General features: G+C 56.7%; 53 protein-coding genes and 1 pseudogene (1 of these 54 only partly in view). 27 read left to right on the plus strand and 27 right to left on the minus strand.

From position 1 onward, the window contains the following. Positions 1-464: 464 nt before the first annotated feature. Positions 465-2,465 carry a hypothetical protein gene (locus RX972_RS00005; protein ID WP_316872054.1) on the plus strand — a complete coding sequence of 667 codons (2,001 nt, stop codon included), beginning with the start codon at positions 465-467 and terminating at the stop codon, positions 2,463-2,465. Between the two features lie 361 nt (positions 2,466-2,826). Here RX972_RS00005 and RX972_RS00010 read toward each other — a convergent pair whose 3' ends face one another. The 4 genes from RX972_RS00010 to RX972_RS00025 form a co-directional block, all read right to left on the minus strand. Then, positions 2,827-3,699 (minus strand): HlyD family secretion protein, encoded by an 873-nt coding sequence (locus RX972_RS00010; protein WP_316872055.1) that lies wholly within the window; start codon positions 3,697-3,699, stop codon positions 2,827-2,829. A gap of 16 nt (positions 3,700-3,715) precedes the next feature. Continuing rightward, the gene (locus RX972_RS00015; RefSeq protein ID WP_099270435.1) at positions 3,716-3,916 is read right to left on the minus strand and encodes a DUF1656 domain-containing protein; all 201 of its coding nucleotides are present in this window, start codon (positions 3,914-3,916) and stop codon (positions 3,716-3,718) included. After that, positions 3,906-6,083 carry an FUSC family protein gene (locus RX972_RS00020; RefSeq protein ID WP_316872236.1) on the minus strand — a complete coding sequence of 726 codons (2,178 nt, stop codon included), beginning with the start codon at positions 6,081-6,083 and terminating at the stop codon, positions 3,906-3,908. The genes RX972_RS00015 and RX972_RS00020 overlap by 11 nt, the downstream gene beginning before the upstream one ends. A 304-nt stretch (positions 6,084-6,387) precedes the next feature. Then, positions 6,388-7,899 carry an efflux transporter outer membrane subunit gene (locus RX972_RS00025; RefSeq protein WP_316872056.1) on the minus strand — a complete coding sequence of 504 codons (1,512 nt, stop codon included), beginning with the start codon at positions 7,897-7,899 and terminating at the stop codon, positions 6,388-6,390. A 182-nt stretch (positions 7,900-8,081) separates the two neighbouring features. Between RX972_RS00025 and RX972_RS00030 the strand changes: the two genes are divergently transcribed. Together RX972_RS00030 and RX972_RS00035 are read left to right on the plus strand one after the other, a co-directional pair. After that, positions 8,082-9,029, plus strand: a complete 948-nt coding sequence (locus RX972_RS00030) for a LysR family transcriptional regulator (RefSeq protein WP_027900201.1) — start codon at positions 8,082-8,084, stop codon at positions 9,027-9,029. 193 nt (positions 9,030-9,222) lie between these two features. Next, on the plus strand, positions 9,223-10,197 hold the full coding sequence (locus RX972_RS00035; RefSeq protein WP_316872058.1) for a D-glycerate dehydrogenase: 975 nt from the start codon (positions 9,223-9,225) through the stop codon (positions 10,195-10,197). Positions 10,198-10,296: 99 nt separating this feature from the next. On the opposite strand, the gene RX972_RS00040 is transcribed toward RX972_RS00035, so the two are convergent. Next, a complete protein-coding gene (locus tag RX972_RS00040) occupies positions 10,297-11,196 on the minus strand; it encodes a DMT family transporter (protein WP_316872059.1) in 900 nt (299 codons plus the stop codon). 121 nt (positions 11,197-11,317) lie between these two features. Between RX972_RS00040 and RX972_RS00045 the strand changes: the two genes are divergently transcribed. Next, complete coding sequence (locus RX972_RS00045) at positions 11,318-12,211, plus strand: AraC family transcriptional regulator (RefSeq protein WP_316872060.1); 894 nt, start codon at positions 11,318-11,320, stop codon at positions 12,209-12,211. 103 nt (positions 12,212-12,314) lie between these two features. On the opposite strand, the gene RX972_RS00050 is transcribed toward RX972_RS00045, so the two are convergent. From RX972_RS00050 to RX972_RS00060, 3 genes are read right to left on the minus strand one after another with little or no spacing between them, the layout of a single operon-like run. After that, on the minus strand, positions 12,315-12,647 hold the full coding sequence (locus tag RX972_RS00050) for a DUF3325 domain-containing protein (RefSeq protein WP_316872061.1): 333 nt from the start codon (positions 12,645-12,647) through the stop codon (positions 12,315-12,317). Continuing rightward, a complete protein-coding gene (locus tag RX972_RS00055) occupies positions 12,647-14,218 on the minus strand; it encodes a PepSY-associated TM helix domain-containing protein (protein ID WP_316872063.1) in 1,572 nt (523 codons plus the stop codon). The genes RX972_RS00050 and RX972_RS00055 overlap by 1 nt, the downstream gene beginning before the upstream one ends. Further along, positions 14,215-14,544: a DUF3649 domain-containing protein gene (locus RX972_RS00060; RefSeq protein WP_316872237.1), complete on the minus strand. Its 330-nt coding sequence runs from the start codon at positions 14,542-14,544 to the stop codon at positions 14,215-14,217. The genes RX972_RS00055 and RX972_RS00060 overlap by 4 nt, the downstream gene beginning before the upstream one ends. A 224-nt stretch (positions 14,545-14,768) precedes the next feature. On the opposite strand from RX972_RS00060, the gene RX972_RS00065 reads away from it, so the two are divergent. From RX972_RS00065 to fecA, 3 genes are all read left to right on the plus strand, one after another. Next, the gene (locus tag RX972_RS00065) at positions 14,769-15,272 is read left to right on the plus strand and encodes a sigma-70 family RNA polymerase sigma factor (RefSeq protein ID WP_099270445.1); all 504 of its coding nucleotides are present in this window, start codon (positions 14,769-14,771) and stop codon (positions 15,270-15,272) included. Beyond that, entirely contained in the window at positions 15,269-16,246 is a 978-nt protein-coding gene (locus tag RX972_RS00070; RefSeq protein ID WP_316872064.1) for a FecR family protein, read from the plus strand. Before RX972_RS00065 ends, RX972_RS00070 begins: the two co-directional genes overlap by 4 nt. A gap of 270 nt (positions 16,247-16,516) precedes the next feature. Then, a complete protein-coding gene (gene fecA / locus RX972_RS00075) occupies positions 16,517-18,871 on the plus strand; it encodes a TonB-dependent Fe(3+) dicitrate receptor FecA (protein WP_316872065.1) in 2,355 nt (784 codons plus the stop codon). Between the two features lie 274 nt (positions 18,872-19,145). On the opposite strand, the gene RX972_RS00080 is transcribed toward fecA, so the two are convergent. Continuing rightward, positions 19,146-21,644, minus strand: a complete 2,499-nt coding sequence (locus RX972_RS00080) for a TonB-dependent siderophore receptor (RefSeq protein WP_316872066.1) — start codon at positions 21,642-21,644, stop codon at positions 19,146-19,148. Between the two features lie 250 nt (positions 21,645-21,894). On the opposite strand from RX972_RS00080, the gene RX972_RS00085 reads away from it, so the two are divergent. Further along, complete coding sequence (locus RX972_RS00085) at positions 21,895-22,323, plus strand: HPF/RaiA family ribosome-associated protein (protein ID WP_027899583.1); 429 nt, start codon at positions 21,895-21,897, stop codon at positions 22,321-22,323. Between the two features lie 85 nt (positions 22,324-22,408). Here the strand turns inward: RX972_RS00085 and RX972_RS00090 are convergent, their stop codons facing one another. Together RX972_RS00090 and RX972_RS00095 are read right to left on the minus strand one after the other, a co-directional pair. Beyond that, the gene (locus RX972_RS00090; protein ID WP_316872067.1) at positions 22,409-23,371 is read right to left on the minus strand and encodes a FecR family protein; all 963 of its coding nucleotides are present in this window, start codon (positions 23,369-23,371) and stop codon (positions 22,409-22,411) included. Beyond that, positions 23,368-23,913 (minus strand): sigma-70 family RNA polymerase sigma factor, encoded by a 546-nt coding sequence (locus RX972_RS00095; RefSeq protein WP_316872068.1) that lies wholly within the window; start codon positions 23,911-23,913, stop codon positions 23,368-23,370. Before RX972_RS00095 ends, RX972_RS00090 begins: the two co-directional genes overlap by 4 nt. 165 nt (positions 23,914-24,078) lie before the next feature. On the opposite strand from RX972_RS00095, the gene RX972_RS00100 reads away from it, so the two are divergent. Together RX972_RS00100 and RX972_RS00105 are read left to right on the plus strand one after the other, a co-directional pair. Beyond that, on the plus strand, positions 24,079-24,414 hold the full coding sequence (locus RX972_RS00100) for a DUF3509 domain-containing protein (RefSeq protein ID WP_410478176.1): 336 nt from the start codon (positions 24,079-24,081) through the stop codon (positions 24,412-24,414). 315 nt (positions 24,415-24,729) lie between these two features. Next, a complete protein-coding gene (locus RX972_RS00105; RefSeq protein ID WP_027899579.1) occupies positions 24,730-25,059 on the plus strand; it encodes a YXWGXW repeat-containing protein in 330 nt (109 codons plus the stop codon). Positions 25,060-25,120: 61 nt separating this feature from the next. On the opposite strand, the gene RX972_RS00110 is transcribed toward RX972_RS00105, so the two are convergent. Then, positions 25,121-25,570, minus strand: coding sequence for a phosphate-starvation-inducible protein PsiE (locus RX972_RS00110; RefSeq protein ID WP_027899578.1), 450 nt, complete (start codon positions 25,568-25,570; stop codon positions 25,121-25,123). A 356-nt stretch (positions 25,571-25,926) separates the two neighbouring features. On the opposite strand from RX972_RS00110, the gene RX972_RS00115 reads away from it, so the two are divergent. From RX972_RS00115 to RX972_RS00125, 3 genes are all read left to right on the plus strand, one after another. Next, on the plus strand, positions 25,927-26,181 hold the full coding sequence (locus RX972_RS00115) for a YebG family protein (protein WP_027899577.1): 255 nt from the start codon (positions 25,927-25,929) through the stop codon (positions 26,179-26,181). A 386-nt stretch (positions 26,182-26,567) separates the two neighbouring features. Beyond that, complete coding sequence (locus tag RX972_RS00120) at positions 26,568-27,143, plus strand: sigma-70 family RNA polymerase sigma factor (RefSeq protein ID WP_241154061.1); 576 nt, start codon at positions 26,568-26,570, stop codon at positions 27,141-27,143. Then, entirely contained in the window at positions 27,136-28,068 is a 933-nt protein-coding gene (locus RX972_RS00125; RefSeq protein ID WP_316872070.1) for a FecR family protein, read from the plus strand. The genes RX972_RS00120 and RX972_RS00125 overlap by 8 nt, the downstream gene beginning before the upstream one ends. An 85-nt stretch (positions 28,069-28,153) precedes the next feature. Here RX972_RS00125 and RX972_RS00130 read toward each other — a convergent pair whose 3' ends face one another. Continuing rightward, entirely contained in the window at positions 28,154-29,176 is a 1,023-nt protein-coding gene (locus RX972_RS00130; RefSeq protein ID WP_316872071.1) for a Glu/Leu/Phe/Val dehydrogenase family protein, read from the minus strand. 171 nt (positions 29,177-29,347) lie between these two features. Here RX972_RS00130 and RX972_RS00135 point away from each other — a divergent pair, with 171 nt between their 5' ends. Then, a complete protein-coding gene (locus RX972_RS00135; protein WP_316872073.1) occupies positions 29,348-30,151 on the plus strand; it encodes a SirB1 family protein in 804 nt (267 codons plus the stop codon). Here the strand turns inward: RX972_RS00135 and RX972_RS00140 are convergent. The 4 genes from RX972_RS00140 to RX972_RS00155 form a co-directional block, all read right to left on the minus strand. Then, positions 30,148-33,585 carry a dermonecrotic toxin domain-containing protein gene (locus tag RX972_RS00140; protein ID WP_316872074.1) on the minus strand — a complete coding sequence of 1,146 codons (3,438 nt, stop codon included), beginning with the start codon at positions 33,583-33,585 and terminating at the stop codon, positions 30,148-30,150. The genes RX972_RS00135 and RX972_RS00140 overlap by 4 nt on opposite strands. A 352-nt stretch (positions 33,586-33,937) precedes the next feature. Beyond that, positions 33,938-34,501, minus strand: a complete 564-nt coding sequence (locus tag RX972_RS00145; RefSeq protein ID WP_141562239.1) for a hypothetical protein — start codon at positions 34,499-34,501, stop codon at positions 33,938-33,940. Positions 34,502-35,134: 633 nt separating this feature from the next. Further along, positions 35,135-36,046, minus strand: a complete 912-nt coding sequence (locus RX972_RS00150) for an SDR family oxidoreductase (RefSeq protein WP_316872075.1) — start codon at positions 36,044-36,046, stop codon at positions 35,135-35,137. 128 nt (positions 36,047-36,174) lie between these two features. After that, positions 36,175-36,630, minus strand: coding sequence for a flavodoxin (locus RX972_RS00155; protein ID WP_027899570.1), 456 nt, complete (start codon positions 36,628-36,630; stop codon positions 36,175-36,177). A 98-nt stretch (positions 36,631-36,728) separates the two neighbouring features. Between RX972_RS00155 and RX972_RS00160 the strand changes: the two genes are divergently transcribed. Together RX972_RS00160 and RX972_RS00165 are read left to right on the plus strand one after the other, a co-directional pair. Further along, a complete protein-coding gene (locus RX972_RS00160; RefSeq protein WP_027899569.1) occupies positions 36,729-37,175 on the plus strand; it encodes a PAS sensor domain-containing protein in 447 nt (148 codons plus the stop codon). Between the two features lie 69 nt (positions 37,176-37,244). After that, entirely contained in the window at positions 37,245-37,853 is a 609-nt protein-coding gene (locus tag RX972_RS00165) for a hypothetical protein (protein ID WP_027899568.1), read from the plus strand. Between the two features lie 9 nt (positions 37,854-37,862). Here RX972_RS00165 and RX972_RS00170 read toward each other — a convergent pair whose 3' ends face one another. Beyond that, entirely contained in the window at positions 37,863-38,813 is a 951-nt protein-coding gene (locus RX972_RS00170) for a MerR family transcriptional regulator (protein WP_231677639.1), read from the minus strand. A 237-nt stretch (positions 38,814-39,050) separates the two neighbouring features. Between RX972_RS00170 and RX972_RS00175 the strand changes: the two genes are divergently transcribed. The 4 genes from RX972_RS00175 (at position 39,051) to RX972_RS00190 (ending at position 41,198) form a co-directional block, all read left to right on the plus strand. Beyond that, positions 39,051-39,620, plus strand: a complete 570-nt coding sequence (locus RX972_RS00175) for an antibiotic biosynthesis monooxygenase (RefSeq protein WP_027899566.1) — start codon at positions 39,051-39,053, stop codon at positions 39,618-39,620. 173 nt (positions 39,621-39,793) lie between these two features. Next, the gene (gene folM / locus RX972_RS00180) at positions 39,794-40,492 is read left to right on the plus strand and encodes a dihydromonapterin reductase (RefSeq protein ID WP_231677637.1); all 699 of its coding nucleotides are present in this window, start codon (positions 39,794-39,796) and stop codon (positions 40,490-40,492) included. Positions 40,493-40,567: 75 nt separating this feature from the next. Then, positions 40,568-40,864 (plus strand): DUF1244 domain-containing protein, encoded by a 297-nt coding sequence (locus RX972_RS00185; RefSeq protein WP_099270462.1) that lies wholly within the window; start codon positions 40,568-40,570, stop codon positions 40,862-40,864. Beyond that, positions 40,857-41,198, plus strand: a complete 342-nt coding sequence (locus tag RX972_RS00190) for a HopJ type III effector protein (RefSeq protein WP_316872077.1) — start codon at positions 40,857-40,859, stop codon at positions 41,196-41,198. The genes RX972_RS00185 and RX972_RS00190 overlap by 8 nt, the downstream gene beginning before the upstream one ends. Before the next feature lie 152 nt (positions 41,199-41,350). On the opposite strand, the gene trxB is transcribed toward RX972_RS00190, so the two are convergent. Next, positions 41,351-42,313: a thioredoxin-disulfide reductase gene (gene trxB, locus RX972_RS00195; RefSeq protein ID WP_027899562.1), complete on the minus strand. Its 963-nt coding sequence runs from the start codon at positions 42,311-42,313 to the stop codon at positions 41,351-41,353. Between the two features lie 142 nt (positions 42,314-42,455). Further along, complete coding sequence (locus RX972_RS00200) at positions 42,456-43,055, minus strand: peroxiredoxin (RefSeq protein WP_027899561.1); 600 nt, start codon at positions 43,053-43,055, stop codon at positions 42,456-42,458. A 423-nt stretch (positions 43,056-43,478) separates the two neighbouring features. On the opposite strand from RX972_RS00200, the gene cysZ reads away from it, so the two are divergent. The 4 genes from cysZ to RX972_RS00220 all read left to right on the plus strand — a co-directional run bounded on the left by cysZ (position 43,479) and on the right by RX972_RS00220 (position 46,745). Continuing rightward, positions 43,479-44,234 (plus strand): sulfate transporter CysZ, encoded by a 756-nt coding sequence (gene cysZ, locus RX972_RS00205; RefSeq protein WP_231677636.1) that lies wholly within the window; start codon positions 43,479-43,481, stop codon positions 44,232-44,234. Between the two features lie 351 nt (positions 44,235-44,585). Beyond that, the gene (locus RX972_RS00210; protein WP_316872078.1) at positions 44,586-44,876 is read left to right on the plus strand and encodes a hypothetical protein; all 291 of its coding nucleotides are present in this window, start codon (positions 44,586-44,588) and stop codon (positions 44,874-44,876) included. Positions 44,877-44,897: 21 nt separating this feature from the next. After that, positions 44,898-45,416, plus strand: a complete 519-nt coding sequence (locus RX972_RS00215) for a hypothetical protein (RefSeq protein ID WP_316872079.1) — start codon at positions 44,898-44,900, stop codon at positions 45,414-45,416. Between the two features lie 135 nt (positions 45,417-45,551). Further along, on the plus strand, positions 45,552-46,745 hold the full coding sequence (locus RX972_RS00220; RefSeq protein WP_231677632.1) for a glycosyltransferase family 4 protein: 1,194 nt from the start codon (positions 45,552-45,554) through the stop codon (positions 46,743-46,745). Here RX972_RS00220 and RX972_RS00225 read toward each other — a convergent pair. From RX972_RS00225 to RX972_RS00235, 3 genes are all read right to left on the minus strand, one after another. Beyond that, on the minus strand, positions 46,742-47,845 hold the full coding sequence (locus RX972_RS00225; protein ID WP_316872081.1) for an NADH:flavin oxidoreductase: 1,104 nt from the start codon (positions 47,843-47,845) through the stop codon (positions 46,742-46,744). The two genes, RX972_RS00220 and RX972_RS00225, sit on opposite strands and share 4 nt — an antisense overlap. 421 nt (positions 47,846-48,266) lie before the next feature. Continuing rightward, entirely contained in the window at positions 48,267-48,749 is a 483-nt protein-coding gene (locus RX972_RS00230) for a glutathione peroxidase (protein WP_316872082.1), read from the minus strand. A 120-nt stretch (positions 48,750-48,869) separates the two neighbouring features. Continuing rightward, entirely contained in the window at positions 48,870-49,355 is a 486-nt protein-coding gene (locus tag RX972_RS00235) for a peptidylprolyl isomerase (protein ID WP_027899554.1), read from the minus strand. Between RX972_RS00235 and RX972_RS00240 the strand changes: the two are divergent. The 3 genes and pseudogenes from RX972_RS00240 (at position 49,324) to RX972_RS00250 (ending at position 52,840) form a co-directional block, all read left to right on the plus strand. After that, positions 49,324-49,675, plus strand: a pseudogene (locus RX972_RS00240) (DUF3565 domain-containing protein). The gene RX972_RS00235 and the pseudogene RX972_RS00240 sit on opposite strands and share 32 nt — an antisense overlap. Positions 49,676-49,763: 88 nt before the next feature. After that, complete coding sequence (gene pta / locus RX972_RS00245; protein WP_027899552.1) at positions 49,764-51,854, plus strand: phosphate acetyltransferase; 2,091 nt, start codon at positions 49,764-49,766, stop codon at positions 51,852-51,854. Positions 51,855-51,934: 80 nt separating this feature from the next. Then, positions 51,935-52,840: an acyltransferase gene (locus RX972_RS00250; RefSeq protein ID WP_316872083.1), complete on the plus strand. Its 906-nt coding sequence runs from the start codon at positions 51,935-51,937 to the stop codon at positions 52,838-52,840. Between the two features lie 188 nt (positions 52,841-53,028). Here the strand turns inward: RX972_RS00250 and RX972_RS00255 are convergent, their stop codons facing one another. From RX972_RS00255 to RX972_RS00270, 4 genes are all read right to left on the minus strand, one after another. Continuing rightward, the gene (locus RX972_RS00255) at positions 53,029-55,431 is read right to left on the minus strand and encodes a TonB-dependent siderophore receptor (protein WP_410478179.1); all 2,403 of its coding nucleotides are present in this window, start codon (positions 55,429-55,431) and stop codon (positions 53,029-53,031) included. 126 nt (positions 55,432-55,557) lie between these two features. Then, entirely contained in the window at positions 55,558-56,481 is a 924-nt protein-coding gene (locus RX972_RS00260; RefSeq protein WP_316872085.1) for a FecR family protein, read from the minus strand. Then, positions 56,478-56,990 carry an RNA polymerase sigma factor gene (locus RX972_RS00265; protein ID WP_049826844.1) on the minus strand — a complete coding sequence of 171 codons (513 nt, stop codon included), beginning with the start codon at positions 56,988-56,990 and terminating at the stop codon, positions 56,478-56,480. The genes RX972_RS00260 and RX972_RS00265 overlap by 4 nt, the downstream gene beginning before the upstream one ends. A gap of 157 nt (positions 56,991-57,147) precedes the next feature. Further along, a protein-coding gene (locus RX972_RS00270) for an OmpA family protein (protein WP_255881358.1) crosses the window boundary here: on the minus strand, positions 57,148-57,360 show its end. Its footprint extends 492 nt past the window's final position; 213 of the gene's 705 nt are visible here — the last part of the coding sequence; its start codon lies off the right edge, out of view — the gene reads right to left on this strand; it ends in the stop codon at positions 57,148-57,150.

Genomic DNA, 57,360 nt, shown 5'->3' on the forward strand with positions numbered 1-57,360 from the left:
CCGCGATCGCGTCAGCACAGGCAATATATTCATCGACTGACAGACCGAATCGCGGGCAAGCGCGCTCCTACAGGGTCCGTGTTTGCTGCGCGACAGCGTGGTGCCAGGGACACCGGGGCGACTCCCACAGCTTTACGTCATTGCGCAGGACAGGCTTTAGCCGGGAGGACGCTGGTGCGTTTGTTAAATATCTTTCAGCAAAAATACCGCCCTCCCGGCTGAAGCAGATCCTGCGGGATCTCCACAGCGGCTAGCGCCCGGCGCTGAGAACACGCCTGCATCCCGCGCCTTTAACCCGCGATAACAAGGAAGATTCCTACAACCGCGTCAAGTCCCAACCTCTATATTCCATAGCCTGAGCAGAGCAATGGATGCACTGCGCACGGCCTGTCAAGGAATGACAAATGAGCACTACAGTTACAATCCCCGCCGATATCGACCATCTGGCCAATGAGCTGGCCGAATTGATCGACGCGGTCTCGCAACCTCGATTACTTTCCCCTTTTGCTTTTATCGATGATTTCATTCGCACAGCAATAAAGCGCTCAACGATGCATGAGCCGCACAAGGCGCTATTCACCAGCAACGTGAAGATCAATGTCGAATACACAGAAGATCGCCAAAGCGGACTCATCGGTGTCCGCGCTCCCCGCCCCAGGATCGCCACCTTTGAACTCCATCAGATAGTCACTGACTTTTTTCGCCACGACCTTAAGGGTGCGAACTCCATCCGCATCCGCTGGCCGCCTGCGTTCCCGCCCGAACTGCGCGAGCTGTTCGACACGGTGAACCTGCAGGCGCGCTATATCAGTGAGGTCGAGGCGCACTTTAATCGCCCTCATGTCAAAGAACTTTCCCTGCTTCTCACACGGCACGAACTGGATAGCATTATTCGTCGATATCTGGAGCACAGAGCCCCATCGACAACGCCCAGTGCACTCGCTAATGACTACCTGAACGGCTGGATCGAACCACAACTTGTGCAGTTTGAGGGCTCGTCGCGAGTGAAGCTGGAACGGGCGGTATTCCTGCCAACGCCTGAGTATTATGAAGACCAGACCGTTCAAGGTTTGTTGGTATTTCTGGGCAATGAACCCCAGCAACGGTCGGTCTACGAAATACCGCGTGATTTCGGGCAGTTTCGTGCGCTGATCGAAAGTCACGCCTCGTTGCGCAACAAAGTGTTGGCGAGGATCCCGCTTTATCAGCGACTCAAACCGGGCAACGATGAAGTCAAATATGTCCGCAGGTTCGAGACCAAGTATTACTGGGTGGCGCCCATCACCTTTCATGCGAGCCCCGACATCGCCAATGCGCTGTTTGATCTGAGCTATAAACGCTTGCTGTCTGATATCGATACGCTGGTGTCGACGGATGCAGAGCGGCTTGCTGACTCGGCTCTCGAATTCAGCGGTTATCTTCTGGCGGGCCTGTCGCTGGGTATCACGCTGCCGGTCAGTGTCAGTCTGGTGCCGATCAGGTTGATCGCAGCTTTCCTGCTGGGCGTCGCCTCTGCAGCCACCGATGCAGTCAGGGCCGAACTGGAAGACCTGCCCGAAGTGGCGGCTGATTTGTACCGCGCTGCCATCATCGGCGCACTGGCTGAAGTCATTGCCCCTCTGGTGCTGAAGGTGGTCGGCAAAGGACTTTCAGTGTTGGCCAGAACTCAACTTGCACAGAAGCTCAAAGTCATCCTGACAACCAAGAACCTGCCGTCCGCAGCGACGCCTTATTTGATTGATGCCCTGGAGCGCTCGAAACACTCGGCAAGGATGCGCTCGCTGGAATTGAAACTGAACGCCGACTTTAAAAAAGGCCCGCAGGCCACTCAGCTTTGGGTGGAAAAGCACGGGCATTTTTCACAGCAGCTCATTGAATCGTATGACATCACGGTGTATCGCGGTTTTGTTTTCCGCGGCGACTCCCGCGCCCCCGATGTCATCTTCAAAAAAGGTTTCAAACTGCGAACCCCTGCTGCCGATCTGCAAAAAGATATCCATCAAGCGACCGGCGTGCGCGGCGGATTTGGTGGCGGCCACGATGCGCTGGACCCCGATGGCAGAGGGATCTCCACATCAGTTTTTTATGATCAGGACCACGTTGGGGCTTTTACTTACGGAGGCGCTAAAGGGGGGCACACCTACCTTGTCGACGCGCGCAAGCTGGACGGTTATCACCTTTATGCCAATGACTTTGCTGCGCGCTATCCTCAATCGCCGCGCCTGGATCTGGCTCCGGTGGAGATCAACTACGCAACCGATATACCGCCCTCGGCGATTGTCGGTGCCTACGACAAGGATGGCTTATTCATTCCCAACCTTGAGGGGTTGCGCAGAACAGCGGGTATCAACCAGGCGCGACTTGAGCGAGAGCTGACCAAACGCACGTTCAACCGCGCGATTCAGAAAACAGCGGCTGACGAGGCCAGACTGGGGATTGAGGCGACACTTAGATTGTTCTCATGAAGCCCATCGCAGACAACGTCGAGCACCGTCAGGGTTAGATGATCTGCCAGATAGATCGGGGTTCCCTATCGCGAGCAAGCTCTGCTCCCACAGAACCCAAGCGGTCCAGATCAGTGGGAGCCGCCCCGGTGTCCCTGACACCACGCTGTCGCGCAGCAAACACGGACCCTGTAGGAGTGAGCTTGCCCGCGATTCGGTCTGTCAGTCGATGAATATATTGCCTGTGCTGACGCGATCGCGGGCAAGCGCGCTCCTACAGATGAAAAAGTACTCCAAATCAAATAGTTGTAGTTTGTTTGATAGAAGCTGAGCTTGCTCGCGATGCAGGCGAATCGGTATGCAGCCTTGAACCGAGTGACCGTTATCCGTCCGAACGCCCCACCTCTGGATTCACAATCACCGTACATGTGGTGCCCGCCGACAGCAGCACGTCGGCGGGCACTTCATCCAGATGAATGCGCACTGGCACGCGTTGCGCCAGGCGCACCCAGTTGAAGGTCGGGTTGACGTCGGCGATCAGTTCACGGCTCTCCGGATTGTCACGGTCATAGATGCCGCGGGCGATGCTTTCCACGTGACCTTTGAGCAACTGACCGCTCATGAGCTGCATGTCTGCGGGGTCGCCGACGCGGATATGTGGCAGCTTGGTCTCTTCAAAGAAGCCGTAAACCCAGAACGAATTCATGTCGACGACGGCCATCTTCGCTTCGCCAATGCGCGCGTAGTCACCGCGATGCACGTTGAGGTTGGTGACATAGCCGTCTACCGCTGCCAGCACCCGCGTGCGGCGCAGGTTTAGCTCGGCAGCTTCAAGCCCGGCCAGCGCCAGTTGATAGTCGGCCTGGGCCGACACCGCGATGTTGCTCGCGTCGTCGCGGCTTTCGGTTGAGATCACCAGATTGTCCATGTCGGCACGACGCCTGGCGTTGACCTTGCGCATCTCCCAGGTGGCCTTGCGTGAAGCCACCAATGCCTGCGCCTGCTTGACCGCCACCTCGTAATGCTCGGGATCGATCTGCATCAACAGGTCGCCCTTTTTGACCTGTTGGTTATCACGCACCGGCACATCGACCACTGTGCCGCTGACGTCAGCGGCGACATTGATGATATCAGCGCGCACCCGACCATCCCGGGTCCAGGGCGTGTCCATGTAGTTGACCCACAAGGTGCGGCCGATCCAGATGGCCAGTGCCAGAACCAGTAACGTGGCGATCAGACTGAAGAACTTTTTCATCAGGGCTACTCAAGAATCAACGGTAAACGGTCAGCGCCATCGCGCCGAAAATGCAGGTAAACAGGCTCAGACGCAGCAACGCCGGATGCCAGAAAAACCGGTACAGATCAAAGCCCGCCAGCAGTCGGTCAAGTGCCCAGGCAAGCACCAATGCGATCAAAAACAGGACGGTCACGCTGGGCATGTACAGGCCATGAAAAGCAATTTCACGAGGCATGAGTCAGTCCTTGCTGATGACCTTTGCGGGCATGCGCGGCCAGAGGTGATTGAGGGTCCAGCAGTGACGAGCGGATGAAGTGCAGATAGCTCTTCACCCGACGCAGCACCGAGGTATCAAAGTGAGGCGCGAATGGTTCGTCGCTGCTTTGCACACGATTGATCGCGTGATCAACGGCTGCCAGTGCGCGCTGCCAGTTGCTGTGATCCGGCTGGATGAACAAACGGATCAGCGCCCTGCCCATCACACGGATAGCTACACGCCAGGATTGCCACGGCGCATATGCCGGATGAACCGGGAGGATGTCCTGTTCGCGACGCAGCTCGATGATTGCGTGGCCGATTTCCAGTACCACGAACATCCAGCGCAGCAATTCACGTTGCACCAACGGCTTGCCAGCGGCCAGACCGTAGGCCTGATGCATGAGGTCGCGGGTCTGGCTTTCGAAACTGGACCCCAGACGATTCAACGGCGCGCTGATGGCGAACACCACCTGACGACGCAAATCGCCCTCAAGCCGTTGCCACATCCAGCGCGCGTTGGGCGGCAAGATGATCGCGCCCGCAGCGGCACACAGCAGCATGCCAACGACCATGGCGATGTAGTCGTTGATGAAGGTGTAAGGGTTGTAGATCGTCAGGTTGTCCGGCACTGAACCGATGCTGAAGAAGATCAGCAACCCAAGCCCGTAGCCCGACCACTGCGGCCGCGAACCGAGGAATGCACCCAGCATGAACACTGGCGCAAGGCTCAGGCACAGCAGAGGGAAGCCGTCGATGTTCGGGAAGATGAAAAAGGTTTCGATGAAGCCCAACACGGCCCCGAGCAAGGTGCCGCAGGCCATCTGAAATGACATACGGCGCGGGTTGTTGGTGGTGGATGACAACGCCACGGTGGCTGCGGACACGAGAATCATGGTTGCGCCACTGGGCCAGGCGGTCGCCACCCAATAAGCACTCATGATCGCCAGAATGAACGTTGCCCGAATGCCTGCCGCTGCCGCTGTCATCCAGCTGGTTTTGGGCAGGAACGCTTCTTCCCATTTTTCCCGGATGTGTTTGTGATCGGCCAGGGAGGCGTGGGTCTGAGCATAGTCGTGCATGTCGCTGACCAACCGGTACAGCAATTCGTAAGCGGTGTGGAAATCCAGCAATTCGGCTTCGCTGGGTTGGATGTCTTCCAGAGCGGCACGCTGGGCACGTACCCTCTCTGGCAGCTCTGCCTTGAAGGCTTCCAGTTGCTGAACCAGTTGCGCGGCATCCTCTGGGGTCAGAAAACGATTGGCGAAACCGTCGAGCAACTCGGCCAAGGCTGTGAGGCCCGGCTGTGCGGCGATGAACACCCGGCTAACACCATCGCTTCTTACGCGTTCGAGCAACTGGTGCAGCGCGTTGAAGCGGGTGGTTATAGCCATAAACTCACTGTTCAGGCGGTTGAGTCGCCCGTTACGACGGCGCATGTGGGGATCTTCAAAAACCGTGACGCTGCGTAGTCCTTCCAGGCCGATGGCTTCTGCAACAAAGCGCACGTTGCCGGTTTCAAATGCATCTGGAGGGTTAACACCACGCAGGCCATCGGCGACGAAACGAGCAAATATGCCGAAGCGTGAATACAGCGCGTTACGCATCGCCGCGCCCGAGCTTTGCGGCAGAATCGCTGCGGTGACGGCCGTGGAGCAAACGATGCCGAGGCTGATTTCCAGCACGCGCCACACGGCCGCCATGAACGAGCCTTCCGGGTGTGCCAGTGCAGGCAGGCCGACCATCGCAGCGGTATAGCCCGCGAGCACAAAACCGTAGGCGCGAAAGTTTCGATAACGCGCCGCACCTGCCGAACAGAACCCCACCCACAGCGCGAGGCAGCCGAGGAACAGTTCGGAATTCTGCGCAAACAGCGCCATCAGCACGACCATTACCGTGGAACCAGCCAAGGTGCCGAGCAGGCGATAAAAGCTTTTGGCAAAGACATGGCCGCTTTGCGGTTGCATGACGATGAACACAGTAATCATCGCCGTGCGCGGTTGAGGTAATTCCAGGCGCAGGGCCAGCCAGTAAGTGAGGAATGCGGCGATCAGCACCTTGAAGATGTAGATCCAGGTCACCCCGTCGCTGCGCGCCCAACTATTGAATTCCCGACGCCATGGGAGTTGGGTGATTCGGTTCAAGATGTCACATGCCTGTTGCGGCGAATCACGATCAATTGTGGGAGCGGTGCTTGCCCGCGATATTGGCGACACGGTTTTTCAGCTATACCGAGGTGCCTGAATCGCGGGCAAGCACCGCTCCCACAAGTACAGCGTTCGCTTGAGGTATTCACCGTCTGGCTATAGCGGGCATGCCCTGTTTTACCGGCAGGATCGCACTCCCCGGTAAGAGGCAACTTGTTGGCGAGGCGGTCGAAGCGGCGCGTCGTATGAAAAGCCTCGCGAACAAGTTCGCTCTTACCGGGATCAAGGCGTTCAGTGGAGATATTCATTGGCCAAACACCGCCAGTGTGGCCGGCGTTTTCGGTGCCTGGGTTTTATCTTCGGCCGGTGTATCGCTGCCCGCGTCCAGGCCGCCGCCCAGCGCTACGACGAGTTCGGCATGGGCGCTCAGGCGGGCGGCCTGGACTTGTTGTTGAACCTGCTGCTGACGAAACAACAGAGTCTGGGCATTGAGCACGTTGAGGTAATCCGTCAGGCCGCGCTGGTAAGCGATCATTGCGATGTCGTAAGTCTTCTGCGCCGCAGCCACCGACTCGCTGGCGAACGCTTGTTGTTTGTCCATGGACTCACGGCGGATCAACTGATCGGAAATGCTCTTGAGCGCGGTTATCAGCGTCTGGTTGTACTGCGCCACCGCGAGGTCATAACCGGCAGAGGCTTCCCCCAACTGTGAACGTAAACGCCCACCGTCAAAGATCGGCAAACTCACCGCAGGCCCGGCGCTGTAGTTGAATTTTTTACCCGTCAGAAATTCCAGCATGCCGCCACCTGTGGCCATGTAACCCAGGTTGGCGATCAGATCGACGTTGGGATAAAAACCGGCATGGGCCACGTCAATACCGCGAGCCTGAGCAGCGACGGCCCAGCGGCTGGCCACCACATCCGGGCGCTGACCAAGCAATTGCGCAGGTAAAGCAGAAGGTAACTTCAGGGTCGTTTTGAGGGCCAGCGTCGGGCGATGGAGGTTAGCGCCCTCCCCCGGACCTTTGCCCGCCAGCGCGGCCAACTGATTACGACTGAGGGCAATGGCCTCATCCAGCGCGTCGATCTGCCGGTGGGTTTCCGGCAAAGGCGTTTCAGCCTGACTGACTTCAAAGTGGGTACCAATCCCGCCCTTCAAACGGCGCTGGGCCAGATCAAGAATCTGTTGCTGCTGAGCGAGCGTCGCTTCGACGATGTCGCGCTGGGCGTAATGCAATGAAAGCTGGATGTAGGCGCGAACGATGTTGTCCTGCAATTCGAGCTGCGCCTGACGTGCCTGGGCAGCACTCATGTGAGCCAGGTCAAGCGCCCGTTCGGATGCGTTGCTTTCCCGCCCCCAGAAATCCAGCGAGTAGCTCAACCCAAGGGACGCATTGTTGTCCCAGGTGGTGGTATTAGCGAGCGCGCCGGGACCGTAGAACTGATCAGTCGCCCAGTCATGCCGTTTGAGGGAAGCTTCACTATTGATGTGCAACGACTCGGCAGATTCAGCCATACCCGCCATGGCTTTGGCTTGACGAACTCTCGCCGCCGCGATGGCCAGACTCTGCGCTCCGGCAGCGGCCAGGTCAATCCAGTGATCCAGTTGCGGATCGTTATAGGCGTGCCACCACTGAGCAACAGGCCAGTGCGCATCCCGGTCGGCACTGCGTATGGCAGCGTCGGTCGTCAGGCTATCGACAGGCAAAGCCTTGCCTTGTGGTGCGATCCCGCCGGTTCCGATACAGCCGCTGATGACTAACGTTAAAGCCCAGACACTGAAGGGCGCGGCCCTTCTGATGATGCGACGCGGCACGGATGCAACTTCCCGACGTAAGGTGAAATGACTCAGGTGGCGCGATTCTAGGGGCGCATCAACGCCCCGATAAGCCAGAAGAACTGTGAATCTTTGTTACAGAATCAGAGATAATCATCGGCCAGGCTGACATGGCCCGGTTACTTCGTGTCACAATTTGCCATCTCTCCAGAGAACTGCCCATGGATACCCTGCAAAACATGCGCGCGTTCAGTTGTGTGGCTCAGGCCGGAAGCTTTACGGCAGCTGCCGTTCAGCTCGACACGACTACCGCCAACGTTTCGCGCGCCGTCTCAAATCTCGAAGCACATCTGCAAACCCGTCTGCTTAACCGCACCACACGCCGAATCGCGCTCACAGAAGCCGGCAAGCGTTATCTCCTGCGGTGCGAACAGATTCTGGGGTATGTGGAAGAAGCCGAAGCCGAGGCCAGCGACGCTCATGCGCGGCCAGCCGGTCAGCTCAAGGTGCATTCGATGTCCAGTGTCGGTCAGCACTATGTGATCGATGCAATCGCCCGCTACCGACGCAATCACCCGGACGTGTCCTTCGACCTGACCATGGCCAATCGCGTGCCGGATCTGCTCGAAGAAGGCTATGACGTATCCATTGTGCTAGCCAGTGAGCTGCCGGACTCGGGTTTTGTCTCGCAACGTTTGGGCATCACTTACAGCATCGCGTGTGCATCGCCGGAGTACGTCAAAAGCTTTGGCATCCCGCTCAAGCCTACTGACCTGCTCAACCACGCGTGCCTGCGATTGGTCAGCCCGGTGTTCCCGCTGGAAAAATGGCTGTTCGACGGCCCGGAAGGTCAGGAAATGGTCACGATCCATACCTCGCCATTTCTGGTCAACTCGGCAGACGCCATGAAGACGGCGATCAGCAGCGGCATGGGTGTGGGTATCTTGCCGATCTATTCCGCCATCGAAGGTTTGCGCAATGGCACGCTGGTGCGGGTGCTGCCCGAGTACCGCTCGCAGGAACTGAATCTGTACGCTATCTATCCGTCGCGCCAGTATCTGGATGCCAAGATCAAGACGTGGGTGGAATACCTGCGCGGCTCGCTGCCGGAAATCCTCGCCGCCCATGAAGCGGATCTGCATACGCACGCGATGCGGTCCATCGCCTGATCGTTGCAATACCCTGCTGTAGGAGCTGACGAGCAACGCGAGGCTGCGATGGCGGTTCATCTGACACACCGCCATCGCAGCCTCGCGTTGCTCGTCAGCTCCTACAAGCCGATGTTTACGTCTCGACGACGGGAATGTTAGCGTGCTACTCATCTGTAACCCTTTATAAAAAGCGTGCGAGAGTAGCTACCCCATGAAAAAGACCGTACTTGCCTTCAGCCGTGTATCCCCCGAAATGGCCGAACGGCTGGAACAAGACTTCAACGTGATCGTGCCCGACCCGAAGCTGGGCGACTTGAATGCGCAGTTCAATGACGCACTGCCCAAGTGCCACGGCATGATCGGCGCAGGTCGTCAGTTAGGGCGTGAGCAACTGGCAGCTGCTACCCAGCTCGAAGTGGTGTCGAGCATCTCCGTCGGTTACGACAACTACGACGTCAGCTACTTCAACGAGCGCGGCATCATGCTCACCAACACGCCGGACGTGCTGACAGAAAGCACAGCTGATCTGGGGTTTTCCCTCATCATGAGCAGCGCCCGTCGGGTTGCAGAACTGGACACCTGGACCAAGTCCGGTCAGTGGAAACGCAGTGTCGAAGCCGCACAATTCGGTACTGATGTTTACGGCAAGACGTTAGGTATCGTCGGTATGGGCAACATCGGCGCAGCGGTTGCGCGACGTGGTCGTCTGGGTTTCAACATGCCGATCCTGTACAGCGGCAACAGCCGCAAGACCGAGCTGGAGCAGGAACTGGGCGCGCAATTTCGCAGCCTTGATCAACTGCTTGCCGAGTCGGACTTCGTCTGCCTTGTGGTGCCGTTGAGCGAGAAAACCAAACACCTGATCAGCAGCCGCGAGCTGGGCCTGATGAAGTCCAGCGCAATTCTGATCAACATCGCCCGCGGCCCTATCGTCGACGAAGCAGCGCTGATCGAGGCCTTGCAGAACGGCACCATTCGTGGCGCCGGGCTGGACGTCTACGAGAAGGAACCGCTGAGCGAGTCGCCGTTGTTCAGTTTGAAAAACGCCGTGACCCTGCCGCACATCGGCTCGGCCACGACCGAAACCCGGCAAGCCATGGCGGACCTTGCCTATACCAACCTGCGTGCTGCGTTGCTGGGTGAGAAGCCGAAGAACCTGGTGAATCCGCAGGTGTGGAAAGCTTGATGTAGCCCTGTAGGAGCTGCCGAAGGCTGCGATTGCGGTGTACCTGAAAAACGCTTCGCAGCCTGCGACAGCTCCTACAGATAATGCATTCCACTTACCTCAAGCCAGTTTCGCAGCGAGCGGCACCACCACCTTCGGCTTCCTGAACACCAGCACATTCCCCAGCATCACCAACACCAGCCCCATCAAGGCCGGAGCCGTCCATTGGTAGCCTTCGGCGAACGCCGAAATGTTCAGCGCCACCACCGGGAACAGCACCGTGCAATACGCTGCGCGCTCCGGGCCCATGCGGCCGACCAGCGTCAGGTAGGCGGTGAAGCCGATTACCGAGCCCGGAATCACCAGATACAGCAACGAACTGATGTAACGGGTCGTCCACTCGAAACCGAACGGCGTACCGCTGAGCAAGCAATACAGACTGAGCATCCCGGCGCCGTAGAGCATGCCCCAGGCGTTGGTGGTCAGCGGCCGCAGACCGGCTTTCTGCTGCATGCTGGAAAGCATGTTGCCGGCCGAAAAACACATCGTACCCAGTAACGCCAGGCCAAGGCCCATCAGGGTCTCGTGGCTGGCGCTGTGCCCGGACAACTCAGGCCAGAACATACAGCCCAGACCAATCAAACCCAGCGCACCACCGGTCAATACGTTGTGCGCAATTTTCTGTTTGAAGAACACCCGTGCATTCAGGGCGTTCCACAGGGTTGCGGTGGAAAACACCACCGCAATCAACCCGCTGGGAATCCACTGACTGGCCGTGAGGAAACACATGAAATTGATGCAGAACAGGCACAGCCCCTGCGCGACGCAAAGCATGTGCCCACGCTGATTGACCTTCTGCAGCTTGCCGCCGATCAGCAGCATCGCGAACAACACCAATGCCGCGAGGCCGAATCGGTAAACAATGGAGACCGCGATTGCCACTTCGCCAAGCTGTAATTTCAGTGCGATCCAGGTGGTGCCCCAGATCAGGACGGTCAGCAAATAAAGCGAAATGTTCATGATGCGGCTCCCGATTTGAGCCATCAGTTTGCCGCGTGCACGAACCGACCATTTGCATAATCTTGCGCATTTGCTTCAGCGGTAGCTGGCAGAGAGTGCTGTAAAGCGTAGGATGCGAGCCATGCCAGCCATCGAATCCATCCAGGTCTTTCAGGCCCTTAACAGTTCACCTCATGCTCAACTGGAGCAGAGCGCGGTGCTGGGCGATGGTTTGGTCGCGGCTTTGTGGAACAACCGTCACGACTCCCAGGAGTATCACGGTCCAAGCCATCACACATTGTCGTGCTACATCGACGGTGGCACAGGCACATTTCGTCGCGATCGCCCCGATCAGAAAGGCAGCCCCAACAAGCTTTGCACCCTGCCCGCCGGGCACGAATCAGCCTGGGTTATCAACGGCGAGATTCGTCTGGCGCACATCTACATCAGTCCTGAACAGTTTGCGTTGGGTTGCATCACCCTGCTGGACCGTGAACCTCGTGAGCTGCAATTAAGGGAGAACACGTTTCACGATGATCCCGAGCAGGCCCAGCGCTTTCGCCAATTGATTCAGATGAACTGGAGTGAGCCCGGCGAGCGCTTGCTGACCAGTAGCCTGGCTCATGAAATGCTCAGCCGGGCCTTGTTCGATCAGGTGGGCATGCGTGAGGGTTTGCGTTTGAAAGGCGGGCTGGCCGCGCATCAGCGCCGACAGTTAGTGGATTTCATCGAAACCCATCTGGCCGAACCTCTCAGCCTTGGGCAACTGGCGGGGCTGTGTGCGCTGTCTGAATACCACTTCGCGAGGATGTTTCGCGAAAGCTTCGGCTTGCCGCCCCATCAATACCTGCTGGCCCGACGCCTCAACCATGCCCGACAGTTGCTGCGCACGACTCGCATGGCGTTCGGGGCAATCGCGATCGAGTGTGGATTTGCCAGCGCCAGTCATTTCAACAATCGCTTCAGGCAGGCAATGGGCGCGACGCCGGGGGAATATCGATTGGCGTTTGTCGGGGGGAACACGACGCCCCGGTAGGAGCCAACTTGTTGGCGAGGCGTCAGACCTGTGTATCAGAAATATCGTCTCGCCAACAAGTTGGCTCCTACCGGGAAAATCTGTGCTGCGCCACAGCGCGGTATCAAGCCAACAATCGATTAATCAAAATCAGCGGCCCCACCAAAACACCTGCCGCTGCAAGCACCAACATCAGCCGCGGCCCGAACGGAATCAGGAACACCAGCAGCAACGCACTGCCCATCAGCGCCGCGCACCACTGCACCAGCCCCAAGCCCAAAGATGTCGACGCCAGCGCCGCCCAGAGCGAAAGGCACAGGCACAGCCAGCCAACGACCTTCAGCACACGACTGCGACTGGCACTTAGCTTGCTGTGCAGCAGCTCGCCGTAATGTTTGGTCATGGACAGGCACAGCGCGGTAAAGCCCACGTAGCACAGCAAAGTCGCCAGCAACATCAATGCACTTCCCTTTCAAATCGGCCTGTCGATAAAGGTCGCTCGGCCACAATGGGCGACACCGGGCGAAATTTCGTTGCGCCCCAGGCCATGAACAACCCGGTAAACAAAACGGTGAGGTCGAAGCCGATCAACACCCAGTCCTGATTCTGCAGCGAAGCCAGCAGGTAATTGCCACTGGTGATGATGTCCAGCAACGGCAAACCGGAAAATAACACCGCGCCCAGCATCAACTGCTCACGCCATGCCTGACGGCCTTTGCGCAATAGCGCATGCAGCACTGAAAAGCCCCAGACGCTAAAGAACAGATTGATCTCCCAATCACTTCGCTCGGCCAGCCCAACCGGCAACAAGCGATTGGCCCAGAAGAATGCAGCCACGGCGATCATCAGCCCGGCCATACCGGCAATGTTCAACACTTCCACCAGTCGCAGCTCGAAAGGCAAGACCCCGGTTGTGGCATGCTTGACCTGCCGCTTGGCCAGCCACATCACCAGTCCGGTGCCAATCATGGCCGTTCCGGCAATGCCAAACACGAAGTACAGCCAGCGCAATAAAGGCCCGGCGAACTCCCCAAGGTGCAGCCCGTACATAGCGCCGGACACCAGCAATGGTCCGGAACGCTGAGTCGGCAACGTCAGCACCTCACCACTTACCCCGTTGAACACCACGTTAATACCCGGATCGTGAATGACGCTGCTGCCAGCACCGGGAGACACCACGACCGTTGCGGCTGCATCACCCGGGTTATAGACCACCAGGCGCCCCACCTCTTTATCGGGCCATTGTTGCCCACCCGCGCGCACGATCGGCGCAAGGGGTGCCAGGGCAGCAGCCGTACCGGTTGCCTTGGTGATGTTGGTATTCGGAAAAACATCGGCAAAGAACGCCTGAGTGTCCTTGCCATAAGAGGCCACGATGCTCGCCGGCATGACCAACGACATGAAGATCACCAGGCTGCTGTAAGTGATCATCAGGTGAAACGGCAACGCCAGCACGCCGATTGCGTTATGCCCGTCCAGCCAGGAACGCTGCCCTTTTCGCGGACGAAAAGTGAAGAACTCCTTGAAGATTTTCTTATGGGTGATGATCCCGGTGATCAGCGCGATGAACATCAGCATCGCCGCAATAGTCGACAACCAGCGGCCCCATGGATGCGGCATTTGCAGCTGGAAGTGGAACCGGTAGAAAAACTCTCCGCCCATGCTGCTGCGCGTCTGGATTTCTTCGCCGGTTTGCGGATCCAGGCTCTTGCGCATGAATGCGCCACGCTTGCCCTCTTGTTCTGCGGTCTGCCACATCAGCCCCAAGGCAGGTTTGCGCTCATCGGGCAGATCGATAAACCAGCGCGTGGCATTCGCCGCATGTTGCTGCAGATAAGCCTGGGCCCGATCGACACTGGCCTCGGTATCGACCACCCGTGCCGGGATTTCAGGATGAGTCCAGCGGTTTATTTCGTCCTTGAAGTAGGACATTGTTCCGGTCAGGAATATCGCGAACAACAACCAGCCGAAGACCAGACCAATCCAGGTGTGCAGCCAGGCCATGGCCTGACGAAAACCTTCCTTCATGACAACCACCGCCCCAGGCCGAAAATGGCCGCCAGAATGGAAGCGGGCAGCAGGATGCCCGCCCAGGCGCGCCAGGCAGTCCGGCAGGCAAAGCACCAGATCACTGCAAGCAAGTAAGCCACAAACGAAAGCATCATGCCGGTGACAACGGCATCAGCCCGGGACATCGGCACCCACTGGCTGATGCACACGCTGGTCAGCGCAGCGATCAGGTAACCGCCGAACAGTGCAGCGACAATGCGCGAAGTGACCGCCAGCCGATAAGCCAGTGAGACACCGGCAGCTTTGGCTTTTCGCGTTGATTTACGGGCTTGCGGAGCGTCCATCGTCGCGTCGTTCATCAATGCGCGATCGTCAACAAGGGACGTCGCACAGTGAAACATAGGCGTTGAATCGGCATGGGGTAAGTCCTGATCGGGAGGCTATCGCACGGGACATTTTCTGACGTCGCGCACGAACAGAACGCAATATTAATGATAAATATTCTCATACGCAAAAGAGTCTGCCAGAATCCGCGCAATTAAATGGTTCATCGCGGACTGCAGCACCCATGTCTATCGCCCCATACGCGCTTAACGAAACTGTCGAAGGCCTGTATTACGCCCATCACAATTGGCTGACGGGCTGGTTGCGGCGTCGTTTGGGCTGCCCGCACAGCGCGGCTGATCTGGCGCAAGACACCTTCGTCAAAGTCCTGCTGGCCCGCGATACGCCTGAGATTATCGAGCCCAGGGCGTTTCTGACCACCATTGCCAAGCGCGTGCTGTTCAACCACTACCGTCGACAGGACCTTGAGCGCGCCTATTACCAGACGCTGGCGGAAATGCCCGAGTGTGTCGCCCCTTCGGAAGAAGAGCGGGCAATCATTCTGGAAACCTTGCTGGAGCTGGACCAGTTGCTCGATGGTCTGCCGGTTGCGGTCAAGCAAGCCTTCCTGTTGTCACAAGTCGATGGCCTGAGCCACGGAGAAATCGCCGCGCAACTGGGTATTTCCATCGCCACGGTGAAGCGTCATTTGAACAAGGCGCTGCTGCGCTGCTATTTCGCCTTATGAATTCGAACGGCGAATCCCTGAACAAATCAGACATCGCGCCGGCCGTGGCCGAGCAGGCGGTGAGCTGGCTGATCGAAATGCAGAGCGGCACCCTCGGCCCGTTGCGCCAGCAAGCCTGGCAACTCTGGTTGAACAGCAACACGGAACACCAGCGGGCGTGGGCGCATATCCAGCGGGTCAACCAGCGCCTGAGCGGGTTGTCCTCTCCGCTGGCACATGCTGCTATCAACGCGCCAAGATCCAGCGGCCGACGTCAGGCGCTGAAACTGCTGTTGCTGCTGGGCGCTGGCTCCGCGGCCGGCTGGGGTTTGCGCGATCAGCTCTCGTTGCAACCGTTGCTGGCCGACTATCACAACGGGATCGGCGAGCAGCGCAAGATCGCGCTGGACGATGGCAGTGAAATCCACCTGAATACAGCGAGCGCCATCGACCTGCGCTTTGATGCTCAGCAACGCCTGATCAAATTGTTGCAAGGCGAGATCCTGCTAACGGTGGCCGATGATCCACGTCCGCTGAATCTGGTCACGGCCGAGGGCAACGTTCGGCCGATGTCGGCAGCCAGCCGTTTCGATGTACGTCAGTTCGACGGTAAAACCCAGCTGGCGGTGTTTGGCGGCACGGTGCAGATCACCCCGACGACGTTCACCGGTCCTGGCTTGCAGTTACAGGCCGCCCAGCAGGTGGTGTTCAACCGCAATACGTGGGAACCGGTGCGGGCACTGGACGCCAACAGTGGCGCGTGGGCCGATGGCATGCTGGTCGCCGCGCACATGCGCCTGCAGGACTTCCTCGCCGAACTGAGCCGCTACCGCCGCGGCCATTTGCAATGTGACGCGAAAGTGGCGGACTTGCTGATTTCAGGAAGTTATCCACTGGCCAACAGTGAGCGGATTCTGGACTTGCTGGAGGTGGCGTTGCCGGTCAAGGTCAAGCGATTTACCCGATATTGGGTGAGTGTTGAGGCGCGGGTTTGACGATGAAACCCAGGAATGCATGACCCCACCCTGTGGGAGAGTCTATGTTGGCCTGCAAACACTAATCCGTGGGAGCGAATTCATTCGCGAAGGGGTCGGTACATTCGATGTATTTGTGCCGTCAGGAATGCCGCCTTCGCGAATGAATTCGCTCCCACAAATGATCCCCAGCGTATTTCAAATTATTTTTCAAAACCGGTGAGCCGTTTTCGGTTCCTCGCGTGACAGACAGGGAAAGCACCTTAATCCTCTCGCCCAAGGACTCCCTGTATGTCAGTTCGCCCCAGCCGTTTGTCCCCCCTGTCCCGCTCGTTGCGGCATATCGTGTTTGGTGCCGGTCTGTCGCTGTGCAGCGTGCCGCTGTTGCAGGCGGCTGATGTCGGCAGCAAGGCGTATCACATTGCCCCGAGCGCACTGGAAACCGCACTGAATCAATTCGGTCGCGAAGCAGGTGTCCTGATTTCCTTTGGTTCGCAAATCACCAGCGGTCTGCAGAGCCGGGGGCTGGAAGGTCAATACACCCCTGAGCAAGGGCTGGCGGCGTTGCTCGAAGGTACCGGCCTGCAAGCCAGTCCCGATGGCCAGAATGGCTTTACTTTGCAACCGGTAAGCGCACAGGGTAATGGTCCGATTGAGCTGGGGGCATCCAACGTCGTCGGTGACTGGCTGGGCGAGGCGCAACAAACTGATGTCTTCGAGCATCCAGGTGCGCGGGACGTAATCCGTCGCGAGGAAATCGAGCGCATGGGTGCAAGCTCCGCACGCGAAGTGCTCAATCGCATCCCGGGCGTCAACGCTCCGGAAAACAATGGCACCGGCAGCCATGACATGGCGCTGAACTTCGGCATACGCGGCCTCAACCCGCGTCTTGCATCACGCTCGACGGTGTTGATGGACGGTATCCCGGTGCCCTTCGCGCCTTACGGTCAGCCGCAGCTGTCCTTTGCCCCGATCAGCATGGGCAACATGGATGCGGTGGACGTGGTTCGCGGTGGCGGCGCGGTGCGCTACGGCCCGCAGAACGTCGGCGGGGTCGTCAACTTCGTGACCCGCGCTATCCCTGACGAACCCACCCTCAAAGGCGGTTTCCAGACCGAAACCAGCCCTTCTTCCAGCCACGATGGCTTCAAGACTACGGGTAACGTGTTGGCCGGTGGCACCGCCGACAATGGCCTGGGCGGCGCGATTCTGTACACCGGCGTTCGCGGCGGAGACTGGCGCGAACACAGCGACACGCAGATCGACGACCTGATCCTCAAGGGTAAATACCAGATCGACGAAGCCAACAGCGTTAACGCCATGGCTCAGTACTACGAAGGCGAAGCAGAGATGCCGGGCGGCCTCAACGTTGCCGATTACAAAGACGACCCGTACCAGTCGACGCGCTTGAAAGACAAATTCTGGGGCCGTCGCACCATGGTCAATTTCGGCTATCGCTACGAAGAAGACGCGCGGGTTTTCACCGCCAATACGTTCTTCACCAAAACCCTGCGCAGTGGTTATCTGGAACAAGGCAGTTTCGTGTCGCTGTCACCTCGCGAGTACTGGGTCCGCGGTCTGGAAACGCGCTTCTCCCAAGGCTTTGCGCTGGGTGAAACCTGGCACGAAGTCGGCGTCGGTTACCGTTACATCAACGAAGCCGGCCATGAGATGCGCTACCGCGAGAACACTGTCGATAACGTCCTGCCGACCACTGGCAGCCGTTTCGACCGCGATACCCGAGGTGCCACAGAAGCCAATGCGATCTACATCGATGACCGTATCGACATCGGCAAATGGACCATTACGCCGGGTATTCGCTACGAGATGATCGACACCGCGCAGTCCGATAACTTCAACAACCGCAAATACCAGGGCGACTACAAAACCGCCCTGCCCGCGTTGAACGTGTTGTATCACCTGACCGATAGCTGGAACCTGTACGCCAACACCGAAGGCTCGTTCGGCAGCGTCCAATACAGCCAGATGTCCAGCCGCATCGCAGGGGGTGAAGTCAAACCCGAGAAAGCCCGGACCTGGGAATTGGGCACGCGCTACGACAACGGCAACCTGCGCGCAGAGATTGGCGCGTTCCTGATCAACTTCGATAACCAGTACGAAACCAACCAGACCGACAGCAGCGTGATCGCCCGTGGCGAAACCCGTCATCAGGGTATCGAGACCAGCGTCAACTATGCGTTGGCTGGACTGAATCCGGCGCTGGCAGGGTTTGATGTGTACGCCACGTATGCCTTCGTCGATGCGACGATTCGTGAGGACGGTCCGAACAAGGGCAACCGAGTGCCGTTCGCGTCGAAACACAAAGGCACTCTGGGTGTGGCGTATACCGAAGGCCCATGGAAGCTGAATCTGGACAGTTCGTATCAGAGCGACCAATTCGCCGACAACGCCAACACCCAGGCAGAAACCGCCAATGGTGCCGCGGGCAAGATCCCGGGTTACATGCTGTTCAGCACCCGCGCCGCCTACGACTTCGGCCCGCAATTTTCTGATCTGAACGTGGCCGTCGGGGTGAAGAACATCTTCAACCACGAGTACTTCACCCGTTCGTTTGACGACAACAACCGCGGCAAATATGTCGGCGAACCGCGCACGGTGTATGTGCAGACTTCTGTGGCGTTTTGATACATCGCGTCGCCTGCATCGCTGGCAAGCCCGGCTCCCACAGTGATCGCATTCCCCCTGTAGGAGCCGGGCTTGTTCGAGATGAACGATAGCGCGGTGTGGCTTATGGCTGCGTCTCATGCATCGCGGGCAAGCCCGGCTCCCACGGTGATCGCATTCCACTGTAGGAGCCGGGCTTGCTCGAGATGAACGATAACGCGGTGTGGCTTATGGCTGCGTCTCATGCATCGTCGGAATGCCGCCCAGACCAAGCCCGGCTCCCACAGTGATGGTTTTACCAACGATACGTCGCACTGGCCTGCACGGTGCGCTGCGAGCCATACCAGCACCAGCCGTAACCACTGCAGGAGGCGACGTATTCCTTGTTGGCCAGATTGGTGACGTTCAGCGCCAGGCGCAGGTTGTCCATCGGGTTGTAGAGGCTTGGAATATCGTAGTGCGCTGACGCGTCGAACAAGGTGTAGCCAGGCACCTTCAACGAGTTGGCAGTGTCACCCCAGGTCGAGCCGACATAGCGTGTCCCACCGCCAACACCGAAGCCTTTCATCTGACCGTCACGGAAGGTGTAATCAACCCACGCGGAGGCGGTATGACGTGGAATAGCCACAGATGTCTTGCCTTCAGCCGACTCGGTCGGACCGTTGGCAATGCCACTTCCCGGCGACACAACCACGGTGTTGTTGGATTTGGTCGTCCTGTTGTCCAGATACGCATAGGCCGCCGTGATGTCCAGGTTATCACTCAGGCTAGCCTTTCCTTCCAGCTCGAAACCTCGGGACTGCACCTCACCGGATTGCACCTGACACCGTGCACCGTTACACCGAGGCGCTGGATCCGGGTCGGGGGTCAGCACATTGGTTCTACGCAGATCGAAGATCGAGGCGGTGATGAAGCTGTTGCTTCCGGGCGGCTGATACTTGATACCCAGTTCGTATTGCGTGCCTTCAGTTGGATCAAACGGTTTGTCACCTAAACCGGTGCCCGATTGTGGCTCAAAGGATTCGGAGTAGCTGATGTAGGGCGCCAGGCCGTTATCGAACAGATAGACCAGCCCCAGCCGTCCGGTAAAGGCTTCAGCCTCGGTCGCGCTTTTGGTTTTAACACCGGAGGCAATGGTCGTAGAGCTGTTAGTACTGTCTGCCCAGTCATAACGACCTCCGGCAAGAAACACCCATTTGTCCCATTTCATCTGTTCTTGCAGATACAGGCCTTTTTGTTGGCTGCGGCCTGTGGCGTCGGAGACATAAGGAGGCACTGTCACTGGGCTACCGTAGACCGGATTGAAGATATCCAGAGGAGCCCCGGAAGAGCCTAATCCGCCGGACGCTTTGGTGTGAGTGCTAGTGTTTTGATAATCGCCCCCAAACAGCACAGTGTGTTGCAAAGGCCCCGTGGCAAATTTAGCCTGGACCTGATTATCAATGGTGTATGAATCGATGTTGACATCAGTCGCTATGACGCTTCGGTTCAAGGTGCGGAAATCCGATTGGAGAGAGCTGTTGTAGATGCTGCGATAGAGCCCCTCACTGCGTATGTATCGAGTGTTCTGGCGTATCGTCCAGACATCATTCAGGTGATGTTCAAAGAGATAACCAAGCGCGTAATAATTACGGTCGCTTTTCTCGAAATCCTTCTCCCCGTCATAAAAATCGACGTCGATGTCACGACCGGTCGGGCTTCTCAATACCGAACCAAACGCAGGAACGGCACCATACGAAGCACCCTTCGGATCAGCCTGGTAATTAGCCAGCAGCGTCAGCGACGTATCCTCACTCGGGCGCCAGGTAAACGCCCCGGCGATGGACTGGCGGCGGGTTTCCGTGTGCTCGACCTGCCCGTCGGCATCGTCGTATAAACCGGAAAGCCGGTAGGAATACACACCTTGATCATCAATCGGGCCGCCGAAATCGAAGGTTGTACGCTTCTTGTTGAAAGTGCCGTACGTCAGGCCGATTTCGTGAAACGGGGTTTCGGTCGGCAGCTTGCTGACCATATTCACCACACCGCTGGGGCTGGCCTGTCCATACAACACGGACGACGGGCCACGCAGGATTTCGACGCGCTCCAGATCGAATGCATCCTTCTGCGGTGAAGCATCTCGGCTGCCCGGCATGCGCAGGCCGTCCAGGTATGTCGCAGGCGAAAACCCGCGAATGCTCAGTTGATCCAGACGCGAAGCGGTCGCACCGCGTGTCTCCGGTACAACGGCTGCGGTGTAGCGCAGGATCTGATTCAGGCTCTGCGCGCCCTGCGCAGTCATCTGGTCCTTGGTCACGACCGAAATCGACTGCGGTGTTTCAATCAGCGCGGTGTCGGTCTTGGTACCGGTGCGGCCGCGGGTTGCCACGTAACCGGAAACCGGCCCCGAAGCTGTTTCGCTGCGCCAGGCCCCCTGAATATCCGTCGCCCCCAACTCCATGGCCCCTGCGACTGCCTCGGGTGCTGCTTCAATGCGGTAGCGATTGGCCGACAATGCCGTAGCCCGTAAACCGCTGCCTGCCAACAAACGCGCCAGAGCGACATTAGTATCGAAATCGCCCTGCAAGCCAGGGCTGCGCTTACCACGAGTGAGAGCCGGATCGAAGGCCAGCGCCAGACTCGCCTGCTCGGCCAGGCTGTTCAGTGCCTGGCTCAGATCACCGGCCGGAATCGAAAAATTTCTTACCGATGCCTGCGCGTTCGGCACGGATTCAGCAGCGTTGAGCGGCGCAACGGCGAACGCCATGACGACGGCCAGAGCCAGTGGTTGCAGAGAATGGACAGCGCGTGACATGGACAATCCTTGGCTGGGAAATGAAGTACTCCTAGCCATGACGCACGCGCGAGGAAAACAGACAGTGAATGAGATGGATTAACATTCAAATACTGCACGCCTGATTTTTTGCCGCGAAATATTTCTTTCACGCCGGGGTTGAATTGTTCCTCCAGAAGCGCCAACACTGTGACTGAGGCGGACAAAAATGAACCTCCTGAACAGGAGCCCTGTCCGATCTCACAAGAGCAAGCCTTAGAAGGGAACAACTATGCAAATCCAGGTCAATTGCGATAACCACATCGAAAGCAGCATCCGACTGGAGGAGTGGGTACGTACCACTGTTGAAAGCACGCTCGAACGTTACGAAGAGGATCTGACTCGCATCGAAGTCCACATCCGCGATGAGAACGGTGACAAGCCCGGCCCGCATGACATGCGCTGCCAAATGGAAGCCCGACCAAAAGGTCACCAACCCATCTCCGTAACTCACAAGGCCGACACCCTGGATCAGGCCGTAGATGGTGCCGCAGTCAAACTTGACCATGCCCTTGAGCATCTATTTGGCAAATTGCGCAAAAAGCGCGCAGGAGCCCCGGTCGTTGACGACTCAGAGCTTGAATCGGAAAACCCCGACGCTCTGTTGCAAGAAGAATTTCTGGAGAAGGAGCAGGAAAAAAGCGTCGCCCAATTGGGTTGAGCCACGCATTAACCTGAATCACATTACGACCTCTTGAAAGAAGGGCGGACTTGCACAGCAGGTTCGCCCTTTTTCGTTTTCGGCTTTATCTGGCTGGAGTTACCCTGACGAACAGCGGCGTGAAGTGCTCGACCTTGATGGGCAGGTTATCGGCCAGCGTAGCCAGGGCAGCATCGGTGTCATCCAGACGGAACACGCCGGATACACGAATCCCGCGAAGCGCCTCTTTATCAAACTGCAGAACGCCATGTCGCCAGGACTCAAGGGCCTGCAACACCTCGACCAGTGGCCGGTCATCCGCTTTGAGCATCCCGCGCGTCCACGCAGCCGGATCATCATTGCCGATGGCTGTGGGTATCTGTACCACGCCATCCTTGAGCGTCGCCCGTTGACCGGTGTTGACCCGAACGTCGGTCGAGCGATCAGCCTTGGCGGCGATCGCCGACTCAAGCACGCTGACCTGAATTGAACCATCCTGCTCTTTACGCACCACAAAGCGCGTACCCAGCGCCGTTATGGTGCCTTCACGCGTCTTGACCACGAACGGTCGCTGCGGGTCTTTGGCGACCTGCACCCACATTTCCCCGCGGTACAACTCAATGACGCGCTGCCGTTCGTCGAATTCAACGTCCAGTGCCGAGCCGCTATTGAGCTGCAACTCACTACCGTCGGTCAGCAAAATCTCACGTTTTTCGCCGGTTTCAGTGCGTTCGTCAGCCAGCCAGGCCGGCCCCTGATCAACACTGAACCAGCCAAAAACCAGCACACCCAACAAGGCAATAGCCTGCACCGGGCGATGGGAAATTCTCCGTTTGGCCGGGGGGAAAATCTTGCCCAATGCCTTCCTGGCGTGCTCGACGGGCAACTGCTCGAAGCTGCCCATGACAGCTTGCATGCGGGTAACCGCCAATGCATGCCGAGGGTCTGCATGACGCCATGTGTTGAAGGCCAGCCGGTCAGCGCTGCTCACGGCATCGTCCTGCAGCAACGCCAGCCACTGCGCGGCCTGGCCGATCATCGACTCCGAGGGTTCGTGCTCTACATTCATGACAAGTGGCCCGAACCATGCACAGTCTTATAGCAATGCACCAATACGCTGGCCATGTACTGCTTGACCATGCTGGCGGACACACCCAAGACCTTGGCGATTTCGTTGTAGCTCAAACCGTCCAGACGGTTGAGTAAAAACGCTTCGCGGGGTTTGGGGGGCAAGCCCTCCAGCATTCGGGAGATTTTTTCCAGCATCTGCAGGGCGGCGTGAATCGCCTCAGGGCTAGGGATATTGGCATCGTCGGCGGTGAGAGCCAACGCCTCAAGGTAGGCATGCTCGATCTTGCGACGCCGGGCACCATCAATCAGCAGACGCGTGGCGGTGGTGGTCAGGAATGCACGAGGCTCTTTAAGGTTTTGCGGTTCAGCGAGCGTCAGGATTCGGATGAAGGCGTCATGAGCAAGGTCAGCCGCACGCTGCGAACAACCGAGCTTTTTACGCAGCCACCCATGCAACCAGGAGTGATGGTCACTGTAGAGGGCAGTAAATTGCCGGTGACGAAGGATCAGGTCGTCATCGGGTGCAGGAGTGTCGCGCATGTGGCAATGCTTCTTAAACACGAAAAATTATCATTAACGCGGAAGATGCCATTATTCAGTCACAACGGCAAGCGCAGGAATTTTCCGATTTTTCACTCAACCGTCGAGAACTAAAGGGTCAAACGCCCAGTCAATTTATGCAGTCCCTACTGGCAGGTACCGAAAATGGATAATCCTTTTCAGCAGATTACCGACGTATTTCATCCTGACTACCGGGTGAACCTGAGCATTCAAGGCCTCGACGGCAGCATTATGCTGACGCTGTCGAATGAAAAGGGTGTGGTCGCCAAACGCTTGATCAGCGCCGCACAGCGCAACGATCCCAAGCGTTTGAAGCGATTGATCGAAAGCGTGCAATTCGGTATCGCAATCGAGGAAGGTCATAGCGCGATCAAGATCCTGGCGGCCATGACCGACGGCGACGTGAAACGACTTGCGCCGCCACCCTCCAAGCTCGCTAATCTGCTGGCGACCCGCCCGCCAGTGTCGGTGGGGATTTGATGCCGGTTCAGTGCCTGTAAGCCTGTTTACGATAAATCATCACACCCCCATTCAGATCCTGCTGACGTCGACCGGCAGCAGGATCTGAATTTTGCGTGCGCATCGCCACACGCCTGAATAGCCCGCCCCCCACTACTCCCCCTCCCGTCGTTCTCAAGCTGATGGCTCGCTTGCCAGGCACCTGTTTGTCTTCGGTCACTGTTCAGGCGAGGTACAGACAAGGACTGTTACAACATTACTGAGACTAGGTTGTTGGGTGACAGGATCCTCCTGTCGCAGCGTCACTCCACCGACGGATAACTCCGAGGAGGCAACATGTTCTTGCGTTATGTGGCATTGATTGCACTGGTAACAGTGGCGTCCGGTTGCGTAGAAGAGCGAATCGTCCACCAACGAAGTCCGGTGCACCACGAGTACGTTGAGGTCGTGGCACCACAAGCCCCGCCTGAGCGCATTGTGGAAGTCGAACCCGCACCTCGACCAGGCTATGTCTGGGCGCGCGGTTACTGGCATTGGGATGGAGCCCGTTATGTACCTGTGCGAGGCCATTGGGAAGCAGAGCGCCCTGGCTATCGCTATGAGCATCCGCACTGGGAACGAGCAGGAGATGGCTGGCATTGGCATGCCGGAGTGTGGCTTAACTAGCTGTTGATAACGCCTGTCCTGCGCGGCCCATAGGCCAGGCAGGACACGCAATCCCATCCCCTCAGCTTTCCGACTTGTCCTTCACCGACGGAAAGCGCGACGAAGCAAATCGCACCACCAGAATCGCAAACGCCAGCAGCAGAATCCCGCCGCACAGGTAGATGATCCCCAGATCAGGCGGCGCATGATGAGACACGTCGCTGATCAGCAACCGCGTCAGAGCGGTGATTGCAACGTAGATCAAGAATCTGATTGGCATGTGGTTGGTCTTGAAATAAATACCCACCATCGCTCCAAGCTCCAGATAGATGAACAGCAGCAGAATGTCATCAACGCTGACGCTGCCTTTGCCGATCATCTCTATGAAAGCCAGGATTGCGCCGTATGCCGTGATCGCCCCAATCCCGAAAAGTGCCAGGTAATGGAAAGCCTCTACGCACAGATTGCCAAGCGAATCTGCTTGATCGTGCAGAGTCTTGCGTAGCTTTTCAGCCCATTTCAGTTCTGACATCTTCAACTCTTCCTGTACAAAAATTGAGCAACACTTACCGGTCAATATAATGCCGCTTTGTAGGTGAAGCCTCGTGGCGCGTGATTCTCAAGCAGGAACGAGGCCATTAGCCAGGGTTAAGAGCGCGGCGGGTTGTCGCAAGGCACACGAAGGGAGTAAAAAAGATGCGTGTTCGCCACTATTCAAGCCGCGACGATTGGCTTATGCTTAAAACTGTATAAACAACCAGTATTCGCAGAACCAGATCTTGCATCGTTGCAGGTCGGCATTTTGACCTGCAATACAAGCGTTGACCGTTTCACAAGCACAACCGGGGGCGTTCCCCTCCAATACTGCACCTGATTACGAGGCCTCACATGGCTGTTGAAACCCTATATCGCAGTACCCGCGACTTGGAGACTACATTCGTGGATCGTAAACTCGCCGATGCACACGACCAGATGCTCGAACTGGCAGAGTCGCTGACCGAGATTCTGATGAAGAACGTACCGGGCCTGACCGAGAAACAAGCTGAAGACACCAGTATCTTCATGGCTAAAAACCGCGTTGTATTCGCGGCTGCGTTCAAGAACAACGCAAGTGCGCTGGCCGAGTTGGGTCAGGAAGGCTGAATTCTCACAGGCCTTCAGGAGCTCATGAACAATGCGAGGCAGCGATAGCGTGTTGCCTGACACGCCGCCATCGCGGGCAAGCGCGCTCCTACAAGTCTCCGGTTGCTGCGCGACAGCGCGGCTGTCTGGACGACGGTGACGCTCTCATCAAACGAAATGCAAATTAATGGATTGAAATGCATTTTCTGTAGGAGCTGCCGAAGGCTGCGAAGCATTTCTCCTCATACACCGCGATCGCAGCCTTCGGCAGCTCCAGGTCCAATGTTTGCCACGAGACGCAAGGCAATCTCCTGCAAAAATAGTGGCATCCAGATTCACCAACATCAAAGCAATTGAGAAGCAGTCTCATCCATGATAGCCTCGCCGACACATTATCTGTGGCTGCCATGGGCGGCGAACTTTGCTTTTCAGAGCGTTTTGCCGTGCCCGATAAAGCCGCCAGGCTTAGCCTCTATCTCGCCCATCGTCCTGCGTTGATCAACTACGCCAAAGGGGTCTTGGGCGATCGAGCGAGCGCGGAAGATGTAGTGCAGGATGCCTTTCTGCGTTTCAGCGAGGCGACCAGCGCGGCACTGGAACAGCCCGCAGCTTATCTGTATCGAATCGTGCGCAATCTGGCGCTCGATACCATGCGCCGTCAGAACAGCGAAAACCGTCAACAGCAGAGTCCGCCGCAATGGATGCAGCCCGGTCAGTTGCACTCTCCCGAACAGCAGTTTCTGCAGCAAGCAGACGTCAGTCGCGTAGCCGCGACCTTTGCCGACCTGCCTGAACAAACGCGTATTGCCGTCGAGATGCACCGGTTGGGTGGCTATACTCTGCAGCAAATCGCCAGCCACCTGAACATTTCGCTGTCCATGACTCACCGTCTGGTACGCGACGCCGTGGTTCAGCTGGCCTCCAGTATCGAGGTTGAACAGCCTGTTCAGGCAGTTCAACGCAAGGAGCGCCCACGTGCATGAGTTGACGCCTTCCAGGGCCAGCCTGGAACAGGCCAGTGACTGGTTACTGGAACTTCAGGCTGAACCCGCGCGCTTCGAAGAATTCGATCACTGGTTACATGCCAGTCCGGAACACCTCAGCGCCTGGGCTCAGGTCAATCGCGCCTGGTCAGCCATCGAGCAGCCCTCGACCACAGCCCACTGGCCCGCAGCCACACAAGTCACACAGCTCAAACCTTCGCGCCGTAAATGGTCGATGCTTGCAGCGGCCTGCGTCTGCGTCATAGCCGTGGGCGTCGCGTGGCTGAACAACCCGGACTGGCAGGCTGACTACCACACGGGCACGGGGGAAACCCGTGTTGTGCAGTTGTCCGATGGCAGCCAACTGACCCTCGCCGCGCGCAGCGCCGTAGATGTGGATTACAGCGGCAACACCCGACGCATAACGTTGCTCAGCGGTGAAGCACTGTTCGACGTGGTGCATGATGCCCGCCGCCCTTTCCAGGTCGACGCCAGTAACATGGTTATCAGAGTCTTGGGGACATCGTTCGACATGGCGCGCAGTGAGACAGGTACCAAGGTCGAAGTCCGCGAAGGTACAGTCGGGGTCAGTGCAAACGGTTCGCCCTATCGCCTCGGCGCAGGCCAGCGCCTGTGGTTCGACGCCCTCCAGGGTAGCGTTCAGCAAACCGCAATTGCTCCCGACGAAGTCGCGACCTGGGTCAGCGGCCAGCAGTTTTTCGAAAACGCTACAGTGCAGGAAGTCGTCGAGCAATTACGCAAATATCAGCGTGGCTGGATTGTGATCGGTGACGATGCCTTGGGGCAGAAGCGAGTGACAGGGCTTTATGATCTGCGCGATACCCAACGGGCGTTGCAGGCTCTGGCCAAGCCGATTGGCGGCACGCTGGTGCGCTATTCGCCATTGTTGACGGTGTTGAAGTAAAGGCTGACAAACTCGGTGAGCTCCTACAGGGATTTCGTGTCCGGCTAAGCTGCCCGACAGACATCAAAGGCCACGCAAGCCTGCCCTACCCCTCTTTCAATAAATGCTCCGCCAACATGTCCGCTACCCGCGCCGGTGAGCGTTTTTCCGCCTGAGCATGCGCATATACCTCGGTCAATCGATGACCGATGCGAGAAAGATGAGCCGTGATGGTCCCCAGGTTTTCGCCTTGGTGCTGCAAAGCAACGTAAATAAGACCACCAGAATTGATCACATAATCCGGCGCATAAAGAATGCCGCGACTCTCAAGCTGATCGGCGACCTGCAGGCTACTAAGCTGATTACTGGCACCACCCGCCACCGCCGCGCAGCGTAATTGCGCGACCGTCTGGCTGTTGAGCACGCCGCCAAGGCCACAGGGCGCAAGAATATCGCAGGGCGTGCTGAGCAACGCTTCACAGGCAATGGGATGAGCACCGAACTGCTCCATGGCCAACTGAACACGGCCCTGATCCAGATCACTGACCAACAGATCTGCTCCCGCGGCATGCAACTGCTCGGCTAGCGCATAGCCCACATTCCCAAGGCCTTGTATGGCCACACGCAAGCCTTCCAGATTGTCGCTGCCCAAGCGGGCCATTGCCGTGGTTCGAATGCCGGTAAACACGCCCATGGCCGTGTGCGCAGACGGATCACCCGATTCGCTGGTGCTGGTCACGTGTCGGGTATGTTGCGCAATACAATCCATGTCGACGCTGGAGGTGCCGCTGTCCAGAGCAGTGATGTAACGCCCGTTCAGACTTTCAATAAAACGGCCGAACGACTCAAACAGCGCCGCACGATTGGAAAGATGTGCCGGACGCATTATCACGGCTTTTCCACCCCCCAACGGCAGCCCGGCGAGTACGGCCTTGTAGCTCATGCTTCGGGCGAGGCGGATGGCGTCTTCGATGGCGCTCTCTTCATCCGGGTAAGAAAGATAGCGACAGCCCCCCAGGGCCGGTCCTTTACGACAATTATCGATGGCGATCACTGCTTTCAGGCCGGTTTCCGGGTCGACGACCAGATGCAGCGACTCGACACGTGATGTATGCATGAGTGCGAACATCGACGGTGCTCCGGTATGTTTTTATGAACCGAGTATAGGCGTTTCGAAAAAAAATGACCGACCGCTCGATACATGGAATGAAACATATTCACAGGGCTATTTGGCGCTGGACGAAAAGCATCAGTGGGTCTAAAACAGGTCATGACTGCCAAGGTCTGCTCGGAGAGCGACATGACACCACGCCAACACTGCCTGGCTTGCCTGCAACGAACACCGTGCGATGTTTTCGAAGCGGCGCTGTGGATATCCGCCGAGCATGATCAGCAGTTCACGCCCGAACTGGCGCTCAACTGCATGGATGACCTGTTGCGACAGGTCAGAGCCGCCCTGCCGGATTTACCCGTCTCGGAGCTTGCTCAGCCCTTACTGCGACAGCTCAATACACTTGGCTTTGCTCAGGACGACTGGAATCCGCCAAAACCGCACTCGGCGTTGTTGCATAAAGTCCTGGAGCGCCGTCGAGGCCAGCCACTCGGCCTGGCGCTAGTGGCGATGGAGCTTGCCAGACGTCTGGATATCAAGCTCGAAGGTGTGAGCTTCCCGGGGCATTTTCTGCTGCGGGTTCCGGGTGCCGATCATCTGTTAGACCCCTGCGGCGGCCGCAGGCTTTATCCCAAAGACTGTCGTGAGTTGCTGGCGCGCCAGTTCGGGCCGGACATGTCGTTGCGCGCCGAACACATGGCGCGAGCTACCGACGTCAATATGCTGCAACGCCTGTCGCGTAACCTGCGACACCTGCATCAGATCAATGATGACTTTCTGGCTGCACTCAAGGACGCAAACCGGGTGATGGAACTGGGCTCGGCAACCACCGCCGACTATCTGGCCCGCGCCAGCTTGTATCGCACGCTGGAATGTCCCCAGGCCGAGCGTTACGACCTGGAGCATGCCTTGATGTTGAGTGACGACGCCGTTCAGCGCTTGAGACTCACCGAACGATTGGGCCAGTTACCTCATGGAAGGGCGATTCATTAAGCAAAACCGGGATGTGATTTGCGCAACGCCCATCCCAATGCTTTGTACCCCAGACCAGCGCTCGATTGTGCGAGGTCTTTTGCACCCGAAGCGCCAAGCACCAGGCCAAAGACGCCCCAGACATAATACGGAGTTGCTGCGGCCCGGTCCCCATCAAGATAAGCCAGGTATCCCCGGGCAAGGCCAATAGAGGTATTGAGCAAGCTCCACGCCAGCGCAGCAGGCGGGAATGGAAGCAGCAGAATCGTGCCAGTCCACTTAACCAGCGTGTAAAGGTTTTCAGCGAAGGTCTCTGCCTTGCTGAGCGATTGCTCATCCACGTCCTGGATCATGCGCTCGATCATGGCGTCATGCAGAGCCTGCAGGTCTTGAACCTGGTCATTGGTTCCAATGTTCAGCGACTTGAGTGCCTGCTGTGGATTTTTAACCAGTGTCGAGAAGAACGTGCCAATAGCCGGCTGATGTTTATAACTGACCCGATTGTAATAATAAGTATCCATCCCTGGAGAGTTCAGGGTGGAAATGAAAATACCGTAATTTCTGAAGCGAATGCCGTCGGGCGCGTCAGGCGTATAAATCAGATTGTAATCTGCGTCACCAGTGCCATTGGTTTTGAAAGCGAACACCCCCTCGATCAAGCATCCGTTCAGGTACAGTTGGTTGAGCGAACTGTTACCTGCACCTGACGTCCCATTCCGGCTAGAATGATCCGGATAGACCGTCGAGAGCAGCCTTATAGCCCATTGATACTGTGCCTCGGTGAACCCTTGCTCCAGATAGGTGATGACCACATCACGCCGCATCTGATAGAAACTTCTTTGAGCAAATAGCGCCCTCCTCTTCGCATGCTCGGGCTGCTGCCGGTCACTGTAGTCTTCCTTGAGTATTTCGATGTATCGCTCGCCAAGTGGCGCGGCCAGCACTTCTCTTATAACCGGCATGGACAACTCTGAAAGATCCTGCCCCGTGGAGGAATACATGGGCGCTCGCTCATCCAGAGTGTAGATAAAGTCATTCATAAGCAACTGCGTCAGGGAGACCAGATCAGTGTGAAGGCCAAAATCAGGTTGAAGCTTTCGAGTGCGGCTATTTAAATCGAAATAAACGGTATCCGTATTGACGATCAGCTCGACCCCCTTTCTTTTCAAGACATTCGAGATGTAGATCTCTCCCGAGAGACGGGCAAAATGACGATAGGAAATAAGCTGCATACTGTTTTTATAGCGTTTCTGCAGAAAATCGATTCGAGCTTCGCATAACGCCAACTGTCGGCGATATGTATAGGTTGAGGTATTCCGTTCGCCCCCGACGACCTTGGGCAGTTCGGCCAATTGATAATCGAGTTTCTTGCTTATCAACGCGGACATATTGCCCTGAAAGTCTGGCTCCGGCATGGCAACAGAACGCACATCCTCTTCATTCCACAAGGTCGGCTTCTGACTGACGGCTTGCATGAACGCGGCGGTGGCATCCTGAAAAACGGGCGCAGATTGAGCGATCAGGTATTCCCGGCCACTAGGCGTGGCTGACCATTTCGCAACTTCATGGTAGAGGTGACGCCAACTGCGAAACTCGAACATATCGCGCCCACCAGGCGCACCGGGTGCGTAAAGCACATAGTGTTGATCCGTGCTGGTTTCTTCGCTGAACACAATGACATCGCGTAACTGATTACCCATCTTCCCGACTTCCAGCGCTCCGGTTTTACGCGTAACTCCTTGCTCTTGAACATCACCCCGCAACGCCCAGACCAGTTCCACGCTCTTGTCCGAAATATGGTGCTGCAGTTTTGCTGCCCAGGTACTCAGCGCCAGTCCACTGTCACGTTGATGCAATAGTGCTCGCTGGGTATCAGGCTGACGGTAACAAGCCTCAAGCGCTTGCCGATAGCGGTGCCGCAAGTCCAGATCAGCAACCAGCGCTTTGACAAACTCAAAGGTAAACCCGGGGTGACTACTACCCCGAGGCAGCTCCACGCGGGCGTCAGATTCCGCAGTAATCAACGGCAGGCCATTCAACGCATATTCAAACAGCGACTTGCGATAAACGGGACTCAAATCGCCTATCGGGGAAGACCATCGATCTTTCAAGATAATGAATACTTTTCGAGTGTCCACCCGGTAACCAAGATGCTGCCGAACATAGTCATCGACTTTCAGTAACGCATAGTCCTCGAGCGATTCCAGCCCCGCAAACAGGTGGCTTGCCGCTTGGGCACGGCCACGGTATTCACTGTCGAATACGTCATAGTCAGCCTTTTCATTATTACTGGCGTGCTTCAACCAGCGTGGCGTGTTCAAGGCTTGCAGGCGTTGCATGTGCGAGTGAACGCTTTGCCGCCGCGACTCGTCGAGGGGGGCGAAAGTCTGAGACGTGTTCACAGCGTTCAGAAATCCCGAAACGCTTTCGCCACGGCTGCTCTCGATCAGGAAGTGAAGATCCTCCTGTTGCCTGACCCGCAATGCCTTGACCATATTGCTTACCAGATCAGAGGTCGGGCTGTACTGAATCCCAATGTCCGAGGCCTCCGAAAACAGGTCGGCTTGTGACAGTAAAAGGTCTTCGAGCAAGTCGCTGCGGGCTCCTGGATCGGAGAATCGTTCGAGGAGCTTTTCGCTGAGCAATGAAAGCGAGCTGAATTTTTCTACGCCGTGCCTGGCGGAGAGTAAAAACACCGACCCCAAACTGCTTGCCAGACTTGGCGTTTCGTCGGCCTGAGGCTTCAAGTTGATCACGAAAGTACTGTGCAACAAAGCAGGCGCATGACCCGGCATGACCAACGAAACACGGTGCAGGCCTTCAGCCAGTGGATCATCAATTATCCAGTCCAGCCGGCTTTTGTCCTGCTCGTCCAGATTGCCGCCAAGGTGGCTTATCTCCACCTCACTGAGACATGCAGTGCGCTGTAGAGAAGCCCAGAGCTTTTGACGCGTAATAAGCTGCCCCGCAGAATCCGGATCTTTTATACCCTGCGACCAGAACTCATCCAGCTCATTTAGATAGTGTTCAGACAGGCGCTCACGGGTGTAAGTGAATATTGCCTTGAGACCCTCATCGTCGATGTTCCTTGCCAGAAACGCTTCATCCACGGTGTCGTGGCGGGTAAACAGCGCAACGAGATCACTATGAGATACATCCATGCCGTCAATAAGCGTTTGAATCATCCCGTCCGTGAGAGAAATCGAACGCAACAACGAACCGTCCGTTGTTCGTTCATTGAGAAACAGGATGTCAGGGTTGTAATCGACCCCAGCCTTGAGCAGAGCTGTGCCTATGAGTGTCCGCGCCGCTTGACGCAAGCCTGGCAAAGAAGAAATTAATTCGGCTGCCTGGGCTGAGGCTTCACACAGTCGGCCCAGAGAAAAGGATATTTGTGAAGAGGACGAAACAGAACCCGAGGACGTGAAACGCGATGCGACAGAAAGATCATTCATGATAGAGCTCCAATAGAGCAGTCACGTCCAAGAGGCATCCAGCCAAATGAAAGAACACGTGAACCGCCGAAAACACGTTCATAAGACGCGTTCGATGGATCTATTTTGCGGTATCTATTGATGCCCCCGAGGACAGAAATTGACGGGAAACGCGAGTTAGCCTGACAGACGCTTTACCGGTGGCTGTAAGCAATCCCGTAGCGACCATTGCGTTTACTGCAACACTCCATATCTCGAACCCCTCTTTTTCAGGGTCCAGCGAGTCACTATCATCCGGCCCACGTTGATTTTGAAGCTCCTGGATCTGCGTAATATTTAGCCGCTGCCCGTGCAGCGGCTTTTTTTTTCGCCACTACCTGATCGGCTTCAAAGCTTGTTGCTTGGGAATTTCACCTGCATCCTCCCGACGTTTGCGTGTAACGCTGTCGTAGCTGTCGCCCGTGGCACCGAAGTGCTGCAGGCACTTCAATACGTGTACGGCTCGCACATAATCAGGCATCAACAGCTTTGCGTATTTATCGCCTTTAAGAGACTTCGCCTTTATCTCATCAATCTGCGTAACGAAAAACTCCAGCACATTTATTTCTTCATCAGGGTTGGAGGGATTACCGTCTTTATCAAACTCCAGCGCAGCGCGACCTAACAAATCGGCAGTCAGATTATCAATCAAGCCAAATGAATAGAGTTGCTTGCCAACTTTATCGAGACCAGAGGAGCTGATACTTTCCGGATTAAAGCCTTTGAACATCGGTTTTAGCTTGCCTAACTCCATCTTTGTCGTGTTAAGCGCCGTACGATTTTCGCCGATCTCGTCAAGCATTCGACTGACTTCAGCGGCACGATGCCTGACGGCAGGTTGAGTGGGTAATGGTTTAAAAGTTACGGGTGGAAGTTCTGGAATATACCATCGGCTCATGATCATGCTCCTGCAATGAAAGTTCCTGTATCGAGGAACATATCGGTGCCTGACAAGCAGACTTTATAGGGTATGGACTGCAGATTTAAAATCCAGAGAAGTACTACATTTGAAGTGGAAAATCCTTACACAGCATCAATATATTTCAGACAACTTATTAATAACATAGGAAATATCACCATTATAAGTTTTCATCCTGCTCCCCCATAACAGCGCCTGACGAACACATCCACCACTCTTGTCAAAAAGAATGCCCACTCGGAAATAGAAATACGTTTTCTGTAGGAGCTGCCGAAGGCTGCGAAGCATTCATCCTGACACACCGCGATCGCAGCCTTCGGCAGCTCCTACAGGCGAGACAGCGCGGTGCCATCGACACCGGGGCAGCTCTCATCAAGCAACATGCAAACGGCGGGTTGAAATATATTTTCTGTAGGAGCGCTTGCCCGCGATTGCATTGGGTCAGGCAACGCATTTTCAGCTGACGCACCGCATCGTCCGACTGCAGCCCGGACCAAGCGCGCTCCTACAGGGCCCCGTTTACTGGGCAACAGCGAGGTGTCAGGGATACCGGACGACCTCTACAGATCCATTGCTCCGCAAGAGCGCCTTTCGCCACTCAATTAGCACCACTCACACTGCATACTTTTGCAAATGAGCCATCATTTCTTTAAGCGCTTCGACGTTGTCCTGCGGATGGACCGCTTCATTGAAGTCACTGATAACTTGCCATTGAGCTGCGACGTCTTCCGGGCTGAAGCCGGCACGGGGATCGAAGCCCGCACCAAGACTGCGTTCCCAGCGAACCTTGCCGATCCAGCCGCCACCCACTTCGAATAAACCTGCGGTGTCCTGACACGCTTCGCTGCCCAGATACACCACCAACGGGCTAACCAGTTCCGGCTTGAGCAGTTCGAACACGTCAGGCGGGAGCAGCCCTTCGGTCATGCGGGTTCCGCCGGTGGGAGCGATAGCGTTGACCAATATATTGTTTTTACGTCCCTCCAGCGCCAGGGTACGAGTCAACCCATAAAGGCCCAACTTGGCCATCGCATAATTGGACTGGCCAAAGTTGCCGTAAATACCGGAAGTGGATGAGGTGAAAATCACCCTGCCGTAATTCTGCTCACGCAGGTGCGGCCAGGCGGCATGGGTCACTTTGTAAGCGCCTTCCACATGAACCCGGTAAACCAGATCCCAGTCGGCGTCATCCATCTTCGCAAAGGACTTGTCGCGCAAGATACCGGCGTTGTTCACCAGCACATCAACACGTCCAAAAGCGTCCAGAGCGTTCTGGACGATTTTGTCGCCGTCGGTCACCGAGTCATGATTGGCGACAGCGATACCGCCTGCCTCACGGATTTCGGCTACAACGCGGTCGGCTGCCGAAGCATTGGCACCCTCACCGTGCGCCGAACCGCCAAGGTCGTTGACCACCACCCGCGCACCGTGGCGGGCGAACAACAGAGCATGAGCACGGCCAAGGCCGCCGCCTGCCCCCGTGACAATAACGACCTTGTCTTCAAAATGAATGGCATGACTCATGATTGACTCCGGCAAAGGATTGCAAGAGAACAGTGTCATCTACCCATGCAGCAGTCACAATCAACACAATCGATGCTGAATAGTGCGCGATAACGGAGCGGGATAATTTAGAAGTCCCGCACGCAGTGTCAGGCGCGCAACCGCTCGATCAGCGTAGCCAGCCAAGGTTCGGCGTCGGTCTCCGGAGTGACGCTTTCACTGCCATCCAGACGCAGCATTTCCTGGACTTCATTCACACCCAGCTCGGCAAACAGCTCACGAATCAGCTCGCCCCCGCCACAGAAAGTGTCGCCATAGCTGGCGTCGCCCAACGCGATCACTGCGCCCGGCAGACCGCGCCAGGCAGCTGGCAATACGTCGCGAATCTGCGAATAAATAGCCTGAATATTATCGGGCAGCTCGCCCATACCGGTGGTCGATGTCACGCCCAGTAGCGCTTGCGGCTCAAAGGCCTGAAGCTCGGCCAGGGTCACGCGAGGGTTGTGCAAGACTTCAAAACCAGCGTCACGCAGGATCTTCCCGGCATGACGAGCGACTTCTTCAGCCGATCCGTAGACCGAACCGGAAATAATGGCGACTTTCATGAATCATCCTGTAGCAACGTAAAAAACGTTTGGCATTATGCCCCAAGTGGCCTCATGACCTAGAATGCGGACTTTGCTTCTTCGCTCCGGATACTTTCATGATCAACGCAAAACTGCTGCAGCTAGTAGTTGACGCCTCCAACGACGGTATCGTCGTCGCCGAGCAGGAAGGTGAGGACAATATCCTCATTTATGCCAACAAGGCATTCGAAACCCTGACGGGCTATGCCGTCGACGACATTCTGTATCAGGATTGCCGTTTCCTGCAGGGTGACGACCGCCATCAGGCGGCGCTGGACCATATTCGCGAAGCGTTGATCAACAAACAGCCGTGCCGCCAGATCGTGCGCAATTACCGCAAGGATGGCAGCCTGTTCTGGAATGAACTGTCGATCACGCCCGTGTTCAATGAGGCTGATCAGCTGACTTATTTCATCGGTATCCAGAAAAACGTCACGCAGCAGATCGAAGCCGAACAGCGAGTGCTGCAGCTGGAAGCGGAGCTGAAACTGGCACGCGAAGAAATAGATTCATTGAAAAGTTGACGAATGGATGTAACAAAACGTTGAATTAAAGGTCTGCTTCCTCAATAACGGGTTCCTTCGAGCTCCATCATGCCCCACGAAACGCTACTCACTCAGGCTGAGCTGGATTTCATCCAGAGCATGCAGCACAACCCCAAGCTGAACGTGCGCGATGCGACACGAAGCCTGACTGTGAACGGCGGAAGGCAAATTCAGGATTTGCTGACACGCTTGGCGGCTCATGAGCAAGTCACGATTCAGGCGCAGTTCGATAACCAGCAAATGACTTTCCCGCTGCACCTGGTGGAAGACGAATTTCACGCGCTGCATCTGGAACTGGGCGCACCGTCTATCTTCGAGGAAGGGCCACGCATCCGTCCATGGCGTCTGACGCTGCCGGAACCGGTAGCGCTGGAGACAGAGAAAGGCGCACAGACCGCGCTGTGGGTGCATGAGATTTCGTTCAAAGGCGTGCTACTGGAACACCGCAAGACCACGCGGCCTCCCAAGCTCTTCAACGCCTGGTTCGTTCCACCAGGGCACGCGCCGATTTCCATGCGAGGCGCTTTCGAGCGTCTTACCGAGTCAGGTCTGGCAGCTTACCGGTTGAGCGACCGGAACAAGGAAGACACTGAACGTCTGCGTCAGTACATCCTGCAACAGCATCGCAAGATGTACCCGACGATGCACCGCGGTTAAGCCTCACCCTCAGCTATCAAGACGCCCTTTCAGAAACAATTGCAGCCCACGCTGCATGGCAACCCCCTCGCTGCCGATGCAGGCAACCGGCGAGCCCTCCAGTTCTTCACGGGCAAGATCCGCTCCTTCGCCCGCCAACAGCAGCGGACAATCCAGTGCCAGCGAGAGACGCTTCAGACGACGAGAAAAGTCGGGGGCTGGCGGATGATTGCTGTAGAGCACCACGGCTACGGGCTCGACCTTGCCGCACACCAGCGTCAGTTCTTCCAGTGGCTGCCCCAGGGCCAGCACTTGAATGTCCAGATCCGGGCTGCCAATCAATAGCCCGGCAACCCACAGCTCCAGTTCCCGGCACTGCTCAGGCACGGCAGCGAGAATGACCTTGTGCGCAGCCGAGCCACGAGCGAACTGCAAGCGCTGCGATGTTCGTGCACGCAGGAAGTTGTCCAGAAACAGCCACTCACTGGCCTGACCGAACTGATCATGGTGCAGCAGCAACTCTCGCCAGACCGGCAGAAAAATGTCTTCGAACACCACCGTCAGCGGATAAGTCGAGAAGACCCGGCCGTAGAGTTGCTCAAGGCGCGCTTCATCAAACGTCCCTACTGCCTGTTTTATCTGCTGCTGCAATTGCGCCCAGTCACCGGGCAGAACATCGCTATCAAGTGCCGATGCCTGGAGCCGGACGTCATTGGTTTTCTCCAGAATCTTGCCGACTTTGCTCACCGCGACACCGCGCTCGATCCAGCCAAGAATGCTTCGCACTTCGTCGATATCGGCCTGTGAGTAAAGACGATGCCCGCTTTCTGTGCGAGTCGGCTGAATCAGACCATAGCGCCGCTCCCAGGCACGCAAGGTAACCGGGTTGATGCCCGTGATACGGGACACTTCGCGAATGGGGAAGAGTTCTTCTTGCTTTAGTCCGGAGCAAGGGTCCAGGCCAGTAGCGGATTCAGTCATGACGAGGATCGCTTGAAAACAATCGGCGCATTGTACGCCTGCACCGGGCTTATTTCGCAAAAACAGGGACTGAGACGGCTATTCGTCAGGGAATTACTGCCGCCCTATAGCTTATTCAAGGATTTCAGGAATAATCCTTGCTTGCTTGAACAACGAAGCTGACGCCGCCCACCACCCCGGAGCTGCGTCATGTGACTTCCTTACCCGGGAATCTCACTCGTTTATCGGAGATACATAATGTCTACCACTCCCGTCACCTTGCTGGTTGCACGCCGCGTTGCCCATGGCCGCTATCAGGAGCTGATCGCCTGGCTGCATGAAGGCGAAAGACTGGCCACCGACTTTCCCGGTTATCTGGGCTCAGGCGTGCTCGCGCCGCCACCCGGAGACGACGAATTCCAGATTATTTTCCGCTTTGCCGACGCTGAAACCATGCACGCCTGGGAGCATTCCGCCTCCCGAAGCTCCTGGTTGGTGCGTGGCAGCGGCCTGTTTGCACAACCTTCAGAGCATCGCGTCAGCGGGATCGACGGCTGGTTCGGCGCTGCTGGCCAACGCCCACCACGCTGGAAGCAGGCCGTAGCCATCTGGCTGGCATTCTTTCCGGTGTCGCTGCTGTTCAACTTCGTGCTCGGCCCGTTGCTCAATGACTGGCAATTAGTACCTCGCATCATGATCAGCACAATGATCCTCACGCCGCTGATGGTCTTCTGGTTCATCCCGCTGTCGACCCATCTGCTGGCCGGCTGGCTGAATCCAACCGGGCCGGAGCAGCCAGCGCGATCGGAATCAGCAGCCAGCCGGTAACGAAGCGTTCGGCCTTGCAGCCACATTTCAATAGCAGGTGCCGATAGAGGTTTTCAGGGGCGGATGGGCCTTCTGCTTGCTCTCGTCTCTGACCTGTCCGGAGTAGAGCAAGCACCTTTAAACTTTGTTACAGTTACATCTTGTTTCTCTCTCATACTATCCGCGAGCGCAAGATGGTTTTTCCTCAAGCTCCGATCCTGATTACTGGTGCTAGCCAGCGTGTGGGGCTCGAGTTAGCAATCGAACTGGCCAAAGCGGGCCACTTCGTAGTCAACGCCAGCCGCAGCATTGCGCACACCCCTGAACACCCGAACATAGTCTCGTTTCAGACGGACCTGCTACTTGCAGAAGACCGGATGGCACTTGTCGGCTATCTGAAAGCCAATTACACCGCTCTTCGAGCCGTGATTCATAACGCGTCACTTTGGCTCGATGACGGCGTCGACAATCTGAACACCATGTTCAAGCTGCACATGGAAGCGCCCTATCACTTGAATCATGAGTTGGCCCCCCTGCTGACCATGAGCGAGAAGTCGGACATCATCCATATCTGCGATGAAACCTCATCGCGAGGCAGTAAAAGCCATATCGCCTACGCAGCGACGAAAGCTGCACTGCAGAACATGGTTCTGTCGTTCGCCGAAAAGCTCGCGCCTGATATCCGGGTCAACGCCGTCTTGCCGGGCCTGCTGATCCTCAAGGAAAACAGCGATGAGGCCTATCGCAGCCAGACACTTAAAAAAGCCTTGCTCGAGTTCGAACCCGGCTCCAGACCTTTGATCGATGCGGTGTTCTATCTGCTCAATACGCAATACAGCACTGGAAGCAGCGTGGTCGTTAATGGCGGCCGGCATCTCAAGAAAGGGATTTGAAAACGCGCTTCAAATCCCTCATGTTGGCGGGGCTATCATGCTTCGCCTCCCCCCATTGAAAGTGGCAGGAATGATATGACTGACCAACAACGCCTTGAACTCGAAGCAGCGGCCTTTCGCAGGCTCGTTGCGCATCTGGACAGCCGCAAGGATGTGCAGAATATCGATTTGATGAACCTGTCCGGCTTCTGCCGTAATTGCCTGTCCAAGTGGTACAAGGCAGCCGCCGACGAGAAACACATTGAGGTCAGCCTCGATGAGGCTCGCGAAGTGGTTTACGGCATGCCGTACAGCGAGTGGAAAGCCCAATACCAGAAAGAAGCCAGCGTCGAGCAGCAAGCGACGTTTGCCAAGGAAACCAAGCATGACTGATCTGAACACCCTGCGCGCCAGCCTCGACAGCGGCGAACATCTCTTCGCTGACACCCTGGCATTCATCGCCGCTGGCTATGATTACCAGCCACAGGCGTTTACCAACGGCGGCGTGGAAAACGCTGCTGGCCAGAACGAAGGCTCATGCAAGACATTGGGCCTGGCGCTGCTGGAAGGCCTGAGCGACGAACAGGCGCTATTGGCTTTTGGCGAACATTACCGTTCGGTTGTCGCTACGCCAGACGGCAGCGATCACGGCAATATCCGTGCACTGATCGCCAATGGGTTGGCAGGCGTGAAGTTCGCGGGCGAGCCGCTCAAGCGCAAGTCCTGATCGACACAAATTTTGTAGGAGCTGCCGAAGGCTGCGATCACGGACCGACGGGGACACCGTCTCGCAGCCTTCGGCAGCTCCTACAGATACATACGCCACACCAATAAAAAAACCGGCCAAGGCCGGTTTTTTTTATTTCAAGGCAATCGCTATCAGAACGAAGCGTTCGCCAGGCCGTCCAGATACCGCTCGGTATCCAGTGCAGCCATGCAGCCTGCGCCAGCCGAAGTGATTGCTTGACGGTAAACGTGGTCAGCCACGTCGCCTGCCGCAAACACACCCTCAACGCTGGTGGCAGTGGCATTGCCTTCACGGCCGCCCTGCACAACCATGTAACCGTCTTTCAATGCCAGTTGGCCTTCAAACAGTGAAGTGTTTGGCGTGTGGCCAATGGCGATGAACACACCATCCACTTTCAGCTCGGAGGTGCTGCCGTCGTTGTTCTTCAGACGTGCGCCAGTCACACCCATGTTATCGCCCAGCACTTCATCCAGTGTGGCGTTCAGCTTGAGCTCGATCTTGCCTTCGGCAACCCGGGCGTGCAGCTTGTCGATCAGGATCTTCTCGGCACGGAAGGTCTCGCGACGGTGAACCAGAGTCACTTTGCTGGCGATGTTAGCCAGATACAGCGCTTCCTCAACAGCAGTGTTGCCACCGCCCACTACCGCCACTTCACGGTTACGGTAGAAGAAACCGTCGCAGGTTGCGCAGGCCGAAACACCTTTGCCCATGAAGGCTTCTTCAGAAGGCAGGCCCAGGTAGCGAGCGCTCGCACCGGTAGCGATGATCAACGCGTCGCAGGTGTAGGTGCCGCTGTCGCCTTTCAGGCTGAACGGCTTGCCAGCCAGGTCCACAGCATTGATGTGGTCGAAGACGATTTCAGTCTCGAAACGCTCAGCGTGTTCACGCATACGCTCCATCAACACCGGGCCGGTCAAACCATGCGGATCGCCAGGCCAGTTATCAACCTCGGTGGTGGTGGTCAACTGACCGCCAGCCTGCATGCCGGTGATCAGCAAAGGCTTGAGATTGGCACGCGCGGCATATACCGCAGCGCTGTAACCGGCAGGGCCAGAGCCGAGAATGATTACCCGGGAATGACGTACATCAGACATGACAGACTCCTATCGACCGACCATTGACGCCGTGGTCGTACCGGCTGGAATAAAAAGGATCGCCGATAAGCACTTGGGGAAGGCTCAGTAACACGGCAATCCTGAAAAATATTGAAGCTGCGACCGAAGCCGCAGCAACGTGTTACAGGCTAGTAGCGTTTTCGGCCAGGTAATCAGCAACGCCTTTTGCGTCAGCTTTCATGCCTTTTTGACCCGGACGCCAGCCCGCTGGGCAAACTTCGCCGTGTTCTTCGGTGAACTGCAGCGCTTCGACCAGACGGATCATGTCTTCAACGTCACGACCCAGTGGCAGGTTGTTCACCACCTGGTGTTGAACAACGCCTTCACGGTCGATCAGGAACGAAGCACGCAGTGCAACGCCAGCATCATGCTCGATGCCGTAAGCGCGGGTGATCTCGTGCTTGACGTCGGCAACCATGGTGAACTCGACTTCGCCGATGCCGCCCTTCTCTACCGGGGTGCTGCGCCATGCGTAGTGAGTGAACTGCGAGTCGATGGAAACACCTACCACTTCAACACCCAGCTCGCGGAACTTAGCGATGCGGTTGTTGTGGGCAATGATTTCCGAAGGGCAAACGAAGGTGAAATCCAGAGGCCAGAAAAACAGCACAACGTATTTGCCACGCAGCGAGGACAGTTTGAAGCTGTCAACGATGGAGCCGTCGCCCAGCACTGCTGCTGAATCGAAATCCGGTGCCTGTTTGTTTACCAGTACGCTCATGATGTCTCCTTGGAGGATCAAATTTGAAAGGGATAGGTTGAGAAATTGGTGGCCAGCCTATCGGGGCTGCAAAGATTAAGGAAATATCGTTTCACAATCCACCTCATAGGCAATCCCTATTCCGATAAGCCCTTGATTCAAGCCGGCAGGAAAATTTTACGCTCATGGGAATGTTACTGCGATGTCAGCTGTCACCCAGATGCTTCGTTTCAGCAGGATCACCCCAGTCTCCATGGCTCCCGCTAAACATAGAACAGGTTCTATGTTTGCTGCGCGACAGCGTGGTGTCAGGGGCACCTGGGCGACTCCTACAAATCACTCATCTACTGCGCAGTGTCAGAGGCACGAGATGAACCCAGGTCGCTTTCACCCGCCACGTAAAGCCGGTAATGTCGGCGGGTTTTCCACCATTCGGAGGCTGCCATGCCTGCTCCCGCTCTCTCGGGCCCGCAATATCTGCGTGAAGGCCTGAAACTGGTGCTCAGCCCAGGCTTGCGTCTTTTTGTGCTGCTGCCGCTGACCATCAACTTGTTGCTGTTCGGTGGCCTTATCTATCTGGCCATGCATCAGTTCAGCATGTGGGTCGATACGCTCATGCCCGAACTGCCAGGCTGGCTGAGCTTCCTCAGCTATATTCTCTGGCCACTGTTCGTCGCCCTGGTGATATTCATGGTGTTCTTCACCTTCACTATGCTCGCCAACATCATCGCCGCGCCATTCAACGGCTTCCTCTCGGAAAAGGTGGAAGTGGTCGTCCGCGGCACTGATGACTTTCCACCCTTCAGTTGGGGTGAACTGATTGCCATGGTGCCACGCACCTTTGGCCGGGAAATGCGCAAACTGGGCTACTTCCTGCCTCGCGCCATCGCCCTTTTCATTCTGTCGTTCATCCCCGTGGTCAACCTGATTGCCGCGCCGTTGTGGCTGCTGTTCGGGGTCTGGATGATGGCGATCCAGTACATCGACTATCCGGCAGACAACCATAAGCTGGGCTGGAATGAAATGCTCGCCTGGCTACGCGCCAAACGCTGGCAGAGCCTGAGCTTCGGCGGCATCGTTTATGTCGCGCTGCTGATCCCGGTGGTCAACATCCTGATGATGCCGGCGGCTGTCGCTGGCGCGACTTTATTCTGGGTCAGGGAACGCGGTGAAGAAGCGTTACTGACGCATAAATCCTGAAACTAATAAAAAGGCCCTTGATTGGGCCTTTTTTATTATCGCCACAAGAAGTCAAGCTCAACCAAACTTATCGGAAATTAATATAAAAAAGAAATATCCCACACATCTATCCAACACTTCCTACAAACAACAAAAACGCCGCTAAAACTTGCCCGGCAAACCATTGCCTGTTAATGGCAAACACCTGCCGTTTTCCTACAAAACTCTTTCTGTAGGAAGTTTACGTAGGAGCATAATTCCGTTTTCCATCTCGCCTTATTTCATTAACAGTTGCAACCACTCTATTTCCTACACGAAAGAATCTGGCACTGCTGTTGCTATGAGAGTTATAAAACAAGGAGTGAGCAAAACATGGAAATCAAGGCAAATCCCGTCCACCCCAATGCTGCAACCGCGCCGAAGAAAAACACACAGGCAGACTCCTCAGGGTTCGCGAAAATCCTGAATAACGTGACCCAATCAAAACCCGCTCAAAAAATCGAAGCACAGCCCGCCGCATTGTGCCGCCAGATCAAACCGCGTTCACACCTGCAACTGACCAGTCTCAACCCAGTAGGCACCCTGCACAAACCAAAGCCTGCGGCGCTGGAAACAATCGGCGAGTCGCGGATTTTACCGTTTGTTTTATCGACTACACGCTAGACATGCGGATCAGGAGCAGCAATGAACATCAACAATCCAGGATATATCGAACGGCGGCCTGTCTCTGACAGACCTAATGAAAGTATCAAACCAACTAACAGGTTTTCACAACAAAACAAAAACAGTCTTGAAGAACCTCCATTCGCAATAACACTGAAGGAAAAAACACGCTCAGTGGAAACCCCGGTCTACGCCCGGAGCGTCTCAACAAAAACGGAATGCAATCGCTTAATGAATGAAATTTTGTCAAATCCTGAAGTCGCCGACATGCGGGTAAGGGATTACGCCCATGAATCACTCGGCGTAGTGGCCTACAGCATCGCGGAATACCCCATTCTCAGGCTTGTAACTACAGGAGAAATTTATACGCCAGAAGTACAAGCAGAATACGATAGCACCTGGAAAGAATGGCAATACGGCCGACTATCACTTTATGAAACTGAGCTTTCCAAAGGTACTCCAGCGGCGGAAATACTCAAAAAACTATGGCAGTACAATGACACGATGCCTGCTGATTTTCTAAAGCGTGCGGGCTGGTGACAGGACCATAAGAGACAGGGCTGAGATAATCATCAGCTAACGGTGGTGACATTTTTGAGCGGCTGCACCTCCCGGTCACAAATCCATCACCCTCCCGCCACATAACCGAAATCATTGCAGCCGACACTGGCTGTCATGAGCCAAATTCTTCACATCACGTTAATTACTGAAACCTTCGCCCCCGAGATCAATGGCGTTGCCAATACCCTGGGCCGTTTGTGCGATGGGCTGCGGCTGCGTGGGCACCGGGTCGAGCTGGTGCGGCCTCGTCAGTCTGGCGATGTCGGGCTGGCTGCAGATGATTTGATGCTGTGCCGCGGCTGGCCGATTCCGGGTTATCCGGGGCTGCAATGGGGGCAGTCGTCAATGCACAAGCTGCTGCGACGTTGGCAGCGGCAGCGTCCGGACGTGCTGTATATCGCCACAGAGGGACCGTTAGGGCTGTCTGCCTTGAGGGCGGCGAGACGTCTGGGGATTACCGTGATCAGCGGTTTCCACACCAACTTTGCGCAGTACACCCAGCAATACGGTATGGGCTTCATGAACCGCCTGCTGACTCATTACCTGCGCTGGTTTCACAACCGCTCCAAGATGACCCTCGTACCCAGTGTCAGTCAGAAAATAGCGCTTGAAAGACGGGGCTTCGAACGTATCGAGCTCTTGTCACGCGGGGTGGACAGCGCGCTGTTCCATCCTTCGAAACGCTCGCAGCCACTGCGCGAAAGCTGGGGGCTGAACACCGGTGATATCGCCGTATTGCATGTCGGAAGACTCGCGACCGAAAAAAACCTCTGCCTGCTCAAGTCCACCTTTGAAGCGCTGCGCAACAAATACCCGCAACGCCAGTTGAAGATGGTGATTGTCGGTGACGGCCCGCAACGCGCAGCGCTGCAACAGCAACTTCCGGAGGCTATTTTCTGCGGCACCCAGCGCGGTGAAACTCTGGCTGAACACTACGCCTCCGGGGATGTGTTTTTGTTCCCGAGCCTGACCGAGACCTTCGGTAACGTTGTGCTGGAGGCGCTGGCGTCGGGGCTGGGTGTCGTGGCTTATGACGAAGCCGCGGCAGGGCAGCATATTCGCCACGGCCATAATGGCGCGCTGGCCATGCCGGGCGACGAGGCCGCTTTCATTGATGCAGCCTGCTGGTTGCTGGAGGACAGCGAAACCTTGCGTCGCGTGCGCCTTAATGCGCGGCAACACGCCAGTCGCCAGGGCTGGGGAGCAATCATTGATCTGTTCGAGCGCAAAATGCTCAGTGCCTGCCCGACACCAGAACCGGCGAAGCCTGAACCGGTCCATGGTGCCGAGCTGAAGCTCAAACGCTAGACCAGCGTGGTCAGCGCATCGCGACTGAAGGGCAGAATGTCTTGCTCGCGGCCTTCGCTGACTTTCACCGCCCAATCTGGATCGACCAGTAATGCGCGCCCGACGGCGACCAGATCAAACTCTTCATCGCCAAGACGCTTGAGCAGGTTCTCCAGGCTGGCGGGCTGAGCGATCTTGTCGGTGTTGACCATGAACTGCAAGAACTCGCCATCCAGCCCGACGCTGCCCACGGTAATGGTCGGTTTGCCGGTCAGTTTCCTCGTCCAGCCGGCCAGATTAAGGTCCGAGCCTTCGAACTCCGGCTCCCAGAAACGCCGCGTTGAGCAGTGGAAAATATCCACGCCAGCGTCAGACAATGGCTTTAAAAACTCACCAAGCGCCTCAGGCGTTTGCACCAGACGCGCGCTGTAATCCTGCTGCTTCCACTGTGAAAAACGAAAGATGATCGGGTAATCAGGGCCGACCGCTGCGCGTACGGCCTTAATCAATTCGATAGCGAAGCGCGATCTGTTGGCCAGGCTGCCGCCGTACTCGTCGTCACGTTGATTACTGCCCTCCCAAAAGAACTGATCGACCAGGTAGCCATGGGCGCCATGGATTTCTACACCGTCCATGCCGATGGTTTGAGCGTCCTTGGCGGCCTGAGCAAACGCGGCAATGACTTCATCAATGTCCTGCTGGCTCATGCCATGCACCACGACCTGCCCGTCCTTGAGCTTTTCCATCGGACCGTAGGCCGGAACGCTGGCATCCGGCTCCGTTCCCAGACGGCGCACGGCACCCACATGCCACAGCTGCGGGACGATCTTGCCGCCTTCGGCATGCACCGCCTCGACCACTTTCCTCCAGCCAGCCAATGGCGCATCACCGAAGAACTGGGGCACGTTCGGGTAACCGTTGGAGGCTTTGTGATTGACGGTGGTGCCTTCAGTGATGATCAGGCCGACACCTGCTGCAGCGCGGCGTCGGTAGTACTCGATCACTTTCGAATTGGGGACATGGCCGGGCGAGAAGGAACGGGTCATTGGCGCCATGACCACACGTGACGACAGCTCAAGGCTGCCCAGGTGGAAAGGTTTGAACAGGGCTTTGACCGGCATGCGAGGCTCCTTGGTGATCATTTCGAATCATCAAGGATAGGGCGGGGTTTCAGGCGGGTGACAGCACTATTGATCTGGGTGATCTGGATTGAGAAGCAACACGGAGGATGTAGGCAATTCAACTGTGCTGTAGGAGCGCACGGAGGTTAAGACGGCCGCGAAGCGGTGTATCAGGCAACCCCGCTATCGCAGCCTTCGGCAGCGCTCATCAAACATGAAATAACTATCCGGACTGGACTGGAATGCTTTTCAACTGTAGGAGCGCGCTTGCCCGCGATTGCATCGGGTCAGGCAACACATTTTTCGCTGAAGCACCGCATCGTCCGGATGCGGCCCAGACCAAGCGCGCTTCTACTGGGCCCCGTTTGCTGCGCGACAGCGCTCTGTCAGGAATACCGGGCGATCTCCCACAAGGATTAAATCAACTCAACGCTTTATCAATCGCCAGAATCACAGCCGGATCATCCGGTGCTGTACGAGGGGAGAAACGCGCGAGCACTGCGCCATTCTTGCCCACCAGAAACTTTTCGAAATTCCAGGTGATGTCGCCTGGAAACTCTGCGCCTTCACCGGCCAGCAAGCGGTAAAGCTGGTGACGATGAGGATCATTCACCTCAAGCTTCTCGCCCAAAGGGAACGTCACGCCATAGTTGAGACTGCAGAACTCCTGGATTTCCTGCGCAGAACCTGGCTCCTGCCCGGCAAACTGGTTGCACGGCAGGCCCAGCACGCTGAAGCCCTGGTCCTTGTATTTCTGATAGAGATTCTCGAGCGCCGCGTACTGAGGCGTCAGCCCGCACTTTGAAGCGACATTGACGACCAGAACCACTCGCCCCTTGAAGGTCGCCAGCGACAACTCCTGACCATCCAGATCCTTCAATTTAATGTCGTGAAACGCACTCATGACCCACTCTCCCCTCAAATCCCGCGGACAAAAAAGGCGCCTGCCAGACTGCTTGAACCAAGTTGTTCGCGCAGAACCTGCCTGGGCGCCTTTTCAGCTACCTGAGCTTAGCAGCTCAAATCAATGGTGGTGACCACCTTCGCCATGCACGTGACCGTGGGCGATTTCTTCCTGGCTGGCATCACGAATATCAACGATCTTCACTTCGAAGTTCAAGCGCTGACCGGCCAACGGGTGGTTGCCGTCAACGGTAACGTCGTCGCCGTCCAGGTCGCGGATAGTCACGATCTGCATGCTGCCGTCCGGGCCGGAAGCGTGGAACTGCATGCCCACTTCCAGTTCGTCGACACCTTCGAACATGCTGCGGCTCAGGGTGCTGACCAGTTCGGCGGAGTATTCGCCGTAGGCGTCTTCCGGCTCGATAGCGACTTTCAGTTCGTCACCAACATTCTTGCCGTCCAGAGCCTTTTCCAGGCCAGGGATGATGTTACCTGCGCCTTGCAGGTAAACCAGCGGCGCGCCGCCAGCGGAACTGTCGATGACCTCACCAGCGTCATTGGTCAGGGTATAGTCAATGGAGACAGCCTTATTGGCGGCGATCGGCATGGGTCAAGACCTTTTGCTTAAGATTGAAGAACGAGCAAGTTTAACCAAGCCATCGCTCGAAAGCGAACGCAACACGGACAGACGCAGACAGACGGGCCCTATTGGATAACGCGACGGTTACAGATTTTCGGCAGGACGAAGAGGGCCATTGGGTGGTCATACTCTCGTGCGGACACACTCAGCACCTGCGTCATCAACCACCCTGGCAATCACGTGCCTGGGTACTTGATCCAAAACAACGGCTGCAAAAAATAGGTAAAGGCTTTCGCTGTGGCTGGTGTGCGCAGCCTACGGATAACGATAACCTTAGCCACCTCTGAGACGCTGCAATTCGACAGCGCCCTGTTTCCGGTCAGTTGGCTGTCCATCGCCGCCATGGCCCTTGTACTGCTCAAGCGAGAACCCTGAATGCAGACTTTCTTTATTGCCCCCACAGACTTTGGTGTGGGTCTGACATCCATCAGCCTTGGTCTGGTGCGCACCCTGGAGCGTGCCGGGCTGAAAGTCGGCTTCTTCAAACCCATCGCCCAGCCGCACCCCGGCGATCTGGGCCCGGAGCGCTCTACCGAGCTGGTCGCTCGCACTCATGGCCTCAATCCGCCACGACCACTGGCCTTGTCCCACGTAGAGCGGATGCTCGGCGATGGTCAGCTGGATGAGTTGCTGGAAGAAATCATCAGCCTCTATCAACAAGCCGCAGTCGGCAAAGACGTGTTGATCGTTGAAGGCATGGTACCGACCCGACACGCCAGTTATGCGGCCCGGGTAAACCTGCACCTGGCCAAGAGTCTGGATGCCGATGTGATTCTGGTGTCCGCGCCGGAGAACGAAGTGCTGGCCGAACTCTCGGGCCGGGTCGAATTGCAGGCTCAACTGTTCGGCGGCCCCAAAGACCCGAAAGTCCTGGGGGTGATTCTCAATAAAGTCCGCACCGATGAAAGCATGGAAGCCTTCGCCGCACGGCTCAAAGACCATTCGCCTTTGTTGCGCAGCGGTGACTTCCGGTTGCTGGGCTGCATTCCCTATCAGGCCGAACTGAACGCGCCGCGTACTCGTGATGTGGCCGAACTGCTCGGCGCGCAGGTTATCAATGCCGGCGATTACGATCAGCGGCGCATGTCGAAAATCATTATCTGCGCCCGCACCGTGCTCAATACCGTGCAGTTGCTCAAACCGGGCGTGCTGGTGGTAACGCCCGGTGATCGTGACGACATCATTCTTGCCGTCAGCCTTGCGGCCATGAACGGCGTGCCACTCGCAGGCTTGCTGCTGACCAGCGACACCGTGCCGGACCCACGCATCATGGAGCTGTGTCGCGGTGCCTTGCAGGCGGGTCTGCCGGTTCTGTCGGTCAGCACCGGCTCTTACGACACCGCCACCCAGCTCAATCAATTGAACAAGGAAATTCCTATTGATGACCGCGAGCGTGCCGAGATCATCACTGATTTCGTCGCCAGTCATCTGGACGCCAACTGGCTGCACCAACGCTGTGGGACCCCGCGAGAACTGCGTCTGTCCCCGGCGGTGTTCCGTTATCAATTGATCCAGCGCGCCCAGGCCGCGAACAAACGCATCGTGTTGCCGGAAGGCAGCGAGCCGCTGACCATTCAGGCCGCCGCGATCTGCCACGCACGCGGCATCGCCCGATGTGTGCTGCTCGCCAAGCCCGAAGAAGTCCATTCGGTAGCCAAGGCGCAGGGCATCGAACTGCCGCCGGGCCTTGAGATTCTCGATCCGGATCTGATTCGCGAGCGTTACATCGCGCCCATGGTCGAGTTGCGTAAAAGCAAAAGCCTCAATGCGCCGATGGCTGAACAGCAGCTGGAAGACACGGTGGTGATCGGCACCATGATGCTGGCGCTGGACGAGGTCGACGGGCTGGTTTCCGGGGTCATCCACTCCACCGCCAATACCATTCGCCCAGCCTTGCAACTGATCAAGACCGCACCGGGCTGCACGCTGGTGTCATCGGTCTTTTTCATGCTGTTTCCGGATCAGGTACTGGTCTATGGCGACTGCATCATGAACCCGCATCCAAGCGCCAGCGAGCTGGCGGAAATTGCCCTGCAAAGTGCCGACTCCGCAGTGGCCTTCGGCATTACGCCCCGGGTCGCGATGATCAGTTACTCCAGCGGCAATTCGGCCAGTGGCGAAGAAGTGGAAAAGGTTCGTGAAGCGACCCAACTCGCCCAGGAAACGCAACGCGACCTGCTGATCGACGGGCCGCTGCAATACGATGCTGCCGCCAACGAGAACGTCGCCCGGCAACTGGCACCTGACAGCGCCGTAGCCGGTCGCGCCAATGTGTTCGTATTCCCCGATCTGAACACCGGCAATACCACCTACAAGGCGGTACAACGCAGCGCTGATTGCGTGAGTATCGGCCCTATGCTGCAAGGCCTGCGCAAGCCGGTAAACGATTTGCCACGTGGAGCACAGGTGGATGACATCGTCTATACCATCGCGTTGACCGCGATTCAGGCAGCCACTCTTTCCTGACACACTGCTGCGTCATACTTACACGATGCTGTCGCCTGCCAGGCGACAGCATCCGAACTCTCTTCTGGAGCCCTTCCGGTATGGATTTTCTGCCTGCCCCATTGCGCGGTTTCATCGCCTCGCTGCTGTTGGCGCTGAACACCATTGTTTGTTGTACGCCGCTGTTCGTCGTCGCCATCTTCAAGCTGTGCCTGCCCTTCCCTGCCGCTCAACGCGTGACGGACTGGCTGATGAGCCACATTCACGAAGCGTGGATCGCCAACAACAATCGCTGGATTAACCTGCTTGGGCACACCCGCTGGCATTTGAGCGGTCTGGAAGGCCTGGATTACGAACACTCGTATCTGGTCACCAGCAACCACCAGAGCTGGGTCGACATCATGGTGTTGCAGTACGTCTTGAACCGCCGGATTCGCCCGTTGAAGTTTTTCCTCAAACAAGAGTTGATCTGGGTGCCGGTCATAGGTCTGGCATGGTGGGCACTGGGTTTCCCGTTCATGAAGCGCTACTCCAAAGCGTATCTTGCGAAACACCCGGAAAAGCAAGGCAAGGACCTGGCGACCACACGCCGTACTTGTGCCAAATTCCGCAACAACCCGGTGGGTATTTTCAACTTCGCTGAAGGCACCCGGTTCACCAGCGGCAAACATGCCGCGCAGTCATCACCGTTCCGCTATCTGCTCAAGCCCAAGGCAGGCGGAATCGCGTTTGTACTGGATGCGATGGGTGAACAGCTGGAGTCAATCATCAACGTCACGATTCATTACCCGCAGGGTCGGCCAGGTTACTGGGACCTGCTATGCGGCAATGTTCGGGAAGTGGTCGCGCATTTCGAAGAGATCAAGATTCCGCAGCACTTCATTGGCAAGAACTACGATCAGGACGGCGAGTACCGTCTGGAATTCCAGCAGTGGATCAATAAGCTGTGGGAAGAGAAGGATCAATTGTTGGCGCGGTTGCATGCCGAATATCCCGTAAAGGTGTGAAGCCCCTACCAAAAAAACTGCAATATTCCAGAGTTAAACCTGTCCTGTAGGAGCTCACCGAGGTTACGAGGCCAGCGATCGCGGAGTGTCAGACAAACCGCCATCACTGGCCTCGTAATCTCGGTGAACTCCTACAGGGCCAATGTTTGCTGCACGACAGCGCGGTGCAGCGGATTAAACATGGCTTGTTACCAGAACGTGCCACGCAGCGTCAGCATGTGGTTGCGCGGTTCGCCGTACCAGTTGGTGGCGGACGTCGATCCAACGGTCGCGTAGTAGTTTTTGTCGAAGATGTTGTTGGCGTTGTAGGTCACCGTCCAGTGCTCGTCGACACGGTACTCGGCCAACGCATTCCAGACGGCATAGCCCGACTGACTAAAGTCATAAGCATTGCTCGCTCCGTTCGACGTCACGGTGCCACTGAAGTAATTGGAGCTTTGCAGGTTTACGCCACCACCCACCTTGAAATCAGAGAAGACGCCGGGCAAGCGATAGGTCGAGAACATTTTGAACAGGTGCTTGGGCGTCATGGTGCTGAGTGGGGCATCTGCATCTTTATTGCGGTTCATGTTGAAGGTGTAGCCAGCCATCAACATCCAGTCCGGCATGACTTCACCCGATACCTCCATATCGATGCCCTTGCTCACCACCTCGCCGTTGCTGACGTAGCAGCAACTGCCTGCAAAATCGAAATCATTTTGTGGATAGCCTGGGTCACGGACGCCCTGATTTTCTCGAGTGGTGTAATACAACGCGACGTTGGTATTGACGCTTCCTCCAAACAATTCGCCTTTCAGGCCTGTCTCGTACGTCTTGCCCTGCATGGCTTCCAGCGCGTTGCCCTGGCCGTCTCGCAAACTGGCCTGTGGCTTGTAGATTTCAGAATAACTGCCGTACACCGACCACTCGTCATTGAGGTCATACACCAGACCGCCATACGGCGTGACCTTGGTGGGTTCGCGCATGGAAATATCCGACTGGGTTGTCCAGGTGTTTCCTGATCGGGTCTGGTAAAGCTGATCGAATTTAAAGCGCTGAACCCGGGCGCCGAGAATCAAATGCAGCGGCTCGGCCAGCTGCAAGCGCAGGCTGCCATACAAACCATACTGCGTCTGATCGTTCGGGCTGTAGTCACGGCTGTAATTGGTATTGTCAGCTGGCTCAGGGAACGGGGTGCTATCGGGATCGAAGGGATTCAGAGCACCGCCTGGAACGCGAGTAGCGCCGAGCCAGCGGCTGTTGATTTCCTGATAGTCGCCGCCCACTACTATGTCGTGTTCAAGGCCGAACAGCTCGAATTTGCCCGCCAGGTTGGCATCCCACATCCGCTGCTGGTTTTCTTGTTTGGAAGTGCTGCTGTTCCAGCTCAAACCTGCGCCTGTCGCAGGATTGACACCTACCCCAAGCACTGTCGAGGTTTTGAAATAACCGACATCCCAAAGGTCGGTATAGGAGACGTTGACCTTCCAGTCGTCCGATAACTTGTGGTCGATCTTGGCAAAAACCTCACGCCCGGTGACATCGGTATAACCCCATTTTGTGCCGAGGCTGGCGCTGCGAGACAAGCCGATATCGGAGCCGTCCAGATATCGCGGCACCGATGTTTGCGTGCCATTTTCGTGAGACTTGTTGTAGCGGAATCCGGCAGTGAGCATCGTGTCGTCGGTGACATCAGCTTCCATCACCCCGTAAACAAGAGGTTTTTCCGTGCTGCGGTTATCGATGAAGTACTGTCGATCCGTATTGGCGACCACCATACGGCCGCGCAACTTGCCGTCGAAGGCTATGGGGCCGGTGACATCCAGTTCTTGACGGTAGTTGTCCCAACTGCCTGCGGATGCGGTCAGTTTCAGCTGGAATGTATCCAGCGGGCGCTTGCGCACCATGTTGACGATGCCGCCCGGATCGCCGGTTCCTCCGAACAGGGCAGCCGAGCCACGTAGAACTTCAATGTGATCGAATTCAGCCAGGTCTAAAATGTTGGAAGAGTAAAAACTTCCAACCGCACTGCCCTGTGCCATGGGGGCAGCGCCATCAAGCTGGAAGTTTTCCAGCTTGAAACCGCGGGACAGGATGTACGAGGTCCGGTAGGTGTCGTTCTGCACACTAAGGCCAGGTGTCGCCCGCATCGCGTCGTTTATATCCGCCATCTGCTGATCGGCCATCAACTGCTGGCTGACAATCGAAATCGACTGCGGTGTCTGCCGCAAACTGGTCGGGGTTTTCGAGCCAACGCTGGTCAGGCCGGTGGTATAGGAGCCCGAGTTTTCCGTTGCCTCCCCCATGCCCTGCCCCTGAATACTCGTCGCGCCCAGCTCGATGGCTGAATCGTTGCGCGGTGAAACAATCAGCGTCGAACCCTGCTTTTGATAGGTCAGGCCACTCCCGTCGAGCAAACGCCGGAGCGCATCCAGAGGCTCAAGATTACCCTTGATAGCAGGCGCGTTGCGCTGGGCAACAATGCCGTCATCGACCGCAATGGTCAGGCCTGCGGTTTCTCCCAGTTGCCTGAGCGATGTCGCCAAAGGCTGCGAGGGTAGATCAAGGGAAACAGGTGCAGCCATTGCGTGGGCCGCCAGGGCCAGAGACATGGCAACCGCAAGATTCTTCAGGGGATGACTAAACATGAGGTTTCTCGTTATAGGCAGCAGATACCTAATGACGCGGTAACGGATAAAAATCCTGATGTGCAAACGAGAATTATTTTCGGCCGTCCCTTATCGTGCACGTAGCTGGGTAACGCCGTTACTCTGCTCGACCTCGACGGCCGCGATTTTCGGCAACGCCGACAGGAAGCTGTCGATGTCGGACAGCTGCACCACGGCCGTGATCAACGGCGATTTCTTTCCCGTGATACTACGTACCGGCTGTTCACGATAGCGGGAAATGCTTTCAGCGATTTCGGCCAGATCCGCCTGCGTGAAGATCAAGCGGCCTCGCTCGAATGCAAACGCATTGGTTGCGGGAATGACCAGGCGTCGTAATGGCTGGTCGCGACGAATTTCACCCACTTGATCCTGTGTCAGCTGCAGACTTGCGGCATCACCGTCGAGCTGAACCTTGCCCCTCTCCACGCTGACGCGCAGACGGTCATCAAGTCTGTTAACCACAAAACGCGTCCCTAGCACCGTTACCCGCGCCAACCCTGCATCTACGATGAATGGGCGATCGGCAGCATGGACCACGTCAAAAATGACTTCGCCCTGCATCAGGAAAACCTGCCGCTGCAGCCCTTCGTAGCGCACCTGCACACGAGTATTGGCCCCCAGAACAATCTCGCTGCCATCGGGTAAACGCTCTTTCAGTTGCTCGCCACGGCGCGTAAAAAACTGTTGTTCGTAAGCCCCGGTGCGACTCCCGTACCGCCACGCCAGACCAGCGACGAGTAATCCGCTCAGCCCCAGCAAGCCGTTGCGCATGAAAACGCGGCGACTGCTGCGCTTCTCCATCGACTGAGCCAGTGCCTGCGTTTTGCGGGTTGAGGTGAAATCGCCCCACAACTCGCAGAAGGCCTGATATTCAACCCGGTGTTGGGCATCGGCACGCATCCATACCTCGAATCGTGCGCGATCAGGATGATCTTCAGGAACATCGAGCAATCGGGTAAACCAGCGTGCCGCCTGTTCACGGGGCGAACTCACGGACAAAGAGTCTCACGGGCAGCTCGCAGATCGAGCAATGCACGCATCAGGTGACGCTCAACCATGCTCAGACTGATATTGAGCAGACTGGCAATATGCGCCTGACGGTGACCCTCGATACGGGCCAGCCAGAATACCTCACGGCAGCGTGGCGGCAGGCAATCCAGAATGCGTTGCAAGGCTTCAAGACGCTGCTGTAAATCGGCGAGGTGCTCGGCTGATGGGGCGAACTCTTCATTTACGTTGCCATGCGTCAGGCATGCACCTTCGTCATCGTAAAGGGGCATGTAACGAGAGGCGTCGCGGTAATGATCGATCAGCACGCTGTGGGCAACACGCCGCAAGTAGGCGTTAGGCTGCTCAATGGTGATTCGCTGGCTCGCCAGCATGTAGCGGATGAAGGCGTCGTGAAGAATATCGTAGGCGCTGTGAACGCAACGCGTCTGCCGACTGAGGCTGAGCAACAGATCGGTATAAGCCCACCGCAAATTTATACCGTTCCAGTTCATCCGTTTCATCCATGCTGCTGGCGGCTGGACCTACCTGTCAGTGACAAGGCGTCAGCCGCTCGGAGCGCAAGGATAAAAGCTTTAATGAAATAGCGCAAATAGGAAGCATTACTATTTGCACTATCAGGGTCTACTTGCGATCGATACCCGACCTGGATTACTGCTGATACTGCTCGTACTGCTGACCTGGAATTGGTTTGAGGTTGACCTCAACGCGACGGTTCTGAGCACGGCCGTTCACATCAGCGTTGCTGGCAATCGGCTGATCAGGACCTGCACCCCGCACTGACAGGCGGGCAGGATCAACGCCTTGCGACGTCAGATAGGTGCTCACGCTCTGCGCGCGTTGCTGGGACAGGTCCATATTGTG

Source organism: Pseudomonas syringae group sp. J309-1, from assembly GCF_032582135.1.
GTDB classification, from domain to species: Bacteria; Pseudomonadota; Gammaproteobacteria; order Pseudomonadales; family Pseudomonadaceae; genus Aquipseudomonas; species Aquipseudomonas quasicaspiana.

Bases quoted from the DNA above. Each gene is read 5' to 3' on its own strand.
- RX972_RS00150 (WP_316872075.1), bottom strand. From the start codon at position 36,046: ATGAGTCATGCCATTCATTTTGAAGACAAGGTCGTTATTGTCACGGGG.
- RX972_RS00255 (WP_410478179.1), bottom strand. From the start codon at position 55,431: ATGTCTCTGGCCCTGGCGGCCCACGCAATGGCTGCACCTGTTTCCCTT.
- RX972_RS00155 (WP_027899570.1), bottom strand. From the start codon at position 36,630: ATGAAAGTCGCCATTATTTCCGGTTCGGTCTACGGATCGGCTGAAGAA.
- RX972_RS00050 (WP_316872061.1), bottom strand. From the start codon at position 12,647: ATGTTGCTGGCGACTTTGCTGTGCTACGTGGGCTTTACCGCGCTGTGC.
- RX972_RS00230 (WP_316872082.1), bottom strand. From the start codon at position 48,749: ATGAGTGCGTTTCACGACATTAAATTGAAGGATCTGGATGGTCAGGAG.
- pta (WP_027899552.1), top strand. From the start codon at position 49,764: ATGCAGACTTTCTTTATTGCCCCCACAGACTTTGGTGTGGGTCTGACA.
- RX972_RS00040 (WP_316872059.1), bottom strand. From the start codon at position 11,196: ATGAACATTTCGCTTTATTTGCTGACCGTCCTGATCTGGGGCACCACC.
- RX972_RS00225 (WP_316872081.1), bottom strand. From the start codon at position 47,845: ATGCCGGTCAAAGCCCTGTTCAAACCTTTCCACCTGGGCAGCCTTGAG.
- RX972_RS00130 (WP_316872071.1), bottom strand. From the start codon at position 29,176: ATGTTCGCACTCATGCATACATCACGTGTCGAGTCGCTGCATCTGGTC.
- RX972_RS00055 (WP_316872063.1), bottom strand. From the start codon at position 14,218: ATGAAGGAAGGTTTTCGTCAGGCCATGGCCTGGCTGCACACCTGGATT.
- RX972_RS00135 (WP_316872073.1), top strand. From the start codon at position 29,348: ATGACACCACGCCAACACTGCCTGGCTTGCCTGCAACGAACACCGTGC.
- RX972_RS00265 (WP_049826844.1), bottom strand. From the start codon at position 56,990: ATGAACTGGAACGGTATAAATTTGCGGTGGGCTTATACCGATCTGTTG.
- RX972_RS00215 (WP_316872079.1), top strand. From the start codon at position 44,898: ATGAACATCAACAATCCAGGATATATCGAACGGCGGCCTGTCTCTGAC.
- RX972_RS00090 (WP_316872067.1), bottom strand. From the start codon at position 23,371: ATGAATGTAGAGCACGAACCCTCGGAGTCGATGATCGGCCAGGCCGCG.
- RX972_RS00160 (WP_027899569.1), top strand. From the start codon at position 36,729: ATGATCAACGCAAAACTGCTGCAGCTAGTAGTTGACGCCTCCAACGAC.
- RX972_RS00105 (WP_027899579.1), top strand. From the start codon at position 24,730: ATGTTCTTGCGTTATGTGGCATTGATTGCACTGGTAACAGTGGCGTCC.
- RX972_RS00095 (WP_316872068.1), bottom strand. From the start codon at position 23,913: ATGCGCGACACTCCTGCACCCGATGACGACCTGATCCTTCGTCACCGG.
- RX972_RS00070 (WP_316872064.1), top strand. From the start codon at position 15,269: ATGAATTCGAACGGCGAATCCCTGAACAAATCAGACATCGCGCCGGCC.
- RX972_RS00165 (WP_027899568.1), top strand. From the start codon at position 37,245: ATGCCCCACGAAACGCTACTCACTCAGGCTGAGCTGGATTTCATCCAG.
- RX972_RS00170 (WP_231677639.1), bottom strand. From the start codon at position 38,813: ATGACTGAATCCGCTACTGGCCTGGACCCTTGCTCCGGACTAAAGCAA.
- RX972_RS00210 (WP_316872078.1), top strand. From the start codon at position 44,586: ATGGAAATCAAGGCAAATCCCGTCCACCCCAATGCTGCAACCGCGCCG.
- cysZ (WP_231677636.1), top strand. From the start codon at position 43,479: ATGCCTGCTCCCGCTCTCTCGGGCCCGCAATATCTGCGTGAAGGCCTG.
- RX972_RS00145 (WP_141562239.1), bottom strand. From the start codon at position 34,501: ATGAGCCGATGGTATATTCCAGAACTTCCACCCGTAACTTTTAAACCA.
- RX972_RS00030 (WP_027900201.1), top strand. From the start codon at position 8,082: ATGGATACCCTGCAAAACATGCGCGCGTTCAGTTGTGTGGCTCAGGCC.
- RX972_RS00010 (WP_316872055.1), bottom strand. From the start codon at position 3,699: ATGAAAAAGTTCTTCAGTCTGATCGCCACGTTACTGGTTCTGGCACTG.
- RX972_RS00250 (WP_316872083.1), top strand. From the start codon at position 51,935: ATGGATTTTCTGCCTGCCCCATTGCGCGGTTTCATCGCCTCGCTGCTG.
- folM (WP_231677637.1), top strand. From the start codon at position 39,794: ATGGTTTTTCCTCAAGCTCCGATCCTGATTACTGGTGCTAGCCAGCGT.
- RX972_RS00175 (WP_027899566.1), top strand. From the start codon at position 39,051: ATGTCTACCACTCCCGTCACCTTGCTGGTTGCACGCCGCGTTGCCCAT.
- RX972_RS00035 (WP_316872058.1), top strand. From the start codon at position 9,223: ATGAAAAAGACCGTACTTGCCTTCAGCCGTGTATCCCCCGAAATGGCC.
- RX972_RS00190 (WP_316872077.1), top strand. From the start codon at position 40,857: ATGACTGATCTGAACACCCTGCGCGCCAGCCTCGACAGCGGCGAACAT.
- RX972_RS00015 (WP_099270435.1), bottom strand. From the start codon at position 3,916: ATGCCTCGTGAAATTGCTTTTCATGGCCTGTACATGCCCAGCGTGACC.
- fecA (WP_316872065.1), top strand. From the start codon at position 16,517: ATGTCAGTTCGCCCCAGCCGTTTGTCCCCCCTGTCCCGCTCGTTGCGG.
- RX972_RS00220 (WP_231677632.1), top strand. From the start codon at position 45,552: ATGAGCCAAATTCTTCACATCACGTTAATTACTGAAACCTTCGCCCCC.
- RX972_RS00185 (WP_099270462.1), top strand. From the start codon at position 40,568: ATGACTGACCAACAACGCCTTGAACTCGAAGCAGCGGCCTTTCGCAGG.
- RX972_RS00080 (WP_316872066.1), bottom strand. From the start codon at position 21,644: ATGTCACGCGCTGTCCATTCTCTGCAACCACTGGCTCTGGCCGTCGTC.
- trxB (WP_027899562.1), bottom strand. From the start codon at position 42,313: ATGTCTGATGTACGTCATTCCCGGGTAATCATTCTCGGCTCTGGCCCT.
- RX972_RS00110 (WP_027899578.1), bottom strand. From the start codon at position 25,570: ATGTCAGAACTGAAATGGGCTGAAAAGCTACGCAAGACTCTGCACGAT.
- RX972_RS00060 (WP_316872237.1), bottom strand. From the start codon at position 14,544: ATGGACGCTCCGCAAGCCCGTAAATCAACGCGAAAAGCCAAAGCTGCC.
- RX972_RS00065 (WP_099270445.1), top strand. From the start codon at position 14,769: ATGTCTATCGCCCCATACGCGCTTAACGAAACTGTCGAAGGCCTGTAT.
- RX972_RS00100 (WP_410478176.1), top strand. From the start codon at position 24,079: ATGGATAATCCTTTTCAGCAGATTACCGACGTATTTCATCCTGACTAC.
- RX972_RS00045 (WP_316872060.1), top strand. From the start codon at position 11,318: ATGCCAGCCATCGAATCCATCCAGGTCTTTCAGGCCCTTAACAGTTCA.
- RX972_RS00140 (WP_316872074.1), bottom strand. From the start codon at position 33,585: ATGAATGATCTTTCTGTCGCATCGCGTTTCACGTCCTCGGGTTCTGTT.
- RX972_RS00200 (WP_027899561.1), bottom strand. From the start codon at position 43,055: ATGAGCGTACTGGTAAACAAACAGGCACCGGATTTCGATTCAGCAGCA.
- RX972_RS00120 (WP_241154061.1), top strand. From the start codon at position 26,568: ATGGGCGGCGAACTTTGCTTTTCAGAGCGTTTTGCCGTGCCCGATAAA.
- RX972_RS00115 (WP_027899577.1), top strand. From the start codon at position 25,927: ATGGCTGTTGAAACCCTATATCGCAGTACCCGCGACTTGGAGACTACA.
- RX972_RS00085 (WP_027899583.1), top strand. From the start codon at position 21,895: ATGCAAATCCAGGTCAATTGCGATAACCACATCGAAAGCAGCATCCGA.
- RX972_RS00235 (WP_027899554.1), bottom strand. From the start codon at position 49,355: ATGCCGATCGCCGCCAATAAGGCTGTCTCCATTGACTATACCCTGACC.